Origin of the sequence: Desulfuromonas sp. KJ2020 (assembly GCF_024197615.1) — a bacterium.
Classification (GTDB): Bacteria; Desulfobacterota; Desulfuromonadia; order Desulfuromonadales; family SZUA-540; genus SZUA-540.
Map to the genome: position 1 here is coordinate 1,085,880 of NZ_JAKUKE010000003.1, position 57,671 is coordinate 1,143,550.

The 57,671-nt window shown below is 48.4% G+C and carries 51 protein-coding genes (2 of these 51 cut by a window edge); 4 read left to right on the plus strand and 47 right to left on the minus strand.

Annotated elements, in window-relative coordinates; translation table 11 throughout:
* From nusA to MJO47_RS13500, 6 genes are all read right to left on the minus strand, one after another.
* A protein-coding gene (nusA, locus tag MJO47_RS13475) for a transcription termination factor NusA (RefSeq protein ID WP_253961632.1) crosses the window boundary here: on the minus strand, window positions 1-967 show its 5' portion. The gene continues 302 nt to the left of window position 1, outside the view; the window shows 967 of its 1,269 coding nt (coding positions 1-967); it begins with the start codon at window positions 965-967; its stop codon lies off the left edge, out of view.
* Window positions 968-1,070: 103 nt separating this feature from the next.
* Window positions 1,071-1,559, minus strand: coding sequence for a ribosome maturation factor (locus MJO47_RS13480; protein WP_253961633.1), 489 nt, complete (start codon window positions 1,557-1,559; stop codon window positions 1,071-1,073).
* A 114-nt stretch (window positions 1,560-1,673) separates the two neighbouring features.
* Window positions 1,674-2,354: a hypothetical protein gene (locus MJO47_RS13485; protein ID WP_253961634.1), complete on the minus strand. Its 681-nt coding sequence runs from the start codon at window positions 2,352-2,354 to the stop codon at window positions 1,674-1,676.
* Between the two features lie 94 nt (window positions 2,355-2,448).
* Window positions 2,449-3,735: a 23S rRNA (uracil(1939)-C(5))-methyltransferase RlmD gene (gene rlmD, locus MJO47_RS13490; protein WP_253961635.1), complete on the minus strand. Its 1,287-nt coding sequence runs from the start codon at window positions 3,733-3,735 to the stop codon at window positions 2,449-2,451.
* Window positions 3,732-4,127 carry a hypothetical protein gene (locus tag MJO47_RS13495; protein WP_253961636.1) on the minus strand — a complete coding sequence of 132 codons (396 nt, stop codon included), beginning with the start codon at window positions 4,125-4,127 and terminating at the stop codon, window positions 3,732-3,734. The genes rlmD and MJO47_RS13495 overlap by 4 nt, the downstream gene beginning before the upstream one ends.
* Complete coding sequence (locus tag MJO47_RS13500; RefSeq protein WP_253961637.1) at window positions 4,124-4,867, minus strand: RNA methyltransferase; 744 nt, start codon at window positions 4,865-4,867, stop codon at window positions 4,124-4,126. Before MJO47_RS13500 ends, MJO47_RS13495 begins: the two co-directional genes overlap by 4 nt.
* A gap of 106 nt (window positions 4,868-4,973) precedes the next feature.
* On the opposite strand from MJO47_RS13500, the gene MJO47_RS13505 reads away from it, so the two are divergent.
* The 3 genes from MJO47_RS13505 to MJO47_RS13515 all read left to right on the plus strand — a co-directional run bounded on the left by MJO47_RS13505 (window position 4,974) and on the right by MJO47_RS13515 (window position 8,760).
* Window positions 4,974-5,663, plus strand: a complete 690-nt coding sequence (locus tag MJO47_RS13505) for a CAAX prenyl protease-related protein (protein ID WP_253961638.1) — start codon at window positions 4,974-4,976, stop codon at window positions 5,661-5,663.
* 480 nt (window positions 5,664-6,143) lie between these two features.
* Window positions 6,144-7,016 carry a fibronectin type III domain-containing protein gene (locus MJO47_RS13510; protein ID WP_253961639.1) on the plus strand — a complete coding sequence of 291 codons (873 nt, stop codon included), beginning with the start codon at window positions 6,144-6,146 and terminating at the stop codon, window positions 7,014-7,016.
* A gap of 16 nt (window positions 7,017-7,032) precedes the next feature.
* Complete coding sequence (locus MJO47_RS13515) at window positions 7,033-8,760, plus strand: polysaccharide lyase (protein WP_253961640.1); 1,728 nt, start codon at window positions 7,033-7,035, stop codon at window positions 8,758-8,760.
* 11 nt (window positions 8,761-8,771) lie between these two features.
* On the opposite strand, the gene prsR is transcribed toward MJO47_RS13515, so the two are convergent.
* The 40 genes from prsR to MJO47_RS13715 all read right to left on the minus strand — a co-directional run bounded on the left by prsR (window position 8,772) and on the right by MJO47_RS13715 (window position 54,185).
* The gene (prsR, locus tag MJO47_RS13520; RefSeq protein WP_253961641.1) at window positions 8,772-10,151 is read right to left on the minus strand and encodes a PEP-CTERM-box response regulator transcription factor; all 1,380 of its coding nucleotides are present in this window, start codon (window positions 10,149-10,151) and stop codon (window positions 8,772-8,774) included.
* 30 nt (window positions 10,152-10,181) lie between these two features.
* Window positions 10,182-12,215, minus strand: a complete 2,034-nt coding sequence (prsK, locus tag MJO47_RS13525; RefSeq protein ID WP_253961642.1) for an XrtA/PEP-CTERM system histidine kinase PrsK — start codon at window positions 12,213-12,215, stop codon at window positions 10,182-10,184.
* A 31-nt stretch (window positions 12,216-12,246) separates the two neighbouring features.
* A complete protein-coding gene (locus MJO47_RS13530) occupies window positions 12,247-12,852 on the minus strand; it encodes a YdcF family protein (RefSeq protein ID WP_253961643.1) in 606 nt (201 codons plus the stop codon).
* Window positions 12,853-12,871: 19 nt separating this feature from the next.
* Entirely contained in the window at window positions 12,872-13,999 is a 1,128-nt protein-coding gene (locus MJO47_RS13535; protein ID WP_253961644.1) for a glycosyltransferase family 2 protein, read from the minus strand.
* Entirely contained in the window at window positions 13,999-15,903 is a 1,905-nt protein-coding gene (gene asnB / locus MJO47_RS13540) for an asparagine synthase (glutamine-hydrolyzing) (protein WP_253961645.1), read from the minus strand. Before asnB ends, MJO47_RS13535 begins: the two co-directional genes overlap by 1 nt.
* Before the next feature lie 15 nt (window positions 15,904-15,918).
* Window positions 15,919-16,914: an NAD(P)-dependent oxidoreductase gene (locus MJO47_RS13545; protein ID WP_253961900.1), complete on the minus strand. Its 996-nt coding sequence runs from the start codon at window positions 16,912-16,914 to the stop codon at window positions 15,919-15,921.
* A 48-nt stretch (window positions 16,915-16,962) separates the two neighbouring features.
* Entirely contained in the window at window positions 16,963-18,360 is a 1,398-nt protein-coding gene (locus MJO47_RS15675; protein WP_253961646.1) for a GMC oxidoreductase, read from the minus strand.
* Between the two features lie 15 nt (window positions 18,361-18,375).
* Window positions 18,376-19,017 (minus strand): polysaccharide deacetylase family protein, encoded by a 642-nt coding sequence (locus MJO47_RS13555; RefSeq protein WP_253961647.1) that lies wholly within the window; start codon window positions 19,015-19,017, stop codon window positions 18,376-18,378.
* Window positions 19,007-20,158: a glycosyltransferase gene (locus tag MJO47_RS13560; protein WP_253961648.1), complete on the minus strand. Its 1,152-nt coding sequence runs from the start codon at window positions 20,156-20,158 to the stop codon at window positions 19,007-19,009. Before MJO47_RS13560 ends, MJO47_RS13555 begins: the two co-directional genes overlap by 11 nt.
* A gap of 32 nt (window positions 20,159-20,190) precedes the next feature.
* Window positions 20,191-20,754 carry a DapH/DapD/GlmU-related protein gene (locus tag MJO47_RS13565; RefSeq protein WP_253961649.1) on the minus strand — a complete coding sequence of 188 codons (564 nt, stop codon included), beginning with the start codon at window positions 20,752-20,754 and terminating at the stop codon, window positions 20,191-20,193.
* A 23-nt stretch (window positions 20,755-20,777) separates the two neighbouring features.
* Window positions 20,778-21,977: a glycosyltransferase family 2 protein gene (locus tag MJO47_RS13570; RefSeq protein WP_253961650.1), complete on the minus strand. Its 1,200-nt coding sequence runs from the start codon at window positions 21,975-21,977 to the stop codon at window positions 20,778-20,780.
* A 22-nt stretch (window positions 21,978-21,999) separates the two neighbouring features.
* Window positions 22,000-23,121 carry a peptidoglycan bridge formation glycyltransferase FemA/FemB family protein gene (locus MJO47_RS13575; RefSeq protein ID WP_253961651.1) on the minus strand — a complete coding sequence of 374 codons (1,122 nt, stop codon included), beginning with the start codon at window positions 23,119-23,121 and terminating at the stop codon, window positions 22,000-22,002.
* A complete protein-coding gene (locus MJO47_RS13580) occupies window positions 23,118-23,729 on the minus strand; it encodes a GNAT family N-acetyltransferase (RefSeq protein ID WP_253961652.1) in 612 nt (203 codons plus the stop codon). The genes MJO47_RS13575 and MJO47_RS13580 overlap by 4 nt, the downstream gene beginning before the upstream one ends.
* Window positions 23,730-23,778: 49 nt before the next feature.
* A complete protein-coding gene (locus MJO47_RS13585) occupies window positions 23,779-24,918 on the minus strand; it encodes a glycosyltransferase (protein WP_253961653.1) in 1,140 nt (379 codons plus the stop codon).
* A 4-nt stretch (window positions 24,919-24,922) separates the two neighbouring features.
* Complete coding sequence (locus MJO47_RS13590; RefSeq protein ID WP_253961654.1) at window positions 24,923-26,140, minus strand: O-antigen ligase; 1,218 nt, start codon at window positions 26,138-26,140, stop codon at window positions 24,923-24,925.
* Between the two features lie 38 nt (window positions 26,141-26,178).
* A complete protein-coding gene (locus tag MJO47_RS13595) occupies window positions 26,179-27,666 on the minus strand; it encodes a lipopolysaccharide biosynthesis protein (RefSeq protein WP_253961655.1) in 1,488 nt (495 codons plus the stop codon).
* Entirely contained in the window at window positions 27,638-28,537 is a 900-nt protein-coding gene (locus MJO47_RS13600) for a glycosyltransferase family 2 protein (protein WP_253961656.1), read from the minus strand. Before MJO47_RS13600 ends, MJO47_RS13595 begins: the two co-directional genes overlap by 29 nt.
* 20 nt (window positions 28,538-28,557) lie before the next feature.
* On the minus strand, window positions 28,558-29,517 hold the full coding sequence (locus MJO47_RS13605; RefSeq protein WP_253961657.1) for a polysaccharide deacetylase family protein: 960 nt from the start codon (window positions 29,515-29,517) through the stop codon (window positions 28,558-28,560).
* Between the two features lie 35 nt (window positions 29,518-29,552).
* Entirely contained in the window at window positions 29,553-30,551 is a 999-nt protein-coding gene (locus tag MJO47_RS13610; protein WP_253961658.1) for a GNAT family N-acetyltransferase, read from the minus strand.
* A 41-nt stretch (window positions 30,552-30,592) separates the two neighbouring features.
* Window positions 30,593-31,726, minus strand: coding sequence for an acyltransferase family protein (locus tag MJO47_RS13615; RefSeq protein WP_253961659.1), 1,134 nt, complete (start codon window positions 31,724-31,726; stop codon window positions 30,593-30,595).
* Between the two features lie 30 nt (window positions 31,727-31,756).
* Window positions 31,757-32,821, minus strand: a complete 1,065-nt coding sequence (locus MJO47_RS13620; protein ID WP_253961660.1) for an amidohydrolase family protein — start codon at window positions 32,819-32,821, stop codon at window positions 31,757-31,759.
* A 12-nt stretch (window positions 32,822-32,833) separates the two neighbouring features.
* Window positions 32,834-34,420: an amino acid adenylation domain-containing protein gene (locus tag MJO47_RS13625; RefSeq protein WP_253961901.1), complete on the minus strand. Its 1,587-nt coding sequence runs from the start codon at window positions 34,418-34,420 to the stop codon at window positions 32,834-32,836.
* 5 nt (window positions 34,421-34,425) lie between these two features.
* The gene (locus MJO47_RS13630) at window positions 34,426-35,571 is read right to left on the minus strand and encodes an acyl-CoA dehydrogenase family protein (protein WP_253961661.1); all 1,146 of its coding nucleotides are present in this window, start codon (window positions 35,569-35,571) and stop codon (window positions 34,426-34,428) included.
* A gap of 9 nt (window positions 35,572-35,580) precedes the next feature.
* A complete protein-coding gene (locus MJO47_RS13635) occupies window positions 35,581-35,832 on the minus strand; it encodes an acyl carrier protein (protein WP_253961662.1) in 252 nt (83 codons plus the stop codon).
* Between the two features lie 29 nt (window positions 35,833-35,861).
* The gene (locus tag MJO47_RS13640; RefSeq protein ID WP_253961663.1) at window positions 35,862-36,911 is read right to left on the minus strand and encodes a GNAT family N-acetyltransferase; all 1,050 of its coding nucleotides are present in this window, start codon (window positions 36,909-36,911) and stop codon (window positions 35,862-35,864) included.
* A gap of 42 nt (window positions 36,912-36,953) precedes the next feature.
* Window positions 36,954-37,607, minus strand: a complete 654-nt coding sequence (locus tag MJO47_RS13645; RefSeq protein ID WP_253961664.1) for an exosortase C-terminal domain/associated protein EpsI — start codon at window positions 37,605-37,607, stop codon at window positions 36,954-36,956.
* A gap of 44 nt (window positions 37,608-37,651) precedes the next feature.
* Window positions 37,652-38,506: an exosortase A gene (xrtA, locus tag MJO47_RS13650; protein WP_253961665.1), complete on the minus strand. Its 855-nt coding sequence runs from the start codon at window positions 38,504-38,506 to the stop codon at window positions 37,652-37,654.
* Window positions 38,507-38,552: 46 nt separating this feature from the next.
* Window positions 38,553-39,791, minus strand: coding sequence for a DegT/DnrJ/EryC1/StrS family aminotransferase (locus tag MJO47_RS13655; protein WP_253961666.1), 1,239 nt, complete (start codon window positions 39,789-39,791; stop codon window positions 38,553-38,555).
* A 13-nt stretch (window positions 39,792-39,804) separates the two neighbouring features.
* Window positions 39,805-40,848, minus strand: a complete 1,044-nt coding sequence (locus MJO47_RS13660; protein ID WP_253961667.1) for a FemAB family XrtA/PEP-CTERM system-associated protein — start codon at window positions 40,846-40,848, stop codon at window positions 39,805-39,807.
* Window positions 40,829-41,770 (minus strand): XrtA system polysaccharide deacetylase, encoded by a 942-nt coding sequence (locus tag MJO47_RS13665; RefSeq protein ID WP_253961668.1) that lies wholly within the window; start codon window positions 41,768-41,770, stop codon window positions 40,829-40,831. The genes MJO47_RS13660 and MJO47_RS13665 overlap by 20 nt, the downstream gene beginning before the upstream one ends.
* 8 nt (window positions 41,771-41,778) lie before the next feature.
* Window positions 41,779-42,870, minus strand: a complete 1,092-nt coding sequence (locus MJO47_RS13670) for an XrtA/PEP-CTERM system-associated ATPase (protein ID WP_253961669.1) — start codon at window positions 42,868-42,870, stop codon at window positions 41,779-41,781.
* 24 nt (window positions 42,871-42,894) lie between these two features.
* On the minus strand, window positions 42,895-44,133 hold the full coding sequence (locus tag MJO47_RS13675) for a TIGR03016 family PEP-CTERM system-associated outer membrane protein (RefSeq protein ID WP_253961670.1): 1,239 nt from the start codon (window positions 44,131-44,133) through the stop codon (window positions 42,895-42,897).
* Between the two features lie 11 nt (window positions 44,134-44,144).
* Complete coding sequence (locus MJO47_RS13680) at window positions 44,145-44,978, minus strand: polysaccharide biosynthesis tyrosine autokinase (RefSeq protein WP_253961671.1); 834 nt, start codon at window positions 44,976-44,978, stop codon at window positions 44,145-44,147.
* A gap of 62 nt (window positions 44,979-45,040) precedes the next feature.
* Window positions 45,041-46,543 carry an XrtA system polysaccharide chain length determinant gene (locus MJO47_RS13685; protein ID WP_253961672.1) on the minus strand — a complete coding sequence of 501 codons (1,503 nt, stop codon included), beginning with the start codon at window positions 46,541-46,543 and terminating at the stop codon, window positions 45,041-45,043.
* 66 nt (window positions 46,544-46,609) lie between these two features.
* Window positions 46,610-47,413, minus strand: coding sequence for a polysaccharide biosynthesis/export family protein (locus MJO47_RS13690; RefSeq protein ID WP_253961673.1), 804 nt, complete (start codon window positions 47,411-47,413; stop codon window positions 46,610-46,612).
* A gap of 5 nt (window positions 47,414-47,418) precedes the next feature.
* Window positions 47,419-48,780 carry a TIGR03013 family XrtA/PEP-CTERM system glycosyltransferase gene (locus tag MJO47_RS13695; RefSeq protein WP_253961674.1) on the minus strand — a complete coding sequence of 454 codons (1,362 nt, stop codon included), beginning with the start codon at window positions 48,778-48,780 and terminating at the stop codon, window positions 47,419-47,421.
* A 13-nt stretch (window positions 48,781-48,793) separates the two neighbouring features.
* Window positions 48,794-51,442, minus strand: coding sequence for an XrtA/PEP-CTERM system TPR-repeat protein PrsT (gene prsT / locus MJO47_RS13700; RefSeq protein ID WP_253961675.1), 2,649 nt, complete (start codon window positions 51,440-51,442; stop codon window positions 48,794-48,796).
* A gap of 9 nt (window positions 51,443-51,451) precedes the next feature.
* On the minus strand, window positions 51,452-51,814 hold the full coding sequence (locus MJO47_RS13705; protein WP_253961676.1) for a DNA-binding response regulator: 363 nt from the start codon (window positions 51,812-51,814) through the stop codon (window positions 51,452-51,454).
* 335 nt (window positions 51,815-52,149) lie between these two features.
* A complete protein-coding gene (locus tag MJO47_RS13710; protein ID WP_253961677.1) occupies window positions 52,150-53,505 on the minus strand; it encodes a sigma-54 dependent transcriptional regulator in 1,356 nt (451 codons plus the stop codon).
* An 8-nt stretch (window positions 53,506-53,513) separates the two neighbouring features.
* The gene (locus MJO47_RS13715; RefSeq protein ID WP_253961678.1) at window positions 53,514-54,185 is read right to left on the minus strand and encodes an ATP-binding protein; all 672 of its coding nucleotides are present in this window, start codon (window positions 54,183-54,185) and stop codon (window positions 53,514-53,516) included.
* A gap of 646 nt (window positions 54,186-54,831) precedes the next feature.
* Between MJO47_RS13715 and MJO47_RS13720 the strand changes: the two genes are divergently transcribed.
* Entirely contained in the window at window positions 54,832-55,512 is a 681-nt protein-coding gene (locus MJO47_RS13720) for a DUF4114 domain-containing protein (RefSeq protein WP_253961679.1), read from the plus strand.
* Between the two features lie 78 nt (window positions 55,513-55,590).
* Here MJO47_RS13720 and MJO47_RS13725 read toward each other — a convergent pair whose 3' ends face one another.
* Window positions 55,591-57,671, minus strand: the 3' portion of a protein-coding gene (locus MJO47_RS13725) for a GAF domain-containing protein (protein ID WP_253961680.1). Its footprint extends 157 nt past the window's final position; the window shows 2,081 of its 2,238 coding nt (coding positions 158-2,238); the start codon falls outside the window, past its right edge; the stop codon is at window positions 55,591-55,593.

Below are 57,671 nucleotides of genomic sequence, written 5' to 3' on the forward strand. Positions count from 1 at the left end.
TCTGTCCTTTTTTGCCGATAGCAAGGGACAATTGATCATCGGGCACGATAATCTCCAAAGCCTGCTCTTCATTATCGACGTACACACGGGTTACTTCGGCAGGTGCCAGGGCCGCGCAGGCAAATCGGGCAATATCGGGAGACCAGGGGATGATGTCGATTTTTTCACCGCGCAGCTCAGAGACGACATTCTGAACGCGGGATCCCCGCATCCCGACACAGGCCCCGACGGGGTCGACATCAGGATCATGGGAGACGACGGCGATCTTAGCTCGGCTGCCGGGTTCGCGGGCAGCGGCCTTGATCTCCACAATCCCTTCATAGATCTCTGGCACTTCAACCTGAAAGAGCGCGGAGACCACACCGGGATGGGTGCGGGACAGGATAATCTGGGGCCCCTTCGGAGACATCTTGACTTCAGAGACATAGGCGCGAACCCGATCCCCCTGGCGGTAATTTTCACGGGGAACCTGCTCACGGTGGGGGAGCAGAGCTTCGGCGCGGCCAAGGTCGACAATCAGATCGCCTCGCTCGTACCGACGGACAATGCCGTTGAGCAGTTCACCGACCCTGTCCTTGAATTCGTTATAGACCCCTTCCCGCTCGGCTTCCCGCACCTTCTGAATGATCACCTGCTTGGCCGTCTGGGCAGCAATGCGGCTAAAGTTACTGGCGTCCATTTTCATCCCGAGGGAGTCTCCGACTTCCACCTCGGGGTCAATTTCACGGGCCTCCTCCACGGAGATTTCCTTATAGGAGTCCTGCACATCCTCGACGACCGTGACAAACTCGAAGAGTTCAACTTCGCCCATTTCGTCATTATAGTGTGCTTCAAGATCACGGGTGTTACGGTACTTCTTGTTGGCGGCGGAAAGCACAGCCGACTCAAGGGCTTCAACCAGAATGGCCCTGTCCACCCCCTTGTCCTTAACAACCTGATCAATGATGTGATTAAGATTTGTAACCATCCAGACATCTCCCTGTATATTCTTCTCGCCGCCGGCAGCAGCGAAGTTGACCTGTTCGCCCTGGCGTGTCGATTATCAATTTTACCTCAAGCCCTTTTAAGGCTCAGAATTCTATTTCCAGATTGGCCTTGGCAATGGCATCCAGGCCAATCTCGACGATGCCACCCTTCTTATCGGTTTGTCGGATGCGAACCCGGCCCTCTTCAAGACCCAGCAATTCCCCCTCGAAGGTCTTGCGTTCGTGCCCGCGACCGTCCGGGTCCAGCTTCTCGTAGGTTTTGACTTTGACCAGTCGCCCCCGGTAGCGCTCATAATCCTGCGGCTTCTTCAAGGGCCGATCGAGTCCGGGCGATGAAACTTCGAGCCGATAGGCCACATCGATCACATCTTCGATCTCAAGAACAGCCCCAATTTCCCGGCTGAAATCGGCGCAATCATCGAGAGTGACGCCGCCTTCCTTGTCGATAAAAAACCGAAGAAACCAGTCTCTTCCTTCGCGCTTGAATTCGACATCAACCATCTCCAGCCCAAAATCGGCCAGAATAGGTTCGGCCAATTGTTGTACGCGAGCGAGAGTTGTTTCCTGCACCATAGGTCAAGCTCCGAAAAACAAAAAAAGTGAGCGGTGAAGCTCACTTTTTACTGTGAACAAATTAAACAACATGTTCCTAACACGAACAGATGGAAATTGCAACCACTATTTACATCAGGGGGTCGCCTTAAAGCCCAGAACAGCGGACCGGAGCATCTCTTCCATCTCACCATAATCCGTATCATTTTTCAGGGGATCGGTGTAGTACAGGTACACCCAATAGGGAGAGGCAAAGGCCACAATACCCACAAATCGGCGCGGTTCTTCGTGCATTTTGTAGTCCGCAGAAATACGCCAGGCATATTGAGCACCGGCCAGCCGCGCTTTTTCAACCTGGGCCACCACAGCGCTGACTCCTTCGTCCCCCTCAAGGGAGCTTACGGCATAGCGGGCGGAGTTTTCGACACCACGAGCGGAAGGAGCCACATCACCCTCGCCCAGACGACTGATATCGACGTCGAGGTGGGCCCCAGTGGCCGGATTAAAGACATACCCTTCATCGGACTGCAACTTTTTCAAAGCGGCATTTTTCAATTGTTCTCTGGTCGGAGGGTTGGCCAGCTGCCCCTTTTCTTCCAACTCATGCTCGATGTGTTCGGCCATCTCTTCGACCAGAGTCATCGGCGGTTCCGACGATATCTGCCAGTTATCCCCCGGCAGACGGATCCCCAAAACCATATCGTCAGACAGGGCGAGGGTTCTCATGTCACTGGCGATACTGGCGCGGTAATCCTGCGTGCAGCCACAAACCAGCAAAAACACCACCAGACCAAACACAATCCTCAGTTTCGGCATAATGATCTCCAAGGTTGGAAATTAAGAACATTTCTTTTTTTTATACCACAAGGTGCCCTGAATGCCAGCGTCGAGACTTACGGCACCCCACCCGTTACTCTTTCAGCAAAAGAGTCAGACTTTCCGTATGAAAGGTCTGCGGAAAAAGATCAAAGGGTCGCGACCAGGCCAAGTCATAGCCCTGATGAATCAGGGGCTGCAGGTCCCTGGCCAGGGTTGAGGGGTCACATGAAATGTAGAGAATTCGAGGCACCACGGCAGCAACGAGTTCTTTAACCACACCATAGGCGCCGGTGCGCGGTGGGTCGAGCAGGACCAGGTCAATAGGGGCTTTTTGTGACAAGTCATGGAGCGCTCCTTCGGCTGGCCGAGCCAGGAAATGAGCATTGGCAATACCGTTGTCCCGAGCGTTTTGACGCGCTTTCTCAATGGAAGGCTCAAAGTCCTCAACGCCGGTCACCGAAGCCGCCCGACGGGCCAGAGGCAGGGAAAAGTTCCCCATGCCGCAAAAAAGATCCAGCACATTCTCCCTGCCGGTCAGCTCGGCAGCCGCGAGCACCTCCATCACCAGGCGTCTGTTCTGCTCCAGATTGATCTGAGCGAATCCACCGGGGCCATAGGCCAACGCCAGGGGAGGTTCAGCCACCTGGATGTGTAAATCCGTTTCACCATAGACCTGGCGCAGGGTCTCCTTACGACCCGACTGCACAAAAAGAGCGGCTTCCACTTTATGGGCCGGCTGCTTGAGCCAGCCATGAAAGGCATCGGGATCTGATCCTATAAAATGGAGGACAACCCGGCAGCGCCCATCATCTCCTACGGCCATATCGACCTGAGGGATCAGGCTGGCGAAAGGGGACGCCCCCAAAAGGGAACGCAGAACGGGCAGCAGAGCATTGAGCCGCTCGTCAGTAATAGGGCAGCGCGCTATATCGACAACATAGTGACTGCCCGCCCGATAAAACCCCATGACGAAACCTTCTTCCGTCATGCGGCATTTAAACTGCACGCGACTGCGGTAGCCCCACTCCTTGGCGGAAGGGACAATTGACAGGACCTTGTCACTCGCGATTCCCGCCTGCCGCATTAAAAGGTCGCGAAAAATCTTTTCCTTCCAAACCAGTTGCTGCTCATAGGGCAGATGCTGCCACTGACAGCCGCCGCACTCGTGGGCCACGGGGCAAGGGGGCTGATGTCGATGCGGAGACGGCTCCAGCACTTCCACCAGTTCTGCCTCGGCAAAGCGCTTCTTTTCACGGACAGTGCGGCAGCGAACCAGATCTCCCGGCGCGGTACCGGGCACAAAAACGGCCTTGCCTTCCAGCCGCCCGACGCCGCGGCCACCAAAGGCCAGCGAATCAATGCGGAGGGTAGTGATCATGGTTTCGGCACAAACAGATGGCGGGGTTTACGGGCACCAGCCATTTCCTTCGCCACAAAACGGGCCGGGAACTCGGATGATCCCAGGTAAGGGAAATTGGATCGGCTAAATTCATCCAGCATTCTTTGGCGGGTTTCTTCCACCTCCGCCCCCGCCACCCCCATGCGATCCAGAGTGCGACGATAAATGGCCTCGTCACCCAACACCGACCGGGCCTTACGAACCTTATCCTCCGCCTCACCGGCTGTTCCGAAAATTTCAGCCGAAAGAGGGATGCGGCAACTTACATCGATACAGATCCGGTGATAATCGCCAAAGTAGCGATTTGATCGATCAAAGAACTCGACGACAACACCATTCTCCAATACCTGGCGATCCAGCAATATACTCATTTCTCTCCTTTTTTCCTTCGTTCTTCTTCCACCCAGTCAATGCTCCTGCACAAGCCGTGCAGAATGCGCACCTCCCTGTCGTTGAGGCCGGCGCGACCGAAAATCCGTCGAAAAGAGCGCAGAATATGGTCGGGATTTTGCGGATCAAGAAAGCCGATATCGAGAAGGGTGCGGCGAAGATGAGCATACATGCCTTCCAGAACCTTCGACGTCGCCATTTTTTTGCGGCCGGCTCCCTTCCCCTGCATGCGGCCAAGGGCGCGAGAAGTTTCATAGAGACAGAGGGAGACAGCCTGCGCCAGGTTCATCGACGGCAAAGCGTCGTGGGTAGGGATGGTGATAAAACGCTGGCACAGATCCAGCTCATTGGTCAGCAGCCCCTTGTCCTCCCGCCCGAAAACCAGGGCGACTCGTCCCCTCTCCGCCAGGGGCAGAAAGTGGTCGGCCGCTTCATCGGGGTGCAGAAAATCCTCGCGATACTTGCCGAACCGCCGGGTCGTTCCCAAGGCAAAGTGACAGTCGGCCAGCGCCGCCTCCAGGCTGTCGAATACTCGGGCCTCATCGAGCAGCACGCCGGCCTTGACGGCCATGCGACGCGCCTCATCCGCCAGATGATCGACCTGGGGCTGGACTAGGCGCAGGTCCGAAAAACCGAAATTCATCATGGCCCGGCAGACCGAGCCGATATTGAGGGCGCCCTGGGGTTCGACCAGGACCACCGCCACGTTATCGAGATTCATAGACAGATTTATTCCCGCTGGATTTTCCAGCAAAGCCCTTTACAATGGAACGGCGGGAAAGGGGTCACTCTTTGCCACCGCAAGTCAACCTCTAAAACGGAAAGTCGTGTTGAACCAAAACTTCTGGTCCAGAGTTCTTCCTTTTACCGTATTTATGGTCTTCGTGGGCATCGAAGAGCTGATGCGGCACCTTCATGGCCAACAGCTCATCCTGCTCGACACGCAGATCCTCTACCCTCTCTACGCCCTTAAAGTCTTTTCCGTCGGCGCCCTGCTGATCTTCTACCGCAAATTCTACGATGAAATAAACTTCCGCCACTGCCTTCAGCTTAAAACCACCGTGTTCAGCATCCTCACCGGCCTGCTGATCTTCGCGTTGTGGATTCATCTGGACTGGAGCCTCTTCTCGCCGGGAGAATCGGCAGGATTCAATCCGCAGACGATCTCGGAGGAGGCCAACCGCTACGCCTTCATTGCCTGCCGTCTGACAGGCGCCGTCATCGTCGTACCCGTCATGGAAGAGCTTTTCTGGCGCTCCTTTTTACTCCGGTACCTCATCAAAAGTCAATTCGCCACAGTCGCCATCGGCGCCTTCACCTGGCCCTCATTCCTGATCGCCAGCGTTCTTTTCGGCCTCGAACATCACTACCTCATCGCCGGCATCATTGCCGGTGCCCTTTTCAATCTGCTGCTCTATAAAACCCGCAGTATCGCCCAGTGCATCCTGGCCCATGCCATCGCCAACCTCGCCTTGGGTATCTACGTGCTGCAAACCGGCCAGTGGCGTTTCTGGTAGACGGTACCCGGAACCCTCTCCCCTGTAGCATTATTGCAACAATCATCCCCTCCGCGCCAACTCATTAAAATGACAGCCTGTTGTCCCCATTTCTCCAGGGGCCATTATTTTCAAAAAATGTCGTATGAACCGAAAAACGGCAGGCGCACAGGTGTTTTGGCAACATTTGGAGGCTCGTGTCAGAATTGCGACACCAAAAGGACTCATACTCTCTGAAGTTCACCGAAAAATAACAACTTTTTGAACCCTGCTCTTTTCAATTCGGACGTCTTTACGCTGAAACGATTTCAACGACTTAAATTTGTCCTGCTCCTCGTTTGCATCCACCCGGAGCCAACGGGAATGGCGTTGAACGATTCGGGCTGGCATGGAACTTGATATGTATGCCGCCGACGGGTACGACAGCCCGAAAAACAACGTCCACACCAAATCTTGTCACTAAATGAAAAATGGCCTAGGCCGCAAGATCGGAGTTCCCAAATGAAAACGAAACTTGTCCTCTCTTTATCCACCCTACTGCTGTGCCTGCTTACTGCCACTCTCTCTTTCGCCGCCGATGTCACTCTGGCCTGGGATCCCAGTCCCTCCGAAGGAGTTGTTGGCTACAAGATGTACTACAAGGAAGGATCCTCAGCCCTGCCCCTCAACGGGACCGGGGCCATCGAAGGGGATTCGCCCGTTATTTTAGGCGACACCCTGACAACGAGCCTGAGCGGCCTCGATGCAGGCGTCGTCTACTACTTTACGGTGGTGGCCTACGATGCCGCCGGCAATGAGAGCCCCTTCTCCAACGTCATTGCCTGGAGCGCTGGGGATCCAAATCCTTTCATTCCCTCCCTGCAATATCCGGCCAACCAGGCCAGCAACATCCCCCGAACGGTGCAATTCAACTGGAGCGACCCCTCTGACGGCCGCAATGTCGTTTACACCCTCTACTACGGCACCGACCCGACCCTTCAATCTGGCGCAGTGGGCGGCGTGAATTTTGAACCTCTGTATCCGAACAAAGAAGTCCTGCTGGCTATCGCCGCCCTGTCGTTGCTCAGTCTGGCCATTCCCCAGCGTCGTAAAATGAGAAAAGCGGTGATTCCCGCCCTGGTGGGCGCCACCATGCTGCTGGCCAGCTGCGGTGGCGGTGGTGGTGGGGATGACGCGATCAGCGGTTCGGTGAATATCGATCAACCGTCGTCTATTGCGCCTCAATACACGGATGTGGTGGATAACCTGACTGAGAGCACTTTCGAAATCTTTGATTTCGATCCGAACACCACGTATTACTGGAAAGTCGTGGCCGACGATGGCGTAACCGTCACCGAAAGCGTTGTTCACAGCTTTACTACCATCAATCAGTAATTTTGGAGTAAAAATAATGAGTTCTTTTTATACGAAAATAATAACTATTTTATTTACATTTACACTTATACCGTCTTTATCTATTGCTGCAATAACTTTTAGCAATGGCGAATTCAGGAGCTCTTTTAACTATTCCACTTACTCTCCAAATCCTGATGGGTTTGGGTACAACAACCAAACTGGTGTAGCTGGTACATGTAATCAAACATCAACCATGTCCTCTACACACAATAATCCGTTGGGGTCCGGGAATGCCCTGCAGGTAACTGTTGCTGATGGAATAAACACCTATTCAGGCAGCTATACTGTTGACTTTGGCGGCGAACTTAAAGAGTTTTGGCTTCGCTGGTATATCAAATACGAGAAAGGATTCTCCTGGTCCAGTTTAGGTTGGGATAAATTACTGTATCTATATCCTAATTCGTATTCAACAATGACTGGGGGTATGCCGCTGGAATTTGGTTCAGGCTACAATAACATGCGACTTCTTCAAATGCCCACTCAATCGGATGGCACAGTAACATTACAAGCCGCGCCTTACGGATGGGAAAACATAATGGGTGGTACTTCTTCCGATGGGAATTGGCATTCAATGGAAGTACATTTTAAATCAGATACCAACGGTAAAGATGGCATTTGGGAAATGTGGGTAGACGGTAACCTGGTTTGGAAGAGGACTGATGTTAACTACAACCAAAAAGGTATTAGCTGGCTCATCTGGTACAGCAACCAGTCTTCGCCAAGCAATAATGGCTGTGCATATGTTTGGCTTGATGACTTGGCAGTTTCGACCAATGGATACATTGGACCAATTGACGGTGATTTAGTTGTAGAAAATCCTACCCCTGTCCCAACTACGCCCCAAGAGGAGCCAGTATTAACGGAGGGCATCCTTTTTGAGGAAGCATTTGAAGACAGCAGTTTTGCTGCAAGAGGTTGGTATGACAACACCAGCCCCATCCTGACTTCATATGAAAGTGCGGCTGACAGCACAAAATCAGTCGAATTTAAATTTGAACAAGGTGAAACTAAGCCTATTTCAGGTGGGTCCATGCGTAAAAAATTCACTGAGTCTGAATCTGTGTACGTTAGTTATGATGTTAAATACAGTACTAATTGGCAAGGGTCAAACAAATCATATCATCCACATGAGTTTTACTTTTTAACAAACAAAAGCAGCGATTGGTCTAATTTGTCTTTTACTCCATTAACTGCATATATTGAACAAAATGAAAATGTACCCATGATTGGGATACAAGATGGATCAAACATCGACCAGACACGCATAAATCAAGATCTTTCTGACATTACAGAAAATAGATCAGTGGCCGGTTGTAACGGAGACAGTGATGGGTATGGTTCTGGCCTTTGCTACCAATCTGGAACTAGCTACGTCAACTGGAAACAATGGAAATCTAATAGCTTAACTATTACCAACGGGAAATGGCATAAAGTTGAGGCATACTTGAAGCTTAACAGTATTGTTAATGGCAAAGGCGTACCAGATGGGACTTTACAGTACTGGCTTAACGGACAATTAGTCATTGATTATAAAAATGTGACATTTCGAACTGGGAAAAACCCTGACATGAAATTTAATCAGTTCGTCATAGGGCCTTGGATAGGAGATGGCTCTCCTGTCGAACAGACTTTTTGGATTGATAACTTGACTCTCGCCACAAATCCACAGGGCGATAAGTCACATTCTCTTTTGCCTGCAAGTGGCCTGAGAAGCCTAAATTAATTAAACTGAAGTCAGCTCTCGCTACTGACATGCAGGCCATGCTTTTTCATCAGATCATAGATCGTCGGGCGGCTGATACCCAGAGTTTCAGCCGCCTTGGCGATATTCCCCTGGTCCTGCTCAATGGCCGCCAGCACCATCTGCCGCTCGACCCTATCCTTGGCCTCTTTCAACGACATGCCAGCCGTTTTTACTTCCGGTTCCCGATTGCCCGCAGATTCCTCAAAGCCTAAATCCACTGGGTTAATCAAAGGGCCATCGGTCATGATAATGGCGCGCTTCACCTTGTTCTCCAGCTCACGCACGTTCCCCGGCCAGGCATAGGCCTGCAGCTGATTTATGGCCGCTACGTTGAATCCACGTACTTTTTTCTGAAAACTGTCACTATAGCGGTGGAGAAAAAGGTTGGCCAGCAGCAGGATATCGTCCCCCCGCTCGCGCAGCGGCGGCAGTGACATGCTGATGACCCCCAGACGATAGTAGAGATCCTCGCGGAAAGCGCCTGAGGCGATGGCTTTCTCGATATCCACGTTAGTCGCGGCAATCACCCGCACATCGACGGCAATATCCTCCCGGCCGCCCACCCGCTGCATGACGCCATCCTGAAGAAAACGCAGCAACTTGACCTGCAAAGGCGCCGACAGCTCGCCGATCTCATCCAGAAACAGGGTGCCGCCGTGGGCATATTCCACCTTGCCGTGCACCCGGCCCTGCGCGCCGGTAAAAGCCCCTTTTTCATGCCCGAAGAGTTCCGACTCCAGCAGGTTCTCGGGAATGGCGCCGCAGTTGATGGGGATAAAAGGCGCCTTGGCGCGCAGGCTTTCGCTGTGGATGGCTCTGGCCACCAACTCCTTGCCTGTGCCGCTTTCTCCCAGCACCAGTACCGAGACATTGGTGGTGGCTACCTTGCGAATCGTGGTGAAAACCTCCTGCATGGGCGGGCACTGGCCGAAAATGCCCTGGGTATTCTGCTCTGCCACCAGAGCCGACTGCAGCTGCCGATTCTCAGCCTCCAGCGCCGCCAGATGAAAGGCCCGCGAAAGGATGACTTTCAGTTCGTTCAGGTCAATAGGCTTATGATAAAAATCATAAGCGCCCAGCTGGATGGCCTTAAGCGCCACCTCCTGCTCGCCCCGTCCGGTAATAACGATGACTTTGGTCGCCGGCGCCTGCTGCAGCATTCGTGAGAGACAGCGAAACCCCTCCTCCGAGCCATCGGGATCAGGAGGCAGGCCCAGATCGAGCGTGACGACTTTCGGCTCGTTCTTGGCAAACAGGTCCATGGCCTCTTGGCCATCCGCCGCAAACAAAACCTTGTAATCCTTGCCCAGCCCCCAGCGCAGCTGCTTCAAAATTTCGCTGTTGTCATCGATAACCAGCAGTTTTTCCATAAAACCCCTCACCATAAAACGGGCATTCCATTATTCCGCCAAGGCGCACCCGGGCAGCCAGACGGTGAACGTCGTTCCCCTACCCTCCTGACTTTCCACCTCTATGCGACCACCATGGGCCTCAACGATATTCCGGCACTGATAAAGGCCGATGCCAAACCCCTTTTTCTTGGTGGTCTCGAAGGGTTTGAACAACCTCTCTTTTATAAAGGCTTCCGACATCCCGCAGCCATAATCATGACAGCGTAGATAAGCCATACCAGCCTGACCAACTTCCAGTTCGACCGGACCTTCACCATTGCTGGCGTCCAGGGCATTGAGGATAAGATTCTCAACAACCCGGGCCATTTCAAACGGATCGACTTCGCACCTCACCGGGGCACCCGTCAGTTCAATAGCACGGCCCGACATATCGCCAACCACTCCTGCGGCCAGCTCCAACAAATCTACCTCGACCAGCACAAGGGTCTTTTTGCCCTCCAGGTTTTTGAGTCTGTCCACCAACCCCTTCATCCGTTCTACGCTCTTATCGAGGGTCTCCAGCATATCTTGCTGGAATTCAGGATTGTCCAGATAATGTCGGCCGTTTTCGACGGCCAGAGCCAGGTTGGACACGGTATTTTTCAGGTCGTGCATGACAAAGGCAGTCACCTTCCCCATCGCCGCCATCTCACGATTCCGCGAGAGTTGATCAGCAAGTTTCTGGTTGTGAATAACAGCCATCGCCTGTGCCGCCATAACTTTCATCAGATCGTAGTCTTCAAAGGAGAATGTCTCTCCCTTGTTAATAGGTGTCCCTAAAAAAATAACCCCTTTCAGGTGTTCACCTACAAAAAGAGGAATAACAAATTGTATTTCCTGTTCGGAAAGAAAGTTCTCAACTTTTTGATCGTTACCAAGCTCCCATTCGGCAGCATTCAACACCCAGCGGCGTTCCCGCAGAAAACCGATCAATTCGCTCTGGCCTGGCAGATTTTCAAATGGACACGAGCGCCCATATCCCGAAACGCACAGGAAATCGTCACTCTCGTTGGAACGCAGATAAAGCAGAGCCCCATGCACCGAAAACGTTTCACAAAAAAAAGCAAGAATTTCATCCTCGATTTGTCCATCGAGCCCCTTTTGGGAGAGCCTCTGGGTAAAGCCAAGCCAATGGTCCCGATAGTCGTATTTGTCCCGATAGAAATTTTTGCTGATAAAAACTTTCATCCGTCGACGCATCGTCTCGGACAAGATAAGAACAATCAGGATAAGGCCACCGATCAGCGCCAGCATGGCGAGAAAATAGCGCTGGGAATAAGGCCCCAGATACCGCATTCCCTCGCCGGCCAGACCAAGAGCCAGAAAATAAATCCCGACTACCAGTATGACCACCGAGCGATAAGCCACTCGGCGCGACAAGGCCATTTGGGGAATTTTCTTTTTTCGTCTCAGAGAATAAAGGATCAGACCAGCGCCAAGGAAAAGACCAAAAGAACGTACAGGCAGAAAAGAATAGTCAAGCGACCGATAGAGGAGGCCCTGGCTGTAGTAAAAAAGCTGAGTAGCAATGATCGTCCCGATGCCGACAAGTTCAAACTTCATGACCCAGCGAGCCTGCTGGCCAAGGGAGGAATAAAAACTCTCGAGTAAAACAAGGGGGTAGGTAAGAAAGAGTACCAGGGCGAGATAAAAATAGTAGCCGAGGGTCCCGAGAAACAGTACCGACTCCTTGGAGAAATCCGGATTGAAATACATTTGTTGGGGGGATGAGAAAAGAATAGCCAGCAGGAACAGGGACGACAAAGCCAGCAGCACAAGACTGAACAGACGTCGTGGGCCAGCAGAAGGAAAGCCACACATCCCAAGGGTAAGAACAATCCAGGTCGAAGGCAGCAAGCCCTCGCTCAGAAGTGATCCCCTTTCCCAGAAGGAAAGATCCCCTGGAAAGAGATAGGTTTGAAGGTGGAAGAACTCCAGAGATGCACTAATGACCAGGGCACCCGCCAGAAGCAGGGAATTTCGCGACCGCCAGGGGGGAAAACACAGAACGAGGGCCGCCAACAGTGAGACAGCTGCAGCCAAAATTGCGGACCCTGTAAGAACCATGGCACCTTCAAAACGTAGTCAGGCCATAGCGAACCTGATAATAGACCAACTTAACAAACTCACCCAGCAGAACTTTCAGCCGGTGTAAATTCCAAGCAGCTCCCTTATGGTTGGGGCCCGGATAGACCCCTATGGATATACTTTCATTTTTTGCATGGAAGTTAAAAGACCACAACGTCCGGCGCGTGTGGTAGTCCGAGGTCACCACGACCAGAGATTTCATCCCCTCTGCCCGCGCATAGTCCACAGCATGGCTGGCATCATAGTATGTTCCACTGGCCGAGTAGGGCAATTTGACGATGGCTTCAGCAGCTACGCCACGCTTCAAAAGCGCCTGTTCCGCCCATTCGACATGGTAAAGATTACGCCCATGTTCCTTTGAATAACGACCGAGTACACCGTCATTGGTGAGCAAAATCTTATCGGATACCCCCTGTTCGTACAATTCGACCAACGGCGGTAACCTTTCCCAGATACTTCCCGCCATCAGGACGAGGGCATCCGTCTTGTTTTGTGGTCGCGTCACGGTCAGGTAGCTTTCGAGAAGGGGCAACAAAACAATCGGTGCAGCCGTCAAAAGAAACAGGCCTGAAATCAAAATAAATTTCTTCATAAACGCGTAGATGAGCCCCTTACCGCTGTGGGGTCCACATGACATCTTTTTTGCCCCGCACAAAACGCCCCCAGCCGAGAGCCTGTGCGGCAATGGTCAGCAAGAAAAAAGAACTGAGCTGCCCGAAGCGGCCTCCGGCAGGCCAACGCAGGGCCGCCAGCCCAAAACCGACAAAAAGAAGCTGCGCCACAACCATGCCTCCGAAAAAAACCGAGTGGCCCGCGAGCGTCAAAGCTGTCACCAAAGTGCCAAGGAAAAAGAAAGGGACCAGAAACCTTAGCACTTTATGCGAAAAGAGGAAGAACGCAAACCAGCCATATTTTTGGGGATCAAGAAAGTGCCGATGTCGAAATATCGCCCACAGGGTACGATTGGTAATGCGAATCTGCCGCTTGAACTCTTTCCCCTGCCCTTGTGAAGGCTGTTCATAGCAGTAGACCAAAGGATCGAGCACCACCCGGCCCTGTTGAGCGACCACGTTGAGGGGGATGACAAAATCATTGATGTCCCCTTCCTGCAAGGGCTGGTACAGCTCACGGCGCAAGGCAAAGACGGCCCCATCCGCCCCCACGCAGGAATCGAGTCGGCTTTCCGATTCTTTGGTGAATCGTTCCAAACGAGCATACAGGCCAGCGCTCTCTTCTTCCCCAGCCGCATTGCGATACCGGGTCCAGCCGGTAACAAGGCCAATAGCGGGATCGGTAAAATTGGCGGCAACCGCTTGCAGCAGATCGGCGGGGAACATGGAGTTAGCGTCGGTAAAAAGAAGGATATCCCCCTCGGTTTGCGGCACGATCCGGTTCAGGCAAATCGTTTTGCCCGCCCGATCGTCATACGCATGCAGGGTGATGCGAGGGTCTGAAAAAGAGGACACAATCTCATGAGTATTGTCGGTAGAGCCATCGGATACAACATGGATCTGCACTCGATCTGCCGAATAGTTGAGAGCGAGGGCATTTTCCAGTTTGGCGCGTATAACGTCCTCTTCGTTGTAAACGGATATGATGATCGAGATTGACGGCTTGTCGGAGCCCTGTCGCCAGGGACGGCCCAGAGCCTCCGCCAGCAGAAATACAACAAGAGGATAGATCAGATAGGAGTACAGCCCGAAAAACAGAAAAACGTAAAAGAGTACTTCCACCATCATCAATCCTGCCCTCCCCCGCCCATGTACAGGTTAAACCATGTCTGAAAAATAACCATGGACCAGATCAGCGTATCGTGAATCTCCCGGCCTGAGAAATGTTCATCCAAAACCCGACGAACCGTACTCTGGTCTATCAGGTCATGACGACCCAAATTTCGGGGAGAGAGAGTCTCCAGCACGAAAGGCTTGAGTTCGTTTTTGAGCCAGCGTGTCATCGGGCCGACAAACCCTTGTTTGCGGTGATCGATAACCTCCGCTGGCAGATAAGGCCGGGCCGCCTTCTTCAGCAGATATTTTTTGCGCATCCATTTCATCTTCAGGTCCGGTGGAATGGTGGAGCAGTATTCGAGAAATTTGTGGTCGAGAAAAGGCACACGCACTTCCAGGGCATGGTGCATGCTCAGACGGTCGGTCAAGGCCAGGATATCCTCGGGCAGATAGGTTTTCAGGTCACAATAGAGGACCCGGTTGAGGGAATCGGTCGGGCCATCGACGTTGGACGAATGGAAGTGCCCCAATACAAGATCACGACATCCATCCAGGTGTTGGACAAAGCGGGGGCGATCGGTGAAAAAGGAATCTCGCAGCGACGGGTTCATTTTGTTCAGAAAACCGAAGTAACGCTCCCCCGGCGGCAGCCCTGCCCCACGCACAAAACGCTTCATATGGTTGACCGTATAGTGGCCATCAGCCCGCTCCGAAAGTCTTTCTACCAGAGGGCGCACCATCCCTTCACGTAAAAAGCCAGGCAGATGAGCGTATTTACTGCTTAAAGCAAAACCCAGGTGACGCTCGTAGCCGGCAAAAACCTCATCTCCACCAAGGCCTGAAAGAGCCACGGTGACATTTTCCCTGGCGATTTTACAGACAAAATACGAAGGGATGACTGAATCGTCGGCGAAGGGTTCGTCAAAGGCTCTGACAATTGTCTCAACCAGCCCACTGGCCTCGGGCTGCACCTCAAACTCCCGATGCTGGGCTCCGTAACGCGTGGCGACCTGCCGGGCATACCCCCGCTCGTCAAGATAGCCACCGACATCCCCACCAAAACCCATGCAGAAGGTGTTAACAGGAGCCGTAGGAGCCTGACTCATCAGCGCCACCACGGTGCTGGAATCGACCCCTCCACTGAGGAAAGCCCCCAAAGGCACTTCGCTCATAAGACGAATGCGAACCGCCTCCTGCAGAAGGTCCATAAAACCCGCAATAAAGGTTGCTTCACTCTTGCCATAATCGGGGGAAGGATAAAGATCCCAGTATTTCCTGATGGTTGCCTTGCCGTCGCGCAAGGTCAGGGTATGTCCTGGAAGAAGTTTGCGGATGCCGCGGTAGATGGTCAATTCGCCGGGAATGTAGGAAAGATTGAAATAAGCGGCCAGAGCCAGTTCATCAATCTCCCTGGGGACACTCTCATCCGCCAGGATCGCTTTCATTTCAGAAGCAAAGGAAAAGCCTCGCCCCCTGTCACTGTAAAAGAGCGGCTTAATGCCGAGGCGATCCCGTCCTAGAAAAAGGGTACGAGAAGTACCGTCCCACACCGCAAAGGCAAACATCCCCCGCAACTGGCTGACGCAATCTTCGCCCCATTCCTCATAAGCGTGCAAAACAACTTCGGTGTCGCTGCGTGTGGAAAAACGGTGGCCCAGGGCCAGCAGACGCTCCCGTATTTCCTCATGATTGTAGATTTCACCGTTACAGATAATGGCCCGGGTGCGGTCTTCATTGAAAATCGGCTGATGTCCGCCGGACAGATCGATGATGCTCAGCCGTCGATGTCCCAGCCCGATATGATCGTCACGATAATATCCGGCGTCGTCCGGCCCCCGGTGAGCCAGGGTGGTGGTAGCTCTTTCCAGAAAGCCCTGATCAATCCCAGGGGAGACGATGCCAAATATACCGCACATGACCGGTTCCTCAGGTTAGTGTTGGTCGCAAGAAACAATGCGTTCGACGGCTTGCGCAAAGGGAACCCCGGACTGCCAGCCCAAATCGGCCGCAATCCTGGAGGCGTCGTACACAACAGGTTTCTGTGAGGACCACAGGCGATAAAGGGTTAAAGCAGGGGGACGCTTCATCACCGAAAAAACCTTTTCCTGCATTGCCACCACTGTTGACAGCAGGCCCAAGGGGATATAAAAAACGCGGGCCGCCGGATGGAGCTTACGGATATAGTCGTCCATGTATTTCCGTTTGCCTACATGCTCTGGGTCGACCACATTATAGATTTTTCCGACACTTCGCTCGCTGGACAAAGCGGCGCAAATGGCCTGCACCAGATTATCGACGTAGACCAGCGGCAGCTCAAAATTTTCGTTGCCGATTACGGCGAAGATCTTATTGGCCCAATTGAAGCCGAGCATAGGCGTATAATTTTCACCGCCACAGCCATAAATGGTTCCGGGGCGCAGACAAACTGCAGCAACCTTCCCCTCCTGCATACAGGCCGTCACCAGGTTCTCTGCTTCCAGTTTCGCCTGGGAATACGCTCCCCTCCTCTCGGGAAACTGTTCGAGGGGGCTATTTTCATCCAGCACCTGTCCAGGTTGGCAATCGGCCACGCCATAAACAGAGCAAGAACTGATATAGACCAGTTTTTTAACATGATAGCGCGCACAGAGAGCAAGGATATGAGAGGTTCCGCCAATCGTAACCCGACGGGCGCCATCCTCCGACCCGCTGGTGTCTGCGGCGGCATGGATCACCATGCCGATGCCCTCAAAAGCTGGTCCGAGAGAGTCGATATCGGCCACATCACCAAAAGCGAATTCGACCCCAGGCAAACGGATAGCCTCAACCCGTGAAGTTGGCCGCACCAGAGCGCGCACAGAATAACCATCCTCAACCAGAGCCTTGACAATGCGTCGCCCCAGAAAACCGCTGGCACCTGTGACCAGGACCCTGTCTTTCTCGCCCATTTCCAACGAATCCCCCCTCATAATAAGTGAACCACTGAAGCTAGTACCCTATACGACTTTTCGGCGAATATGGTCGACCAGGCGGAACGCCAGTTGCCCAATAGCCAGGCCCGTATTGGCATAGGAATGTTCTTGCAACACTGATCCATCACAGACAAAGGCATTTTTACAAAATTTTACCTTGAGATCACTGTCGATAAGGTCATCATCCTTATCACCCATAGACGTTGTACCCGAATGATGAGCTGCCGACCAAAGCCAGTCGTCAGTGATTTCAGTGTGGATATTGACCTCTTCGGAAAGGTCGGTCAGCATCCCGGCCAAGCTGTTGAGCATTTCGCGATAAGCGCCTATCTCCTCGTCAGAGATGGACCAGTCGACATGTAGCTGATCGTTATCATAGTAGACACGATTGCCGCCTCTTTTCTGCTCGGCGATAAATAGAATATTGAATGTTCGGCTGGGAATGCTAACTCCGAAAAGATGAGCGAAAATCTCGGACACAATGTCAGGATGGAAAATTTTCCAGGAAAAAGCCTTTTTAATCCGAGCCAAACCGGCACTGGCCCCCAGAGCGGACTTGTATTTGTATATGGACAACCGATTATCCATGGTCAAGGCAGGCCTGAAAAAAGCGGCTGCGGTATATTGACCGCAGCCGCTTTTCAGACGCACGGCATTGCGGCTGACATAGTCTCCCTTGTCGTAAGAAGATAATTTTTTAAATGCAGGCGAAATATCTTTCTTAAACCGAACTTTGCCGACGAATCCCATGGGGTGATCAATAAAACCAACCCCCACACTGTGGCAAGAAAGCCCCGCCGCATGGATCATTTTCTGCAACACACCAGGGGTTCCCATGGCACCGGCCGCAACAATGACAATATCCGGCGCTAGTGCATGGTCATTTCCCTGAACCGAAAAAGTGACCCGAGAGATTCGGCCCTGCTCTATGACAAATTCGATATTTTCAACATGAAAAAAGGTTTTTACTCGAGGCGCGGGTGTAAGTTTATGAAATTTTTTAGGATAAATCAGACAATCAATTCCATGGGGGAAAACAACAAAATTTTTGAACAGAGAATTAACATTTTCGACCAGTTTGTCATATTCCGTTTGAAAGGAAGGATGCGTGAAATAAAGGGCGCCAGCAGCCTTGTCTATGAATGGTTGAGCATCAACAAGAACTTCTTTAAAAGATAAAGACTTGACATCTTTAGGATGAATTGAAATTAGACCGTTGTGCCAAAGATTCGTTGTGCCCCCACGCCCATAACAAAAGGTTTCGACTTCAGCTAATTTTTTATTGTTACAAATATATTTTGGAAACAGAATTGAATGCTCTGGCCCGATTTCTAAAAGTGTAACATTATATATTTTTGACAATTCATTACAGATCAAAGTACCCGACAACCCGGCACCAATTACAACAACGTTTTTACCCACACATACCCCCGCTAACTAAATCATATGATTTGAAATGTCCATGTTTATTTTTTTCTCATACAGATAATATAAAAGCTTTTCGAGAATAAAGGGAGTATAAGGATTATCATCATGCATTAGAATGATATCTCCCGAATTAACATCTCTCATCAAATTATTGGCAATAGTTTTGGCTTTTTCAATTGAATCACAATCCCAATCATTTGAATTTAGAGTAAATAAAAGTATTCTCATGCCAAGCAATCTTGGTATAAAAATACTTTTAAGATTAATCAACCCATTAGGGGGGCGAAAGAATTTAACATTGGAAGACACGTTAACAAGAATTTCTTTTTGACAATTTTTAATATCTTTATAATATTTAAAGATATTGTATTTGTGCAAATCATTATGAGAATAAGAATGATTTCCTATGAAATGCCCTTCATCAGAAATCATTTTTAAAACTGACCTAGATCTAACTAACCTATCACCAACTATAAAAAACATAGCCCTCGCATTATATTTTTTCAAAATTGATAAAACTTCTAAAGTATGTTGACTGTGAGGGCCATCGTCAAAGGTAAGAAAAACATTTCCATTTTTATGTTTTAGTCTCTGAATCAACACGGCCCTTGGTATAATTTTTTTTAAAAATTTTTTTAATTTATGATTCATTTTTCCGCCTCTGGCCTATATTTTTTTCATACAAATCTAGATATATTTTCTCATAATTTTCTATATTTTTTTTTAAGCTATAATTATTAAGCACATATTCTCTTGCATTTTTTCCAATTTTATTTGCAAGGTTATTATTTCTCAACAAGCATAATAATTTTTCACAAATATTGTCGGAGTCCTTAATATTAACCAAGAATCCATTATAGCCATTTTTAATAATAGATTTATTTCCACCAACATTTGTTACAACTGATGGTATTTCGGCGGCCATTGATTCAAGCAAGGAGAAAGATGTTCCTTCTGACAATGAGGACATAACAAAAACGTCAAGGATACTTAGTATTTCTTGAATATCTTCACGGTTTCCACAGAAGACCACACTGTCTTTTAGTTTTGAACTATCGACATAATCATTAAGTTCATTTAGATACTCGCCATCACCGACTATAATTAACTTGGAATCTGGAATTATTAAATGTAAACGGCGGAATGCATCAATAGTTGTTTTGTGATCTTTAACTTCAGCTAAACGACCAACAGTTCCAACAACTTTACATTTGGCTGAAATTGAAAACTCTTGCAATAACTTTTGAGATTTTGGCCTTGAAAAAAAAGTATTTGTATTAACACCATTGAGAACCGTTGTAATTTTATTTCCTGGAAGTTTTATTTGTTCAATTAAATATGTTTTTAGTTCGGGAGATACAGTAACAATGAGATCAGATAAAAAAGTTGATATTTTATCAAAATATTTTAGAAACTTTGGTTCTATTAAATGTCTACCATGTTCGGTATATAAAACAACAGGCACTCTCGCTATAAAACCGCCTAAACTGCCATGGTAAAATGACCCAGGATGTGTATGTAGCACATCGACTTTATTTTTTTTCAATAACTTACTTAGTCTAAATGCGAATAAAAAATCGAAATGGTTTTGATTTTTTTGAAAAAGTGAGACATCTATTTTTTCATCAATTAGTTTCTGATAAAAACCTCCAAGTCTATCTATGCAACATACTGATACATTAAATTTTTCCTTGTCAACAGCAAGGCAATGTTCGTATATAAATCTTTCCATTCCACCAGTTTCCAAACTCAAAACAAGATGCATTAAATTTATTTTTTTTTTATAATTCATTTTCTAACTTCCATAAAATTAAACTCAATACTTTAAATAAGAGAAAAGGGCTGACTTCCACGCCATGATGCAATATGCTTGATGAATTTGGCCGGGTTTCCAGCAACAAGACAAGATGGCGGCACATCTTTAGTAACAACTGAACCAGCAGCTACGATTGACCCTTTACCAATCTTTACACCTTTTGTAATTATACACCTTGCACCAATCCACACTTCGTCTTCAATAATGATTGGCCTGGACTCAGGAACACCACCACCTGGCGCATGATAATCATACTCAATAATGTTTACTTCCCATGATATAAGAACGTAGTCACCTATTGATACAAAGTTACCGCAATGAATTTGTGATCTATCTCCGATTGAAGTGAATTTACCTATTTCAATTTTTGGATTTGGGTATAGCGGTGAAGAAATAACGGATAATTTTACTTCAGGCCACAGACAGGTCCTGTTGCCTATAAATATTTCTCCACTTTTATTATTTATAATAGTTTTCCCTATGCTTTTTACAAAACCTTTTATTTTTATTTTTCTTTTAAGCAATAGTCCATTTAGATAATAGATAGTTTTTTGAAAATCTTCACATTTCATAATTTTGCCTTATTTGTACTATATTAATGTCGATTGGTTCTCACCCATTTATTGCCTTTATATATACCTGTAAAAGTCAAGATATCAATAATTAATTTCCAAACCAGAAATACTGGGACATAAATTAGGGCAAACATCGTCTTTCTCGGAGACCCTGCTAAAATTAGACCCATTAAAAAAAGAACAAGTTGATTTACAATAATTAGAGTAATAGTTATAGCTGCAAAGGTCTTAAATTCACCTTCAGGAACCATTAAAGTTAAAAGTGCAGAAACCAGGGTTAAGTTAACTAATAGTGAATAATTAGGCAATATCAATGGCATGGAAGCATCTAAAACTATTATGTTTTTATTTACAATTCCCTTTGACATCAGCTTAAGACCTAATGTTTTCGCAATATGGAACCTTCCGCTCGACCACCTTAAACGTTGACTGGTAGCCTGATCAAGAGATCTAGATTCCTGATGATAAACTTTGGCTTCCGAGGCAAAACTAATTTTTACGTCAGATTCTATCAGTTGCGCATAGTATTCCCAATCTTCACCCGTCGAAAAAGCTGTCCATCCCCGCTCTTGAAGAAGTTTTGCATTGAAACAGAGTCCGTTCCCCATAAGATAAGAAGAAAGTCCCAGTCTATATTTTGATTCGTGATAAAGCAGATTTCCTATAGTCCTGGATACATATAGAAGCTGTGTAAACCAGCTGTCATCACGATTTCCGACTGCGTTATAACATTGGATGGCTTTTTCTCCGCTGTTAATATGCCTATTCAAATCCTGCAAGATTTCTGTATCTACATAATTGTCGGCATCTACCATTAAAACTGCATCAAATTCTTCGACAGGCACTTCTTCTAATGCCCACGCCAATGCATGACCTTTGCCGGAGTGTTCAAGGTCATGCCTTTCTAAAATTTCCACGTCATATTCGCTGGCATTTTTAATAGTTTTATCATTACAGTTATCAGCGATAACAAATATTTTATATTTTCCATAAGGGTAGTTAACCTGAAGAAGACTTTGACAAAGAGTTCCTATTAATAGCTCTTCATTGTGAGCGGGAACTAGAATCATAAATCTATTAAGGTATTTATTATCTGACAACTTTTTTTGTGGCAAAACAAAGTAACTTGCTGCCATAAACAATAGATATATTGTTGCTAGCCCAACATAAATTAAAAGGGAAATAATAAATATGTAATATAGTACTAATAATACGGACATATTTTTCACATTCTATAAATTGCTACTCATTTGAAGAACTGGAAACAGCCACTATCTTCCTGACATTATTACCAAGCCCCTTGTACCCTTTCCTTAGCCCCATGAGCATTCGCCATATTCGTGGCAAAATTCCAAATTCAACATTATAAAAAACCTTGTAAAGTAGCGGCTTAAAAGCGAAATCGTAATATCCAACAAGTGATGCTATTTTCGGATTGAACTTTCGCTTGAAACTTTCTTGTGTTGGTGTTGTACCTACCCCCCTGAAACTGTACCACTGGCAATCGTTTTCCCAAGCCCAACGAATACTTTCCCATACATAGGCATAATAGGTCTGCAATCTATTGTACTGCGAGGGCGTTCCCATGTGCATGGCGAGACATTTTCCTGCATGTTTGAGACATATCAAACCGCCAATAATCTCCCCCTTGTAAATCGCCAGGAACAGTCGTCCATTACCTCTGGCGATATATTCATCCCAGAGTTTCTCCTGATATCGGTATTGTCGGCACATGAAACCTTTGCCTACAGTAAATGCACTGAATATTTCATAAAATTTCTGTAAATCATCCTTCGATTGAGCGGGCCTGATGAATACCCCCTCTTTTTCTGCCTTGCGTACACATCGACGTGCATCACGATCCAGAGTGTTGAACAGTTCTTCTTCATTGGAGACCAGCGTGAGATCTATGCGATACAAATCGCGGGGAGAATTCCAGAACGACCATCGATGTGCAAGGTGAACGAAACCGGCACGCAAAAATGGATCATCGGCTTCGTCTATCGATTTTTCAGCTATATTTGGGTCAATCCGTAAAAAGATCGCCCTGGTACGCTGCCCTTCCTCCTGCACGCTTTTCAAAAGGGCGTTGATGGTCTGCTGATCATTTAAATCACATAATGGCCCTTTTGGCGCATACATAATCGAGTGCCCGGTCAAAGGAATATTTTTTCGCAAAACCATTATCATTCCCCTAATGTCATCCCCGTCTCTGGCTATGAAATAGGTCGCTTTCCACCCATCCACCTCTCTTACCTTTCCCCACCCATAGGCATTCAAAGGATGGGCATATTGGAACTTGACCAGAGAATTATCCCAATAGGTGCGATCCTCGTCTTTGATGTGGTCGATCTTCAAAGTCATTGAATCCTCGCCGTCTCAAAACGGGGCGAAAATTGGAATCCGAACATTTTTTTTAGAACCATTTCACCAACATTATGGAAACCGGCCTTTTCTATCCCTCGTATAGAAGAGTGGTTGTCGCGATGTACGCACATATAGACCCGCTTGATACCTCTCTCTGAAAGGTAATTTAAAATCGTAAGAATAACCTTTGGATATATTCCACGCCCCCTGAGTGCGGGGAGTGTCAGACAAAATTTTATTTCCGCCTCTTGCGGACCTAAGGAAAGAAGCCTGTTGCGATTATCATGATAATAAATCCAACTGATGTGTTGGACACCATTTTCATCGCTGGCGACAAAAAAATCTTTGACGCCATCATACTTGTTGCACTCAAATTCCCATGGCACAGGTTTATTCAACCGATGGGCCTGTTCTAAGTCATGAGAATCCCCTTTTTTAATAGTTACACCTACTACCGGTTCCACTGGAGTGGAAACTCTTTGGGAAATATCGTACTGATAAACCAGAATTGGTTCGCTAAAGAACAATGATTCTTTCACGAGACCGACAAATTCCTTGAATGAAAGCTCTTTGTAGCGGCCATACAATATTTTAATAAGTCTCATGACAATGAATCCTTTGAAGGGTTTGACTAATCTAAAAGAAATTCATAATTCAGATACCGTAGCAATCGACTATTTTTCGGCACCATTCGTCGACACCATAGTCACGGCGAATGGTTTCCATTCCCTCCTTGGCAAGTCGCCCCGTATGGTCAGGATGGCTGATCAACCATTTTATTTTCGCATAAAGAGCGTTGGGATTACCGGGAGGAACCAATGACCCATTAATGTCATCCTTGATTACCTTTGGAATTCCCCCAACAGATGTTGCCACAACAGGTACGCCCGCGGCCATCGCCTCGAGTAGCGCAAGAGGGGTCCCCTCAGTCAACGAGGGGAGAACAAAAAGATCAAGAATGGGCAACAACTGTTCAACATTTTTCAAAAACCCTGTAAATTTAACGAGGTGATCGATACCTTTTGACTTGCACAATTGAATTAAAGCGTCTTTTTCAGGTCCATCACCGACGATCAAAAGCTTTGCTCTAACACCCGAATCAACCAACAGGGCAAACGCTTCAACAAGATGTATTCCCCCCTTTTCAGAACTAAGACGTCCCACATATCCAAGAAGGTAATCCTCTTTGGAAACCCCCAAATTATTTCTGGTGTTATGACGGTATTCTTGCGTTTCGGATAAAGCAGGTACAGCCACTGCGTTTGGAATTGTTACGATAGACCTCCCCTGGATACCAGCTTGAGAAAGTTCCGTTTTAATGCCATCAGATACGGCGATGACCTTCTCACATCTCCTCAAAACCCACTTATCCAAAGAGTTGTAGGCTCTCAATTTAAAATCGGTTGAAATGAAGCCATGACAAGTAGAAATACGCTTGATTCCCAAAATAGCGGCCATACTTAATCCACAGATATCGGCAAAATAACCGTGCGTGTGAACGACATCAAATGACCCTTCTTTTAATATACCGTACAGACGCCAGGCTACTCGTGGTACCCGCAAGGGACCACCGTTGGGAGTTATTGCAACTGGCACAGTGTAATATTCATAGCCGAGTTTTCGAATTTCGTTTGCGAAATATGTTTCATCTTCCCACGGTCTAATCAAAAGTATAGGTTGAATACGATATTTTTCACGGTCAACCTGCTTTAAAAAGTTGAGACTGACCTTCTCCAGTCCACCGAAGGTAATAGGTGTTAATATATATGCAACTTTGGTTTTTGATTTGATCATATACTCAATTCCCAGATACGGCAGAATTTTCTCTTTTCAATAAACGAGTAGCAGTGATAGTTATCGCGATATAAAGAACCCAATAAATAGAGTATGCCTGACTTAAAAACATGGCTGAAATAAACATTCCAACAAAGCCGACAATACCCAATTCAGCTATTTTTCTAAGTTGAATTGAGGTCGTTTCTTTTTTTACAATCTTGATATCCCGAATAACATTTAGACTCAAACAAAGAAATAATGCGAGTCCAATAAAGCCGGTTTCGGCACCAATCTGTATTGCGGAATTATGAGCTGTTTGCCATCTAAGTGTATCGGCACCTCTCGTTGCACGGTCGAGACCCACCGCATTACTAAAACACCCCACCCCCACCCCTGTCACGGGATTGTCTACCATAGCCCGCAGACCGATACCCCAGATGGCAAGTCGGCCAGTTTCCTCCTGAACATTGTAGTCCTGTTCAATAGAGAACAATGTTTGAATACGCTCTGTTTTTACAGGCATAATCACCAGCAGAAAAACGCCGAAGACCACAAATGCTATTTTTTGAAAGTTCGTTAAAATCGCCGAATTCATTAAAAGCATGATCATCATTGCAAGCCCAAACGCCAGAAAACCACCACGAGAACCTGTTAGAAAAACAGTAGACACCCCGACAAAGAAACTGCCGATACATGCGACCCTGATCAAGAATGGATAGCCGCGAGATATGAAAATAAGGTTCAACCAAAGGAAACTTAAAGCAAAAAACGCCAGATCATTTGGGTCAAATGTATCGCTGAATGATAGCCTACTGGTACCTAACTTCCCTGTAACCAGTGCAAAGGTAAGATAAAGCCCACTTCCGAAACAACCGATTAAAAGAACGGCTAACAATCTTTTTATTGTATTAACTAGATTTATAAAAAACAAGAAGAAGACAATAATCGACATATAGTTATTAAAAATCAACATAAATGAAAGACGAGGATATAATGAAAAAGGTATTCCGATTATCATAATCAGAATCAAAGAAAAATAATATTTAACCTGCCTTTCTTTAAAGTGAATTTTGAAATCAATGTTTTTAGAATAAAGAAAGGCGAATATCATTAGGACAAACCCTACGGTAAAAGCGGGCCTTACGGGTTGCATAAGTGTAAAAATATCCTGGGGGCGACACAAAAGTACAAATGTCCAAAGACAAAAAACCATAAAAACCGGTTTGTCTTTAGCACTCATGTGAGTAGGATCATGTGTTTTTTTCTTTATAAAATCGGTCATGTTTTTGCAATTGCCCTGATTTCATTTAACCCATTGCGGTTAAAAATTAGTGACATTAACAGGTAAATAACGACTCCACTCCCAATATACACAACAAATTTTGGCACCATATGGATACTCATCACCGGCGTTCTTTTGACAAGAAGAACCCCGCAATACATTATAAATCCAGACAAAAAGGGCATGCGCAACGCTTTTAAAACATCTGAAACCGCGATAGCCAGCACCCTTTTTACCCGTAAAAGATTCACACAAAAAACAAGTGGGAATGCGATGACCCACGCCATACTGACCCCCAAGAGCCCCCAGTTGGATCCGATCCAAAACGCTATTGGCATAACAAGAAAAGCGACAAGTGAATTTTCAAAGGAAAAATCGGCCCTTCCCGCTCCAAGCAGGGCCGGATTGAATAGATTGCTGACCATACGAAGGGGAATTACCAGAGCGATGACCTGAAGCGGCAGAGCGGCATCCGCCCATTTAATACCTAAAAACAGGTTTACTATCTCTGGGGCAATACTGGAAATCCCCCAAAGAACCGGAAATGCAAAAAAACTCAGAACACGTATAGCCTTAAGAAAATGCCTGCCCGCAAGCTCTGGGTCTGATTGAACGCTGGCAAATGCCGGAAATGCCACCTGGTTCAAAATCCCCGATATTTTTTCCATGGGTAGTGAGGCCAGATAAAGCCCAACCGCATAAAACCCAAGCAATTCTTTGCCAAAAATTTTCCCTATGATCAGCACATCTGCTCGAGAGTAAAAATACCAGAGCACTCGGGAAAGAGTCACATACCCGCCAAAAGAAATGAAATCCCCCATGCCTGCCATTTTTAGGCATGGAATATGGACAAATGGCCGCACCAAATTCAGCCCCACTAGAGACACAACACGTATTGCGAGACTGCCCCAGACCAGGGACCAAACACCGAACCCGGCAACTGCCAGGGTCAAAGTAACAATGGAACCTGAAATGGCAGAAACGAAATCGACAGAAGCTATCTTGCGAAACGCCATGTCTCTAAGCAGCAGAGACTGCGGCAGAACGGTGAAACCCATTAACAAAAATTGTAGGGACAACACCCTGATCAAGGAAGTCAACCTCGGTTCCTCATAAAAATTGGCAATGACGGGAGCCAAAATCGTAAGTAGAGTGTAAAACAGGGTACTCACAAAAAGAACAAGACCAAAAAGGGACCGAAGGGAATTATGATCAAGGTTTTTATGCTGAACGACAGCTGCCCCAAGGCCTAATTCATTCAATAGGGTCAGGAAGGCAACAAAGACCAGGGCAAGCTCCATCAAACCATAATCAGCAGGAGACAGGAGTCTTATAATATAAAGGGTAATGGCCCAAGTAATAATCTGGGCTGAAAACCTAGCTCCCGCTGTCCATCTTAATCCACTTAAAACCTGTGACCTAAGCCTCATAATTAGATCCAATATCCAAAAAGAATTAAAATATTGATTTGTAAATGGATGCAATCATAAATCTCAATGACGGAATATTAACGTTTCCGTAACGAAAGCTTTTAATAATATTTTTAATTGTTGATATATTGTCTCCTGCGTTAGCGGAATCATAAGCAATCATCATGTAGGCATTGGCCCAAATATTGTCGATTTGCTTTTTTGAAAGACTGTCGCGATAATACCAAAGCGTTCTATCAAGTGCTGGGATATATGTTTTGGCTGTATTTTTACTCTGAATTTTACTTATACTTTCGTTATGAACCAAATATCTTACAAGAGGTTCATCAATATAACCAAGCCTACCGAAGCGCGGCAAACGCCACCACAGATCTCTATCTTCAGTTTTGCTAAGACGAACATCAAACAATCCTGCCAATATTAGAGCTTCTTTTCTTATTAAAAAACAGGATGTGACTATATAACATTGATATAACAGTTCATATTTTTCATTTTCTTTGTTCAGCTTTGTTTGTTTTCTAAAATTTACTATTTCTCTATTATTATAATTTGTATACGCGACACCACTTCCAACACCTATGAATTCCTGATTACTATCTAAAAATTCTATTTGCTTTTTAAGTTTATCTGAAAACCAATAATCATCTGAGTCAAGAAAAGATACATAATCACCTTTAGCCAAAAATACTCCTAGGTTTCTAGCTGCAGAAACTCCTAAGTTTTCTAGAAGCAATTCTACTCGAAAAGGCAATTTAGATTGCTCCTGCAATTTTTTAACAATATTCACAGTATTATCGGTGGAACCATCATCTATAACAATTATTTCAATATCTTTGTAGGTCTGATTGAAAACTGATTCAATAGTTTCTGTTATAAGTTTTTCCCTGTTATACGTTGGTATTATTACACTTATTTTTGGTTTCATTTAATAGCCCCATGTAAATTTCAAAAAATTGATTTACCTATATTTTTTAGTAGTACAATTTCTATATTTTTATTATTTATGTATGATAATAGCTTCTCAATTTTGAAATAAAATTTTCTTTCTTCATATTTATTTTTCACAAAAGGGCTTAAACCGATCTTTAGCGTTGTTGAATGAAAGGACATGTTCATACAAGGGAAACCTTCCATTTTCATTCTATACACAAGCTTAATCAATGTTTTATGGTCTGAAACTTCAGGTGAAAACCATGCTTTATTTAACAAACCTAAACAATGATATATGCCTTTTAACCTTAATTTTTTTCCTAAACTGGTCTCAAGTGTTTTACTAAATTGCCTGCAACTCTCAAAGTCACGTTGCAGAAACGCAACAGTCGCTGGCATCTGCATTAGAGCCCCACCAGGATTAGGTGTCCCGATATCGTCTGGATCGAATCTATACGGAGCAGGTGAAAAATTTGAGAAATCAGGGCCATCATATTCACTCCAGTCAATATAAGGCGACACCGAGGTATCTACTCTGTAATTAAGTTTCGCCAGAGATCTTGCTACGCCTGAACTGAAACCCCACCGACCGGCACGAAACGACACGGGGGTCACACCAAAGTTTTTAACAATCGCTTCATGCAATGTCGTCAGCTTTTTCAGAATCAAAGGTTCTGGCAGGTTACACAACATGGTATTGAAATCATTTAATTCTTCTTCAAATGGAGGTGTATTCCAGGGATGGCAATGTGCTCCGATCTCGCATTTCCGCTGCTCAAGGATACGCCGTAGAATGGATACAGACTCAGGATTGGTGGCGACAGGATAGCTAACCAAGTAGGTCGGCCGAGCGCCGTACCGATCAAACAAAGCCTGCAGCTCCACTATCTTTCGTATATTTTCGACCGGGTTATCTGTCCGGCTGTAATTGGCCCAGTTGTCTTCTTCTGTATCGATGGTGATAAAAAGCTTCATTTTTCTCTCCGCTAAAATTCCACCTGCTTGCACTGTCACATGATTTCAAGATCACCTGGTGTCAGTATCCATTTATTCAAATCATAAATTGCATCCGAAACATGTTGAGATCGCTTTCTAACCAGCAATCTCAATGTTGAATGTCGATTATACGGATTGCATACCATTTGCGACCGAAGTACCGGTAAACAAGTCCGCCAGGTGCGCAATGTAGAAAAGTTGTTGTCTTTGACAAAATTCACTACATAATCCACGGAGTGGTCCAAACTATTTTTGGAGACAAAAAAATCATGTAGAATGAAACCTCCGTTTAACTGATCAAACTTTCCTATTGCAAACTTTTGCAATTCGGGTCCTGGCCCGTCTGCAATATTAGAATACGTGTTCAACGGATTGTGTGTGTAACGCCAAGTCAAATACTCGTATGTTCTCTCTACAATTACCCCTGCATGATCATTTGTTACAAAGGAGGAAAATTGCTGACAATTCAAGGCCTCAAGCGGCCAAGCTATCCGACAAGTATCAACCGGCTTGAGGTTACTGAGCATGAACAACAAAAACTTTTTCGACAGAAGATGATCGTAATTCACCTGATGAAGACAATCGTTGATCGAACCTACTTCTTGCCACCCTTGGCTCAGAAAACCGGCCTTAGAGACGGTGTTGGCAAAGTTGAAATGAAAGTCTATCTCTGTGTAGTGCTTCAAGGCATGATCAAGCATGCTTTTGAAAATGCCCTTATTGCGAAAATCTGGGTGAACAACCGGGTCGACATCGCGGGCACCAATGAATCTTTTTCCATCGATACGTACATGCTTCTTAATGGCCGAATACAATCCGACAATTCGGCCCTCGTGTTCGGCCACGACAATACGTGATGGGGCCATGGGGTTCTGGAAATGGAGCCACTCAAACCGCCTCCGGGTAAAATCGGGGGTATGCCCAACTTGCAACAGTCTGATGCAGTCTTCAATATCCCTCTGTTCAAAGTCACGTATCTTCATCGCAGGTTTCGACAAGTCAAATTTTTTCATGTATGATCTTTTTTATCAGGAACATTCTTTATTTTTTATATCTACATAACTACATTCTCTTCTTCAGCTTTTTTGAATTGGGGTGTATAATTATTTTTTTTATATATTGAATTTTTACCGTTTAACAGAATACTTAATACATTTAATTTCTCAATCAAAATAATGTGTATTAAAAAACTCGATGTCCATGTTATAACTATAATAGACAAAAACTGAAAAAGGTTACTTATTTTTGTTTCTACGATATAACTCGCAACTATTACTATAATTGGCTGATGTAATAAATAAATCGTATAGGATGAATCAGATAGCCTTTTGATTATTACACTTTTGCTATCAAAAAATTTTTTAAAACAGCTCATAATAAAAAATGAATTACTTAACGCTAGGATTCCCAACAATATCTCTATAACTCTACCATATGTTCCGATATATTTTACACTTATAATGATTATCAATAAAGTTATGGAAACAAAAAGGAACAAATAATAGTATTTAAAAATACTCTGATACAATCTTTTATTTTTATAAAAAACTATTCCGAGCGCAAAATAAGGGAAATAGTAAAAAATATTACTGACGTTAAAAATAATAAATTTTTCACCAAAAGGCCAATCAGGCAAACGCCAACCAATCCTAACTAATAAAAATGATGCTGTAGGCACCAAAATAAAAATCGCAAATAAATTTATTTTCTTATTCTCTAGGTTTAATTTATTGAAGATATTTTTATAGAAAAATATAATTGACAGCAAAGCAACATAGACAAGTAGATTGGCTATGAACCATAAATGAGAAATCCAGGCACCCCCTAGCCAGTAGTTCACATTAAAAACAAAATTTAAGTTGCCATCGTATTCATTACTAAACAAATTCATAACTGTGTTTAAGCAAATACCACAAAATAGCATAGGCAATAACAGTCTTTTTAATCTATTTATTAAAAATTTTCTTAAACCGATTTTTTCAATTAAAAGTATACTAAAAAATCCAGCTATGATATAAAAACTTTGCATTCTAAAACTATGAATTACAAAAACAATGTTTTCATAAAATATACTGGTTACTTTACTTTTAATGTGGTAAGGCGACAAACTAAATACCTGGGCTGCATGTATTACAACTCCAAGGCTCATTAAAATTCCTCTAGCAAAATCAAGATAATAATAACGCATATAAAAACCTTTGCTTGTTTATGCATGACGTTATATTGACATAACTTTTTTAACTTCGAATATTTTAATTGCATTTAAACATAATATATCCAAAAGTGATTTTTCTAATTTTTTGTTTGACAACGTCAACCCACACCATAGCTTTAAAATAGATATCCATTGTTTTTCATAGAGAGCATCTGACCCAAATAATATTCTTTTAGAATCAAAACGTTCAAACAGATGAGAAAGGAGCTCTATCCCAATTGCTGATGTATCAAATGACAGGTGATCATGACTCTCAAACAAATTGAGCAGAATCGGAACAATTGTTTCCTTCGCTTCTTCATATCCGTATCCGAAACATCCACCATGCGCGATAATTACCGGTTCGGAAATAATGGACCAATCGATGTTTCGCAGGTTTTGAATGATGCCATAGGAAATAGCTTGACTGTTTTTGCAATTAGGGCTCTTTCCTCCGTGTATGACAACCTTCAGTCCGTTGTTGTTGGCGGCTGCAAGCAGACTTTCGACTCTGTCGATCCCTTTCTGACAACCCAGATCAATGCCGGTTACACTCGGGTGTATTTTTAGCGCCCTGACGTTATACTTCGCAACGATCCTCCCCATTTGGGCGTCGACATCGTCATTGGGGATGTCGTTAGGCACAGAGTATGCAGTCATGAACTTATCACTCTGCCCAAACATCCGGCACATGGCGTTCATCTGCGCTTCTCCGCTCTCGTTTTCAGCCATCACAGGAAGCAGCAAAACTTTATCAATCCCACATAGCGCCATCTGATCCGCGAACACCACCGGGCCTGTGTGGCTGTAAAACCGTCTGGCGTTCAACAGACAAGCCATCGCCCGGTATTTTGGGTCCAGAGTTTCGCCTGGTTTCGCCAGATCCTGATGCAGATTGACTTCGGTAATTTCTGGAGCCTTATATGTACTCGAGCTGGAGCAATACAAACCGTCATAGCCTGGTGAATGTCGATACTGACACGCATCGAACATCACCTCGAAGGGATGGACATGTATATCGTAAAACGTATGAGAGCCTTTGATCTCGCGGATCGTGTTCAAGGCATTTTGTACGGCTTTTTGGTCCATTTCTTCCCCTGCCTATATACCCAGATATGATTTTTCAAGAAGGCTCCAATCAACCTTCCCTCGACTGCAGCGGGGCATTTTCTCCACACGGACAAAACGCTTCGGAATCATGTACGCCGGCAAGCGTTTTTTTAGCTCTGAAGCAATCGTCACCATATCCACTTCACCTTCAGCCTCCCAGAACGCGGTCAACTCAGATAATCCTTTATCGAGTTTGGATCCCACGAGAAGGACGGAGGTGTCTTTGACCTGCGGGATGGCCAGAAGAGCCTGTTCGATCTCCCCTGCCTCGATCCGATACCCCATGTATTTAAGTTGCCGATCCTTGCGGCCTATATATTCAAAATTTCCATTCGGCAACTTACGGGCCAGATCGCCTGTTTTATAAATTCTTTCAGTTGAAGGACTCAGGGGATTATCCTTAAAAGCCCTATCGGTTTTCAGTGGGTCGTTTAGGTACCCCCGGGACAAGCCTTTTCCGGCAAGGCACAGCTCACCCACCTCCCCCGGTAAAACCTCGCCATCATCCTCGGACAACAGCACGACGGATATATTCTCCCGGGGAGCGCCAATCGGGATGCGGATTTCGGGACCGGAAGGGATTTCGTTGACGCAGTAACAAAGGGAAACCCCTGTTGCCTCGGTGGGTCCGTAAGCGTTGTAAAAAGTCTTTTCGGGAAAGACCGTCATCCAGTCGATCAGATATTTCGTGGGTAAGGTTTCACCAGCAAACAGAACCTGCGTGAGTGTCGGCATGGAGTCAGGCCTGAGAGCCCCGGCTCTGGCCATATACATCAGCAACGAGGCTACTCCCTTCCACAACGTGACCTGGTGTTGCTCAATGAATTGGATCAACTTTTCAGGGAAAAGCGTCATAAGCTCAGACGCCACGCAAAGGGTCGCGCCCGCCTTGAGCGCGCAATAGATATCGAAGGTAGACATGTCAAAATGAAAAGGGGCAGTACCGAGGATTTTATCCTTTTCAGTGATGTTGAATTTGCTGACGGCCCAGTCGACATAGGTTGTGACATTGGCGTGAGAAATCATGACACCTTTGGGCTGCCCTGTTGAACCAGAGGTGTACAGAACGTAGGCGAGATCGTCTTCTTCGTTGGCACAAGGAGGCTCAGCCCTATCCGTGTTTTCTTCGGCCACAAGGTTCAAACATTGAGGTACGGCCCCCGACAAAGGAACTTCTTGGTCACTCATCAACATCATGGGGATGGCGACGCCAAGGCATTCGAGGGCTGCTTTCGCCTGGGGCATGGTTTTCTCATCGCACAAAATGAGTCTGGGTTCGGCATCCCTGACAATGCGCACCCATCTTTCGAAGGGTGTCTTATGGTCAATAGGAATATAGACGGCGTCCGCCTTGAGAATGCCAAGGATGGCCGTGATCGTATCTATGGATCGTTGTTGATAGATAATTACCCGATCCTGCCGCAACACACCCAAATCTTGCAGACAAAGAGCCACCTTGGTGCTTGAAGCAGACAGTTGACGGTAGCTGATGGACTTGCTTCCGTCCGTCAGGGCTGTCTTCTCCGGCCACCTGAGTGCCGCATCTTTCAGATAGTGCTGCAATAGACAATTTTTCATGCTCTTCACAATCCAATCATTCGGGCAATAATGTTGTGCTGCATCTCGGACGTACCTGAATAGATAGTGGCAGCTAGACTGTCGCGAAGATCACGCTCCACCTCATATTCACACATATAGCCATATCCACCGTGTATCTGTACCGCATCGAGACAGGCCTGCTTCAGGCTTTCACTGATGAACAGTTTGCAGATAGATGCTTCAAGAGAAGCTCTTTTTTTGCTGTCTTTGATCAGCGCGCACTTATGCAGAATGCCTTTACCCAACTCGAGGTTCATCTTCATCGTGGTGATCTTGTTGGCAATTGCCTGATAACTGCCGATGGACTTGCCAAAGGCACTACGTTCACGGGCATATTTCAGGGAAATTTCGAAAATTCTTTCCAGTGTGCCCAAGTGCGCCGCGGGCAACAGGCTGCGTTCCCATTCCATCGACTCATTAAACAGGATGGCCCCCTGCCCCTCTTTGCCCAGAAGTTCACTTACCGAAACCTCACAGTTGTCAAAAAAGAGCTCCCCATTTTGCAGAGTATTCAGGCCCATTTTTTTTAAGGGTTTGGCTTGCTCAAAACCTGACATTCCCCTCTCCACGAGCAGACAGGACAAGCCGCCCAGCGTTTTCTTCTCGGGATTCGTCACGGCGAATACAATAACGAAGTCAGCCAGGGGACCATTGGAAATAAACACTTTGTTGCCATTAAGAAGATAAGCCCCGCCCTTGAGCACTGCGGTAGTCCTCATGGCAAAGGCATCCGAACCAGAGGCCGGCTCGGTGATGGCCTGGGCGAAAATTTTTTCACCGCTGCAAAGCAGGGGAAGATATCTTTTTTTCAAGGCTTCATTGCCGAAAAGATTTATTTGCAAGCCACAGAGAAGCTGAGTAGCGAGTGCGTGGACCAACCCTGCATCTTTACAGGCATAACCCAGGGCATTCAGCGTGATGACGGTTGTCATGAAATCACTGCCGCACCCACCGTAGTCCTCGGAAAAGGGCAAGGCCATCAACTGCATATCAGCACATTTGCGCCACGCCTCCCAAGGAAACTCACCAGAATTCTCATAGGCTGTCACGTCGTAGGCAAGTTCGTTTTGAGCAAACTTGATAACGGTTTCCCTCCAGAGCCTCTGTTCGTCAGTCATGTCAAAAGTCACGGAGGCCTCCTAAAAACAACTGCATTTCTGAGCGACCAAAGTGCTAATCGTCTCGATGGATCCAAAATTCTCGGGAATCAAATCGTCCCCTGAAATTTGGAGAGAGAAGGTGGATTCCAGGTAGCCAAGCAAAGTCATGATACCAAGAGAATCAATAATGCCTGAATCAATAAGAGGAGTTGCATCAGTGAGATCTACAACATTTCCATCGGGAATCAGTTCCGTTAGTATAAAGTTTTTGATCAGATCATTCGTTGACATAGTGGCTTCCTTTCTTGTTAAAATTATTCTTACAAATCGTTATCTGCAGCCGTTAAATACCAATGCCCTTTTTTAATTTCATCAATTTTGTCTTTTTTTGAATTTGGTAGATAAAGTATTGTTTTGAGCTCTTGGCTTCGAATTGAAAACCCATTTTTTTTTAAAATATTTAAAAAATTGTTATCACCTGCATACTGATAACTTATTGACTCATATTTTTTTGACTTTAATTCTTTACTAAACCTTGAAATCATTAACCTAAATTCTTCCATGCTATTATTTTTTATAGCTAAATCTAAAATAGAAATTTTTTTCTTATTTTCACAAAAAACGATAAAACCTATAATTTTATTACTTTCTTTTTCAGTCATTACAAAAATCAATGATTTACCATAAGGTGAATTCTCAAATCGCCAACTAAGGTATTGACTACTTACAACCCCCTTGAGCGAACATTGAGGCAAAACATTGTCGTTAAGTTCATCAAACCTACTATCAAATGAATCTAAAACTTCAAATTTATATTTATTTTTTTTATTATTAAACATATCACAATATTTAAACGATAAATACATATCCACAGGGTATGACAAAATCTTGGAAACATATTTCTGTTTTATATGCCTACTGATTAAATACTCGCTTTTAATTACCTTGGTTAATTGTGTTCTTGGACCTATTTCTTTAAAACCACACAATAATAAAACTGGACCAGACAAGTTATTTGGAAATCCGAAAAGGACTAAATCTTCTTCTTCGCTTTTTTTAAGAGCGGCCTTTATTAATGTCATTGCTGGCCCCAATGTTCGATGTTGTGTATCTACAACAAGATCACCACATATATAGCCGGTATAATACTCACCATTAATCCATATTGTTCTTGGAAACAATGAATATGAACCTATAATCGAGCCATCGTTTTCCTCCCGGAGTAGAAAGGTAATTGGCTGTCCGTAGGGGTTATTTTTATAAATCCATTCAAATCGACCATTTGGAGATCCCTCAAAATTCCTTTTCCAAAGAGAGACTATTAAGTCTTGATCTTCTTTTAGATCAGCATTCACGATTGAATACGGCATGACCTACCCTCCTTCCAATACAACAAACCGACAGAGCTTGGTTTAACCTTCTATCGGCCAATAATCAGGCAACAGCTCCAACACTTCCTGCACAAACAGGCATACCCGCTCTTTTTCTGCAGTCACATTGTCTTCCCGTACCAGGGTATTCACCTGCACATAGGCACCATCGTTGCGGTTGTGTAGCACCCTCCCCCTGAATCGTTCGATGTTCTGCTGCAATCCTGTGGAGAGAACACGGTCTCCCGCCGTCTGGTACCAGTGGAGCATGAGATTGTTTATGCCGTCCTTGCGGGCCACCACGTAATTGACGGAAACGCCTTCAGGATGATGGTCGGGGTAGACGGTGACCTTGTCGGCTTCGATGATCCCCCAGCCGGCACCGGGCAAACAGGCGAAGGGGTTATGCCCAGTGCGCCCGCCTTTGGCTGTACCGTAATACCCGATATAAAGACTGAGCGTTGCGCCCTGTGTGGATTGATAATGGCGGTAGAGATGCAGATCAGCCCCTAAGGCGTCGTAGATGCTTTGGTCGAAGGCATCGACCGTCCCCTTATAATCGGCAATGGTCATAGGCAGTTTCTCAAGGTTTGTATGAAGCACCCTGGGTTCTCCGCGCAGATTGACGAGCAGGACCAGGCCTGTCGTCAGCACAAGAGCACCAAAAGCTATCCTGAAAAAAATGTTTCTGCCCATGCAATCACCTGCCAGAAAATAAAATGGCGCCAAGTTGGCTAGCGTTAGCTGTTGCCAATTTTTCTCAAGAGGCTGAAGACGACAAACAGAAGTCCCAGCCCGAAGAGAAATACCGCCAGTCCCGAAAATTCGTGAAGAAAACCACGCGCCACCCGATCACCGAAAAAATGAGCCAACACGCCCGTACCGCTGACACGCAGAATATTGGCCAGCAAGGCGACGGGAATGGCGGCCAAAACTAAAATGGCTTTACGCCACCAGTCCCCAGCAGAAATATAGGCAAAGATAACACTCAGCATGCCCAGGGACATGATCGATCGAATGCCGCTGCAGGCTTCGGCTACTTCAAGCTGAGTCTGCATAAAATAGAGCATGTTCCCTTCCCGATATACAGGGATGGAACAGAACTGGATGAGTCCGGCGGAAATCTTGGTAGCCAACAGCTGCAGCGGGAAAGATACAAGGCTGAGCAGGCTGTCAGGCACTGGCACCATGAAAAAGAGGATACCCAGAGGAAACACCAGCAAGCGCGCCATCCTGGCCCCGAGGAATCCCCAGACCAAGCCGATGAGGGTGGAAATGAACATGAGACGGGCGAAAAAAGCGATGCCACCCACGGTGCTGATCAGATAGATGACCAGGCTCCCGCTCAACACGAAAAGCCCCCACCAGGATCCCTGCACAGGCGTTTTCAAGGCCTCATGCCGCTTCTCCCATAAAAAGTAGAGGGAAATCAGTGGCACGAGCAGGGCATGGGAATTGTCGGAATGACTAAGCCAGGAATCGACCATAGGCGGCAGGACCGGAGAGAAAGCCAGCAGCCAGAGTGTCAGCAACAGAACAGTCTGCCACTTAAGGGTTTGATCATTCAGGGTCATGTCCAGTGTGTTTGTGTCCATCATCCAGTCCTGTACAGTGACACGTGGAGAAAAAATGACCTTTGCCCTAACTGAGGGATTCGACTTCCGTGTTTGTCGTTGCGGTCTCTGCTATTGATCCCCAACAGGGTTCAAGCAATTCGCGAATCCGCCGCTGATCGTTCTTTCGAACAAAAGGATGCACCGGCAAGGTGATCAGGCGTTGAGCGATTTCTGCCGCCCCCGGGTAGCTCTGGCCTTCAAATTCATCCGCTAGTTCCGGCAATTGATGAATGGGGAGAGGATAAGCCGGCGCCACCCCCAAACCAAGACGCTCGCTCTCTCTCCAGAGTCTTCTGGCCTGATTCGGGGAGGCCGTCATGACCGGGAATCGCAGCAGAGGGAGATCGTCCGCATATTCAGGACGCGAGCTTGCCGGGAGAACGTTTCGCCAAACCTGGACCGACCGGCGACGTCCTTCCTGCAGTTCAAGAAGCCGCCGGGTCCAGCTTCGCGCCAAGCCGGCCTGGAAACCACTGAGACATCTCAACGTAAATCCAGTATCAAAGATTGTTTCTCCCAGGCGCAAAAAGGGGATGGCCTTGGGCAACCAGAAGAATGAGGGCCGACTCAACAGCCAAAGAGCCAGTGCATACAAGAAAAGGGTCGCCGTCGGCATTGGCCCATAGGAGGCAAGATGACGACATTCATCTTCCAGTCCGCGACCGATTTCATCGGAGTTGGTCAGAATGAGGCCACCTTCCACGGTGGACAGAGCCTTGCCTCTGCCAAGGCTGAAAAAACCGACATCCCCCCGCATGCCAAGCAGACGACCGCGCGAGGTCCCTCCCATAGCCTGGGCAGCGTCTTCCACCACCGCAACGGAGGCGGGCAGCATGGACCGAATCCGGTCGACATCGGCCGGCAATCCGAAGAGGTTGACAGGCACTACGCACAGCAGACGTGGATCAGAGAGTATCGGCTTCAAGTGGGTGTAATCGAAATCGAGAGTCGCTGGATCAACATCACACAGGCGCACCTTGAGCCCCGCCCTGACTATGGCCGAAGGGACGGAATAGCAGGTAAATGCCGGGATCAGGACATGGTCGCGCTCGGGATGTCTGGCTTTGAGAACCTGAAGGGTCAAGGTCAGGGCCGCTTTGCCCGAGGAGACGGGGAAAACATGGCGACAGTTGAACCACTCCCTCAACTCGTCGGTAAATCGAGCCACTTCCTTCTGGCCGCGCACTATCCCCTCAAAACCCGCGAAAATATCCGATAGGGTCAGAGGTGAGGCAGCAGGTGGAAGGGTGCGGCCGATACGCATTGGGTCTCCTTGACTACAGACTGATGTTGCGCCTCAGGGGCGGACCTAGCAGGGTCGTCATTCGCAAGGGCAGATGAGACCAGACCGCCTGCGCCAGACGGCGACGGGGAGAGACGACCGCTTCGACACGGCTCTCCGCATCGGACTTTCCCTGGTCCTGCCAGAACAGCGGCTGCGGCCTGGCCCCCCATTGTTCTTTAAAGCGGTATGTCCCGCAGCCCGGTGTAGAACGACCAAAATCGAAAGCGGGATAACCGTTGTCGGCAGCATACGAGAGTAAACGCCAGTAAAGAAGCATGTTGGCGTTGAGATGATTGTAGCGACGCAAAGATGAAGCCCAAGGGACCGAGGCCGTGCGAGGATGCAAAAGCAGAATCCCCGCTGCCGCCGCCCTGCCGTCAGGCGAATAGGCAACCCCCACTAAGGCCTTGTCATCGTAGTGTTTTACCACGGCCTCTATCCATTTGCGGCTATGGACGGGCGAGCCAAGGTCGCGCATGTTTTCGGCAAAAACCGGATAAAACTCATCGATCAACTCCTTGCCGCCCAGACTGCACCGAAGGCCATCGCGCTGAGGTTTTCTGATCTGGCTGCGCAACTTGGACTTCAGGGAGGCAAGCAGCTCTGTCGATCCTGCGGGCAGATCCAAAACCATCCGTACTTTTTTGGCCGTGCTGTTGAAGACCAGGCAGGCGTTGTCCCACGAATATGCCCAGCGGATCTCCATCTGCCCTCCGGTACTTTCTTCAGCCAAAGATAGTGCTTTGCGAAGGAGAGCTTTCCGGGTCGATTCATCGACGCTCAGACAGCCACCGACATCGCAATAAGGCAGGGACACCAGGCGACCTCCGGTAAAGGGCGACTTCATCTGCACGAGGGGTAAAAGGCCTTGGATAACCCCGGCTTTTTCGGCCAGCAGGTACAGCCCTTTAAAACCATAGGCCTCTTCCACGGCTTGTTTCCAGGCATAGGAGTGGTAGGCCAGCCCTTGTGGATGGCGATCGACAAAGGCGTTCCAGGCTTCCCGATCCTTATGTTCAGCTATACGTATGTGCAAAAGCGGCTTCGCCTCCCGGTTGCTGATGCGCTGCACAAGGAAAACTCTTCTGTCTCTCAAGGTAGTCGGTGCAAGTCAGAAATTCCCTATTTTTGAACGCCTGCAAAAATGCCTGCACTTTGGTTTCTGTTCTGTTCAGGTTGACGTAATGACGAAACTGAGAAAATGGGGATATTTCCCGCACCCGCGGCTGCTCGGGATCGAGTTCCCAAGGGTGAAGATAGAACATATACCCCTTATCGCGGTTTAACAGAGATCGAATGCCTAAATGAAACAAAGCAAAAGGCACCAAGCGAAAATAGCCACCGCCACCGAGAGGTAGCTGTTTTCCCCAGAGGTTGAGATTACTGATGGGAATTTCGTAAAAATCCTCTTTCACACAATAGGCCAGACCTTTTCTGTCCGTCTCCGTCAGAGGGATGTGCCCATAGCGGTTGTTAAGCTGAAAAGAATTGAAACTGGAATCATAGCGATACCCGCATTCACATACGATTTCCAGAACCTGAGGGGTAATGGAAAAGCTGGGGGCGCGATATCCCGTGACCGGACGGCCGGTAATATCTTCCAGCGTTTTTTTACTTCGGCATAAATCTTCAATTAAGTCACATTCTCCCTGTCCATGACACAGTGCATGTCCATACCCGTGTGAGGCCACTTCATGCCCCCTGTTCTGTATCTCTCGAACCAAGGCAGGCAGGCGCTCGGCAATCCATCCCAAAACAAAAAAGGTGGCTTTTCCCGGGGTGCCGGCAGTGGAATCGATTGAATCGAGAAGATCCAGCAACAGATGCGTGTTGCGCTCCACCCGAAGCTCGCATTCAGGCCAGCTGGACAGCGGAATAGCCCCTTTGAGGTTTTCCACCTGGAACCAGTCCTCAACATCGACGGTGAACAGAATGTATTCTTTCCCTGTTTTGGGCATTGACGTAACTAACTCCAGCCGAGCGATCGGTTAAAAAGTTTTTTTTTACCTGACCGCAATTCTTCGTCGTGAGACGCGGAAAACCGCAAAGATTCTGCGATAGTCTTTACCTCGGCCATCTGAGCGGAAAGAGTGTCCAATTGGTTCGAAAGCCGGGTAAACTCTTCCCGTTGCTTGGCCATGAGAACCTTCAAAATATTTTCGTGCATGCTGATGCGTTCAAGGAGGTTCTCTTTCTGATGAAGCAAAGAGTCTTCGTCGACCACCTCGACCTCTTCGAGCGCTTCGGATTCTCCCAAAATATCCAGGTCATCGATGACTTCCCGGACCATATCCAGCGTAACGTCGCGAACCTGGTCGGCGAAGGCAGCCAACAGGATGAAGTCACAGAGAACATTGATCAGGCGTGGGATCCCGCTGCTGAACCGGTAGATCAGGTCCATGGCCCCGGCTTCGAAGGTGACGGCCTCGCGATTGCCGGCTTTTTCCATCCGATACAGGATGTAGTCTTCGGTTTCTTCCCGCCGCAGGGGGCGCAGATGGCAGCCGATATTAATGCGCTGCTTGAGCTGGCGCAGCTCGGGTTTGGCGATGAGGGTTTTTAATTCGGGCTGACCGGCCAGGACAATCTGCAAAAGCTTGGTGTTTTCCGCCTCCAGGTTGGAGAGCAGGCGGATTTCTTCCAGCGTATCCAGAGACAGGTTCTGGGCTTCGTCGATGATCAAAATGGGCTTGCCGTGGTTCGCGTATTCCTCAATGAGATAGCTGTTAAGCTCCCTCAGCAGGGCGACCTTGTCCTTCCCTTCAGGGTTGAGACCGAATTCTTCATTGACCATGGCGATCAACTGCAGAGAATCAACGCGGGTGTTGAAAACCATGGCAAGGGAGGTATGACCTGAGAATCGGCTGATGATGTCTTTAAGAATGGTCGTTTTGCCCGAGCCCACCTCCCCTGTCAGCAGAATGAAGCCGGCCCCTTCCTTAAGGCCGTACTCAAGATAGCTCAAGGCCTTGCGATGAGGGTCGCTGGGATAGAGAAATTGTGGATTGGGCACAATTTCAAAGGGTTTGAGGGTAAAGCCGAAAAACTCGTTATACATTTAGAATCCCCTCGCTGAAGCGGGTTAGAATTCAAACGACCCTTCTACAAAAGCGATATGATTGACATAGTCGCCGGAGTCTATATTGGAGTTTTCCTCCCGATAGCGGTAGCCGAGGCTGGCTGAAAAACGCTGTGCCGCATATTCCAAAGCCGGGCCGCCGCCGTAGCGATGGACACGCTCTCTTTCGGGTTCGTATTCCAGATAGTCGTACGCTCCTGTTAGACGTAAAAGCGTATTGCGAACCAGTGGCATACCGACCGAAAGGCTGCCGCCAATCACATCGTCTTGCCGGTTTGTTTCCTGATATCTGTCTTGTCCAGCATGCCCTTCCAGTTCAAACAATACTCCGGAATGTCGTGAGGCATAGACGGTGGCAGACTTACGCTCAAAGAGTCCTTCGGTTACGGAATTGACAACCTCCTGAGAGTAACTTGCACCAACAGCCCAATAAGAGGAAATTGTGTAGTCAAGGCTGGCGGCCCAGAGGTTCGTCTTTTCCTCAGCCCGATCGTCATAATTGATCCAGGATTGACCTCCATGCCCTCGCAGGGTCAGACGGGGTGAAAGGCGATATTCCAGACCGACCCAACCATCCTGTCGTGCGTAATCTTCGGTAATTCTCGCCTGGTGTTCACGATATTCGTAATAGAGGAGAAGGCTAAAGCGCGTAGACAGGTCTTTACGAACATCCACGTAACCGGCATGGGCTTCGGAATCGTCCCCTTCGGGGGCCTGATAGGAGAGCTTTTCGAAGCGGTAGCCAATGATCGCTAGCAGGCCCGGTAGCGCCCGGTACTGGTAACGGGGATTTGCCAGAAATCTGTTCAGGTTGGTCCTGTTGACAAAAAGGCTTTCTTCAACAACGGGGTCGCGTTCATCAATGGTGACCCGACTGTAATGATCCTCAAGGGTAACGGTAAAATCGCGATCCGGCAGGATCTGTGCCGTCCCCATGGCACGCTGCACATCCTTGAGGCTGGATTCATTCTCTTCGGTGAGATCGGCATAAAAAATATAGTGGAGGCTGTAGTCGAGGCTAAGATCGAGGTAATTGCTGTCCAATTCAAGGGAGAGGCCGGGAATAGCCCGGGTGATGAAATCCCCCTGCTCGTTGTGGGCCGACAGATAGACATTGTCGTTATATTCTTCCCGCAAGGTAAAGCGCGGAGAGATGTCGACACGCCCCCAGGCGACACTGGCAAACGTGAGAGCAAGCAGGCATCCCAGGGCAGCCGAACGGATAAATATAGACCTCTTCAAAACTGCCCTCCTCAGTAGTAATAGGAGTATCGGCCGGCAGACGGCATGACACTGGAATCGTTGTAAACGGCCCCCAATAGATTGGTGCCCTTAAGGCTGTCCATCGCTTCCCGGATCTGATCGGTTTTGGCGAAGCCTTCGCGGATGACATAAATCACCCCGTCGACTTCGGATCCGAGAATCTGGGCATCGGCAAAGGGAAGCGCTGGTGGGGTGTCGAAAATCACGTAGCGTTCGGGATAGCGTGATTTCAATTCACGGATCAGTCTTTTCATGCGTTCTGAGGATAAGAGCTCCAGGTGGTTCTCGACGGGGGATCCCGCGGGCAAAATGACTAGCTTTCCCAACCCGGTCTTGATCAAGGCCTTTTCAACAGGGAGGCCTTCCTGTAGGCAGTTGACCAGTCCGACCTCGGGTTGAAGCCCCAGATAACGATGGATGGAAGGTCGCCGCAGATCGGTATCGACCAAAAGTACCGTGTGATCATATTCCTGCGCCAGAGCCAGGGCCAGATTGAGGGCGGTAATACTTTTCCCTTCGCTGCCCACGGTGCTGGTAACCAGAATCGTGTTGAGAAAAGATTCCTTTTTTGTCAGCTTTCGTACGAGAGAACGAAGCTTTTTATATTCTTCAGAGACGGCATCGTTGTTGCGAGCCACCATGGGCAAAAAGGGGCTCTTGACCTTGAGCGGCTTGACGTCCTGCAGGGCTTGTGCAGAAGACCGGATATCCCGCTCAGGGGAATAATCGGCGGGCGGCGACACCAGCTTTGTCGTGTCATTGCTGTCATCAACACCCTGTCTCAGGCGGGTTGCTTTCTCGATCGCCTTTTCAATTCGGCTCATATTTCCTGCCTCCCCTTGGGTGGGTAACGGCATCGTGCCAGTCATGCCGTGAAAAATGTCGTTTAACGCAGCAGGGCTTCGAATGCGAGCAGCCCGAGAACCGCTGAGAAATAAACCCCGGACACCGAATAAATAAGGGCATCACGGCGCTTCACCACCCGCAGTTGTTCAGAATCAACGATAGTCGGGATGACGGCCAGCACCTCCACCCCCAATTCACGAATCTGCACGACCTCTACAATGGTTGGGTTCAGGCGATCCAGCAGCAGAATAAGCCCTGCCCCGCTACCCAGGCCGGCGGCAATCGCCAGAAGAATCATGCGCACCATATTGGGGAATTCGGGAGCCTTCGGCAGCTGAGCCGGATCGACAATACGGAAGGTCGAGGCCTTGTTGCTGATTTCCATCTGTTTGGACACTTCCGACTGTCCCATACGCGTCAGCAGTTGATCGTAAGTTTGGCGATAAGAATCGCGTTCCTGCTCCAGAGCGGCAAGGACCTTGCGGTTTTCGGGGACGTCCTGCAGTTGGGCCTTGCGTCCCTCCATCATTCTCAGGAGACTTTCTTTCCTGGCCTTAAGCGAACTCAATTCCGCCTCGACGTTGAAGATGTTCTGTTGTACTTCCTGATGCACCGGATTGATGGTAGTCATCTCACCCGTCAGGGGTTGCCCCTCCTGTCCGCTCTGCAAATGGCGCTTGAGACCTTCCACCTCGGCTTTCAGGCGAATGACTTCAGGATAATTTTCCGTGTAGGTCAGTAAAAGTTGGGCGATCCGCTGCTCAAGCGACACAATGCGGTCTGCGCCTTGCTGTTCGTTGAAAATGGGAACGGACTGTTTGACGTTTTTCAATTGCTGCGCCAGTTGTCCCTTTCTGGCTTCAAGAGTCTCCATGGTCAGGGTGATATCCTCGATCTCCCTTTGATACGTCTGGATATCCTGCAGAATGGCCTGTTCGCCCACCGCGAGAAAAACGCCCTGCTGGCGACGAAATTCGATGATGGCGTCTTCGGCTTCGTCCAGCTTCTTTTTGAAGTGGATGAGCTGCTCATCGAGGAAACGGTTGGCACCGTAGGTTTCTTCGCGCTTTTCCGATATATTTTCTTCAACATAGGTTCGTACCAGCGTGTTGACGTAATCCCTGGCGAAAACCGGATCGCCATCGACAATGGACACGGTAAAAAGACCTTCACGGTTTCTGAAATCGATCTTTGTCCTCGTCTGCAAAGCCTCCACGTAGTCCTGCAACCTGGCCTCACTGCCAAGCTCAGCATCCAAGTCCATCTCTTTAAGCACCTTGCTGATCAGGTCGCGGCTGAGCATGGCATAGCGCAGTACGCGGATACGATCGTCCATGCTCGGCGTGATGGCGATGCCCTCCACCAGACTGTTGATGACATTGCTTTCAATGAAAACAGTACTGTCCGCCTTGTATTGCTTCGGCATAAAATAGCTGATACCGATCACCAGGGACATAACCACCAGAGCGGTGGCAATGCCCAGATAGCGTTTTTTATAGAGCACACGCAGGTTGCGCATGATTTCAGATGATGATCTTTCCATGGGGTTCCCTCTCAAAGCAGGCCAGTTTCTGGCCTGTCTTCAACCTGAGTTGGATGGCTTGACGGATCAGAAAAGCCCCTCCTCGACAATGACGTAATCCCCTGGCTTGAGAAATACGTTCTGACTCAGATCCTTGCCTTTCAGGAGATCCTTGACACTCACACGAATTTTCTCGCCGGTATTGCGCAAGACCGTAATGTTGCTGCGGTTGGCGTATTCATTGAATCCGCCGGATTCGAGAATGGCGTCAAGAACCTTCATTTCGGATCGATAGACGATGAACATCGGTTGGGCTACCGCCCCGACCACATAGACCTTGTTCAGCTCATTGTTGGGGATGAACAGGATATCTTCAGCCTGCAACTGGATATCCTGGGAAAAATCACCTTCCCAGAAGAGTTTGTAGAAATTGGCCTTCACCTTCTGCCCCTGGCGCAGCAGATAGGCATGGCGAAGATCGGCGTTTTCGAGGGTGCCGAAGCGGCAGAGGAATTTGAACAAACTGGTGCGGCCCGCCAGGTTGACGACCTCGGCGGGAACCCCTCCACCAGAAACATAGATTCGGTTATTGGTAATCTGGGACACCGTCAGGGTTACGATCGGTTCTTTCACCAGACGCCGGATGGACTTGCGCAGGTTTTCAGCCAACGCTGCCGGCGTCAAGCCGGATGCTTCGATATCGCCGGCGGCCGGGATGGTGATCTTGCCGTCAGGCCGGACCGTCACCTGCACGCTGAGGTCGGGCACGCCCCAAACAGAGACCTGCAGCACATCGCCATCCCCGATAACATAATCCCCAGCCAAGGCCAGTGAGGGCGGCATCAGGGTCAGTGTTACAAACAGTACGCCAAGACAGAGTGAATTTTTCATCCCGGTTACCTTCCTCCGCGGCCGAAAAGCACGACTTTAACGGTTTCAAGAATGATCACCAGATCAAGCAGCAGTGAATAATTTTTGATGTAAAACAGGTCGTAGCGCAGCTTTTCCAGCGCATCCTCTTCGGAGGCACCGTATGGATATTTCACCTGGGCCCAGCCGGTGACTCCCGGCTTGACGGTATGACGCGTGGCATAGTAGGGGACACGTTCATTGAGCTTGTTCACGAACTCGGGACGCTCGGGGCGAGGACCGACAAAGCTCATGTCCCCGCGCAGCACGTTGAACAGCTGGGGAACCTCATCCAGACGGCTTTTGCGTAAGAAGCGCCCCACACGGGTGATGCGGGGATCGTCTTCAGTCGCCCAGACGGCACCGGAGTTTTTTTCCGCGTCTTGCCTCATCGTGCGAAATTTATACAGATGAAAGGTTTTCTCGCCGACTCCGACTCTCAATTGCTTGAAGAGGACAGGTCCGGGCGAATCCAGCTTGATCATCACGGCGATGATCGGCGCAAAGGGCAGAAACAGAATGATTCCCATCAGGGAAAGGATTACATCAAGTATCCGTTTCATGCCCCGCATAAACTGGGTGAGCTTGAAACCGCCGGAAAAAATAAACCAGCTTGGATTGATGTTTTCGACCATGAGTTTGCCGGTGACATCTTCATAAAAGGTTACGGCATCGACGATCTCAATTCCTTTGAGTTTGCAGCGCAGAATTTCGCGCACCGGGAAAACCCCACGCCGTTCGGACAGAGAAATGACGATTTTATTGACTTTGCGATTTTCGGCGGCGGCCAGCAGGGTGTCGACAGAAGCAATGAGGGGATCCCGAGAGTCTGGATCATAATCGCGACCGGGGGACACAAATCCTTCAAAGACATAACCGGTATTGGACATGGAGATGAGCATCTCCATCTGCTGGGCCAGGGGACCGACGCCGAAGACGAGAACCTTCTTGGAGATCCCCGGCACCCTGAGCAATAAAGGATAACGATTGTGCCAGAGGAATTGAACGATACCGAAAAGGATCAATGAAAGAATCAGGACGTCCGTGCGGATGGCAATGGAGGGTTGAAGGTAATATGTTGCAGAAAGAACGACGAAGGCCAATACCAGAGAGGCCAGAACGCGGCCAAGGGTTTCGCTCAGGCCGAAACGCTTCTCACGACTGTACATTTCTGAAAAGTACGTGGTAAAAAGCAGCACAAGGGCAAACACCAGAACTTTCAGAATGTCTCCCAGGTAGTTGTCCTCCAAAAGAGACAGAGTACCGGAGCGCACCATGAAACCAAAATGATGCGCCATGAGCGCAATCAGCAAATCGCCGCCTACCAGGATCATCAGTGTTTTTCCCATCGTCCTAACTCCATCAGCCAGATAGTCGTTTCAGCAGTTCATCGGTCTTGGTGGCTTCGGGGAAGGGCCCGAATTCTTTCGCCTTCTTAAGCATGGCCATCGCCTGATCAGTCCTGCCCGCCGCGCTGTAAGCCAGCCCCAGGTGATAACAGACCGTCGGATTGTCCGGCAGCAGGACGGCGGCTTTTTCAAGGGACTGAATTGCTTCCTCGAAACGGTTGTTTTTGATGAGGACGTAACCGAGGGTATCGAGAATGCCTGGATCCTCCGGGGCGTTACGAAAGGCTTTTAGAGCCAGTTCAAGGGCTTCAGCCTTATCGGCGTAATTATCGGCATAGAGGTAGGCGAGATTATTCAAGGCCGGGGTGTAGTTGGGCTCTTCGCGCAAAACCTGTCGATAATGGTCAAGAGCCACTCCCTTGTTTCCCTGCCGATCCGCCAGGGCGCCTAGAGCAAAACGGGCCGGGAAGAAATGGGGCGTTTTATCGAGAATGCCCTGGTAGGTCTTCATGGCCTGGCCGTAGTCCTGCTTCTTTTCAAAGATCTGAGCGATTCGGATTTGCACCTGGGGAGCGATACCTAAATCAACTGGCATTCGCTGCAATGCCCGCAGAGCCTCTTCATAGAGAAGGTCATGTTCATAAACAGCAGCCAGGAGCAGATACCCGTAAGAGGATTTGGGCTGGGTACGGATCACTTTTTCAGCCAGGCGGGTGGCTTCCTCCTTCTTGCCATAATGCATCAGAACCTGAACCAGAATGGGGTATCCTCGGCCCGGGGCCAGTTCTTCGATCCGCGACAACAGCTCCAGTGCTTCATCCACGCGGCCGGACTTAAGCAGCAGACGGCTTTTGAGCTCTAGAAGGCCCGAATGATCGGTAAACTCTTGATGAGCCTGATCAAGGACGGCCAAGGCCTCCGACTGAGCGCCTCTTTTAACCTGGTAATTCGCCAGTCCGACGGCCCCTTCGACCGTTCCCGTGTCTCTGGCCCGGCGGTACGACGCGAGGGCGCCCACCTCATCCCCTTGCAATTCCATAATCATGCCGCTGGCCAAATGAGCGTTCACCTGTTTTGGTTCCAGCGAGAGAACAGCGTTCAGTTCGGCCAAAGCCAGATCGTATTTTTCCTGTGAGAGATAGAGATTCGCCAGGTTGAAATACGGGGTGAAATAAAGAGGAGAAGCCTCCTTGGCGGCTTTAAGCCTGGCGATAGCTTCGGGAATCTTTTTCTGGGCCAGCAGTATCCCGGCCTGGTAATTGTAGATCAGGGCGTCCTGCACGGATCCCTTCACGCCCTCTTCCAGAACCTCCATGGCCTTCAGATAGTTCTGCTGCCGAATATAGTGGTTGGCAAGAACCAGCCGGGTATCAAGAACGTCGGGGGCGATCCGAACAGCCTTGACCATGTCTTCCTCAGCCTGCTCTACATCCCCCCTGGAAAGATTGAATAACCCTTTTTTCAGATGCACATCGGCGAGTTTTGGATCCAGAGTGATGGCTCGGTTGAATTCGGCCATGGCTTTGTCGTACTGCCCCAGAGCCATATGGGCGCTGCCGAGGATGTTCCAGGCCAAACCATTTTCCGGATATTTGGCCAGCGCAATCTGAACCTGGCTGATGGCATCTTCCAGGCGCTTCTGTTTCAGCAGGGTCATCGCCACCATACAGCGGGCCTGCACCGATTCGGGATTAAAGTCCAGAACCTTGTGGAACTGGTTCAGGGCCAGTTCGTACTGTTCCATCTGGAGAAAAGAAAGGCCGAGAAAATAATAGGCGAGAGGGTCATTGCCCTTTTTGAGAGACAGCTGCAATTCGCGGGAAGCCTGCTCGCTCTGCCCCTGCAGATAGCTGGCCATTCCTTTGAGTAACAGCCCCTTATCGCTGGCAGGAAAGCGTTCGATCAGGCGGGCCGCCCCTTCTTCCCCCTCCGTAAAACGTCCGGCATCCAGGTCATAGAGGCCTATTTTGAACAGCGCATCTGCGTCTTCCGGGTCGATGACACTCCAAGCCCGATAAAGCTCACGGCTACGCTCGGGATTGCCACGGTCCGCTTCCAGGTCGGCCAGCATGTAAAAGGCAGCGCGAGCACGAACGTTCCGGTCGACCAGCAAGGAAAGGAGATCGCGCGCCTGATCGTCTTTCTGCTGCCTGATGAGAACCTGAGCCAGGAGTAATTTAGCACTGACGTTTTTATCGTCCAGGGCTACCGCTTCACGTAAAGCTTTTTCAGCCTCATTCCATTCCTTTTTCTGATAGCGGGCCTGTCCTATGATCTCCAGGGTATCAGAATCCGCTTCGGCACCCTGCAGATGCAACTCCATCAACCGGAGGGCTTCATCAGGATGATTGGTTCGGATCTGCCACTGGGCCAGTTTGAGTTGAAGCCCTGGGAAAGCAGGGTTTTGCAGACGAACTTTTTCTAACTCGTTGAACGCGCGGTCGTATTTTCCCGTTTCCAGGTAGGCATTGGCCAACTGAAATCGGGCTTCAAAATAATTGGGGTCCTTCTCCAGGGCATTTTTAAACAGAACGACGGCGCCACGGTAGTTGCCCTGCGCACACAGGTTCATACCTTCCTGATAGAGGCTTTCTTTGGTTTGTCGGTTACAGGCTCCCAGAAGGCAGGACAAAACCATCAGGCCTATCAAAGCTTTTTTCAAACCGTCCTCCTAATTGCCTGCTTCCTGACAAGGCATCATGCGGGAAATTGTGTCTCTGAAATTTCCGAAATCGAGGGGCTTGGTGAGGCAGATGACCTGTTGGAGGCCTTTGATGCGTGCCAGCAAATCTGAACTGATATAGTCGGAGAGGATGATGGTCTTCATCCTCTTGTAGTTCGGCAACTCCGACAGGATTTCAGATCCATAGGGATAACTCAGGATGACCAGGCCGTGTTGATCCGGGTTGCAGCGTTGCTTGAAGTCCCGGCATTGCGGAAGATAATCCGTGGCATATCCATACATTTCGAGCAAGGCGCAACAAACCCGTCCAAAACCTTCTTCATCGACGATCATAATTTTTTTGTCGTCCACAGAAGCCCCCATCAGCAAGGTTCCAGCTGAGTCATGGTGTACCATCCTTCGCAAACAAGCGGCAGGTTCGCTTTTTTTACTTCAGCAAGCACTGTGCCGGTCTGTAAACAGCCAATTTTATGTGGTTTTTTTGCCGGATCACCAAATAGAGACGTCGGGTGTGCCCTAAGGGAACAAGGAGTATCCAACTTCTGTATCGAATCGAAACAACGAGGCCAAGCACCTGTTTTTGCGTAATTCAAGTGTTTCGAATGGATACAGTAGGGGGATCAAAAGAGAGGAAAGAGAGAAGAAGATAGGAACAAAGGGGAAAACCGTTCCGGGCCGTATGAGGGTCAGCTGAGAATCCGGTAATCGTGCAGACGCTTGTACAGGGCTTTTCGGGAAAGACCTAACATTTTTGCGGCCTTGGACTTGTTACCGCCGCAGGCATCCAAAGCATCAACGATAGCCTGCGCCTCCATCTCCTTGATTGTTTTACTGGGTTCTTCTTTTTCCGACGAGGGGTGGAGGGTAAAGAGATCATTGGGTAATTCCCGCACGGTGATTTCCCGCCCGCGGGCCAGAACGACCGCACGCTCGACGACGTTTCGCAGTTGACGGATGTTTCCAGGCCAGGTGTAATCCTGAAACACCTCGAGAACACGCGCGGAAAGAGTCAGCAGCTTATTCTCCCGCCGGCAGAACTCTTTGACGAATTCGGCAGACAGGAGAGGTATGTCCGACCTTCGCTGTCGAAGGGATGGAACTTTCAGCTGAACGACATTGATACGATAAAAGAGATCCTCGCGAAACTGTCCTTTTTTAACTTCGGATTCAAGGTCGCGGTTGGTAGAGGAAATGAGCCGGAAATCGACGGCTACTTTTTTGCTGCTGCCGAGAATGTCAACTTCCTTTTCCTGCAGAACGCGCAGAAGTTTGGCCTGCATGGAAAGATCGAGCTCGCCTATCTCGTCAAGGAACAGGGTCCCGCCGGAAGCCTGCTCGACACGGCCGATGTGGCGGTTGGAGGCCCCGGTAAAGGCCCCTTTTTCATGGCCGAAGAGTTCGGATTCTATCAGGTCTTTGGGAATGGCTGCACAGTTGACAGCCACAAAGGGTTTTGCCCCCCTCTTCCCCTCAAAATGCAAGGCCCGGGCTACCAGCTCTTTACCTGTCCCGGTTTCGCCGGTGATCAGCACGCTGCTCTCTGAATCCTTGATTGATTCGATGGTTTCAAAAATCCGCCGAATTTCGGGGTGCCGCCCGATAATCCGGTATCGCCGATTTTCTTCTCCAAGTTTTTCCCGTAGCAGCTGAAGTTCACGCTTTAGCCGGCGCTGGTCCACGGCGCGGGACAGAATACCTTTGAGGTCCGCGTAATTGGGAGGCTTGACGAAATAATAGAAGGCCCCTTTGGTCATGGCGCTGACCGCGGACTCCACGTCACCGTAGGCTGTGAGAAAAATGACGGGGATATCAGGATAGTGTTCACTGATATGGTCGTGAAGTTCGATGCCGTCCTCCTCGGGCATCCGGACATCGCTGATCACCACATCGACATCCAGTGAACGTAATACGGTTTTGGCATCCCTGGCACACTCGGCCTCCGCCACCTGATATCCGGCCTCGCTGAGAATGGCGGAAAGAACCCTGCGGGCATTGGCCTCGTCGTCAACCACCAGAACATGTCCACAGAATTCTTGGCTCATTGAATCAGTCACTCACCGATTTCCAGGGGGAACCCCATTTTGACGGAGGTCCCCTTGGGCGAAAGACGCTGAATATCAAGAAAACCGCCATGGCACTGCATGGCTTCCAGGGTCAGAAAAAGACCAAATCCCTTGCCTGACTTGCTGGCGGTGGAATTTTGTGGACGCGAAAGGGAGTGGATGATTTTCTCCGGCATGCCGGGCCCATCATCAATAACTTCAATCACCGCAAACTCGCCGTCGCTTCTCTTCTCGCGTCGACTCTCTACGGTGATACTCCCCCCCTGATGTTTGAGAACGGCAATGGCGTTATTGACGACATTGAGAATAGCGTGTTCCACCTGAAAAGGATTCAACCGCAGGGCGCCAACCTCCCCGTAACGAAATGACAAGGTCACCGGCATGGACGCGGTCTGCAGAGAGGTAAAGGTCTCAATTTTTTTAAGGATGCGATTGAGTTCAATCTGGCGTTTTTCAAGATCATCGAAGGTGGTGCTAAGGAAACTGCTGATGAACTTTTCCAGCCGCAGAATTTCCTCTTCCATAATTTCAGTAAATTCGACCAGATTTTTTTCCTCCCCATACTTGTCCTTGAGATAGACCACCGCGCCTTTGATGGCATTCAATGGATTGCGAACGCCGTGAGACAGTGTTGAGGCCGTCTTTCCCAGGTCGATCAAGTGCTCACATTCAGTGCTCTTGAAAAAATAGGGACATTCGTGTTCAAGGTGAAGGGCAATCGACACGCCTGTAAGTTCGCCCGCGTCATCCAGGACGGGGGTAAGCGTGGCATCTAGGGGAAAAGATATATGGGGACAGCTGAATGGATAATTTTTGAGGGTAAGGGATTTTCGAGTAGCCAAAACCCTGGCTACGGCATCCTCCCCCTCCACAAAAAGCCGCGGGAGATGGTGGAAATACAGCGGGCCAGGTTCGGGAATCGCCTGTTCAGAGGACGCGCCCTGTTTATTCTGACAGGTAACAATACGGAGGTCCGGGCCGACCAGATATTGGTAGCTAGGCATAGTCGCTTCCGCAAAAAATGTGTCGAAATTCCTTACCCGAAAAGCATGTCCAAGTGAAGAATCAATGCGGACTCATTTTATCATTAAAACAGTAAGCTTCAAGCCGAACGATCCTCTCAGACACGCCACCAGGGGGCAGACTTTGTCGATATTTTTTACACACAGAATCCCCTGATTATTTTTCTATTTAATTTCAATTATTTACAAACTGGCAAACAACTTGCTTAGGTCTTCGCTAAGCATAATGTGCCCCTTTTTTATTTTTGTGGCAAATGTCATTTGAAAACAGTCAGGAGGAAACATGAAAAAACACCTGCTCATCATGATGCTCGTTGTTCTCTTTCCCGCCGGCGCTCTCGCGCTGAGTTTCAGCAATCAGATTTTGACCGCAAATGGAGTTGACTACTACGATACAGGAGCCGAAACTGTTGTCTTGACCGACACAGACGGCACAGCAGACAGTTCGACAGCATTTTTGCGCATAGAAGATGCGGGCTGGGCTTCGAGTAACGTTTTCGGCATCTACGAATACCAGGTGAACGCCGAGGGAGTAATCAGTGTCCTGGATAGACTTATTGTTTTTTCCGGCGCCGACAGCCCAACGACGGCTACCGTCCTGACCTTCGACCTGGGGGCCGGAACAGTTACAAACACGACCTCGGGAGACATGGCTTACATCGACGGAACTTTTGGTCTTTTTCTTACCGCCAACAGCATCACCTATTACTCCCAGTCACTGCTCAACTCTGACGGTGCGGACCACTTTCTTATCTTCGACACCTCCCCCGGTGCTGGTGATCTCTTTGGAGCTACGTTGTACGCTGCCATGGAAGATACCTGGAACAATGGCGATGCCGACTACAACGACATGATCGTCGGCATGACGGATGTCGCACCGGCTCCCGTTCCCGAACCAGGCACCCTCTTGCTTCTGGGACTTGGCCTTGTCGGACTGGGAATCTATCGCAGAGCAAGAAGCTAAAGGATACAGCTCAAAATCAAAACGTAAAAAAGGGCAGTGCGATSATCGCACTGCCCTTTTTTACGCTAAAAATCATTTTCAGGTCGCCCCGACAATGCTCTCCAGCGCGGCTACGATCTGAGGGTCATATTTCAGACCGGCCTGTTCCCTTATCTCGGCCAGCGCCTCGGCATCCGATAAGGCCTTACGATAGGCCCTGTTTTCCGTCAGCGCGCAGAAAGTATCGGCGACGGCAAGAACCCTCGAGAGAAAGGGAATATGGCGGCCTTTCATCCGGTCCGGATAGCCGTTGCCATCGAAGTGCTCGTGATGATGCAGGATAATCTTCCGAACATCGGGGTCGGGCTCTATTTCTTCAATAAGATTAATGGCGGTGAAGGGGTGTCCTTTGACTGTCGTTTTCTCCAGGGACGAAAAGGGTACGCTCTTTTCTAGAACATCCCTGTCGATCAAGGCGAGGCCAAGGTCAAATACCCGGGCGACATAAAGGGCCAAGGTGCAGTCTTCCTCGCTGGCCGATAGAGCTCCCATGAGGCGCTGCACCAGCTGTGGCAACCGGCTGCCCTTTTTGGTGTAGTGGCGTTCGGCCTGCAGCAGGGCATCCAGAGAAGCCATGATACGCAACAGATCTTCTTCGGTCGCGTTATCCGCATTCAGTCTACCGATTAACCGGGAAATTCGCGCAGCCAAAAGAGAAGCAACTTTCAGATCCGATTCTTCAAAACTCTGACCGGACTTCTTGTTGCTTAAATTAAGCACGCCAAGCACCAGATCATTCGCCTTCAAGGGGACGGATAGAAGCGATTTGGAGCTGTATTGATTATCGATATTCTTCCTATTAAAACGCGGATCCGATTCAATGTCCCGGACCAGCAAGGGTTGTCCTTCGCTGGCGACCCAACCGGCAATCTGCTCCCCCAGTTTAATCCGCGTCTTTTTGATAATGTCATCGTTGAGACCAATGGCGCTGGAAATAACCAAGTCTCCGGTCAACTCATCGTTGAGCATCAATGATCCGGTGTTGACGCCCAGAAGTTCGGCCGCAAACTCCAGGGCCATATCCAGGCTGTTGGCAATGGTTGCCGAAGCCTTCTGGGAGGATCCTCGGGGGATCTCAAGAACCAGCTCAAAGGTGTTATCAACATTGTCTCCCCGCATGCGCCAGCCGTGGATTTCAGCTGCTTTCAAGGCAAGATATAATTTGGTGTATTCTTCAGCCTTCTCGGCAAAGTAAAAATTCTTGGCGTGGAAAAAATTACGGACGACATAATCGGGAAGAGGATTGCTCGTCTGGATAACCAGCTGCACGGCATCGTTTTCATGAGCGGAGATGCGAATCGTGCTGCCTACCTTCAGATGGGAGATGATTCCCTCAAAGAGGTTGATGAACATCTGACTGACAAGAATCTTGTCCCCTACAATCTCTGAAATGGTCTGATCCAAAACCAGCTCAAACTTCAGGCTCCGCTTGCCGAAGACTGCCTGCAGCATGCGGGAGTTGAAGGTTTCCCGGATAATATCCTGCAGGTTGATAACCGATTTTTTAAGCACCCTGCTTTCATCCTGAAGCCGCAGAAAATCCAGCTGCTTTTCAACAAAAGAGATCAGCTTGGAGGTTTCGTGATTAATAATTTCGTAGAATTCGCTTCTTTGCGCATCTTCGAGATGTGGCGCGCTTTTCAGCAGGTAGACAGCCCCATTAATGGAGTTCAGTGGGGTGCGCAGTTCGTGGGACATGCGGGTAAGAAATTCAGTACGGGAAACATCAGCATCAATCAGCTTGCGGTTGACTTCTTCCAGTTCCGTCGCCTTGTTTTTGTACTGATTGACGAGGAAGGCATTTTTCAGGGCAATAGAAGCGTGACCGGCCAGAATTTTAACTAGAGCAAATTCGGTCTCGCTGAAAGGAGTCCCATCCCTTTTATCATTAATATTAAGAACCCCGAGGACGCCCCCTTTGCCCATGACGGGACAGGAGATAAAGGAACGTGTCCGATAGCGATCCCGCGGTATCCCCGTAAATCGTGAATCATCGGCAATATCAGCCACCAGGACAGGCTCTCCCTGTTGCGCGACAAAACCAGCAATCCCCTCGCCGAATTTGACCCGGTATTTCCGCGCCAGAGTTTCATCGATTCCACGGGAGCAGAGGATATAGA

Bases quoted from the DNA above. Each gene is read 5' to 3' on its own strand.
- MJO47_RS13690 (WP_253961673.1), bottom strand. From the start codon at position 47,413: ATGAAAAATTCACTCTGTCTTGGCGTACTGTTTGTAACACTGACCCTG.
- asnB (WP_253961645.1), bottom strand. From the start codon at position 15,903: ATGTGCGGTATATTTGGCATCGTCTCCCCTGGGATTGATCAGGGCTTT.
- MJO47_RS13495 (WP_253961636.1), bottom strand. From the start codon at position 4,127: ATGAGTATATTGCTGGATCGCCAGGTATTGGAGAATGGTGTTGTCGTC.
- MJO47_RS13590 (WP_253961654.1), bottom strand. From the start codon at position 26,140: ATGAGTGCTAAAGACAAACCGGTTTTTATGGTTTTTTGTCTTTGGACA.
- MJO47_RS13500 (WP_253961637.1), bottom strand. From the start codon at position 4,867: ATGAATCTCGATAACGTGGCGGTGGTCCTGGTCGAACCCCAGGGCGCC.
- MJO47_RS13615 (WP_253961659.1), bottom strand. From the start codon at position 31,726: ATGCGTTATTATTATCTTGATTTTGCTAGAGGAATTTTAATGAGCCTT.
- MJO47_RS13575 (WP_253961651.1), bottom strand. From the start codon at position 23,121: ATGACTTTGAAGATCGACCACATCAAAGACGAGGATCGCACCTATTGG.
- MJO47_RS13565 (WP_253961649.1), bottom strand. From the start codon at position 20,754: ATGAAATGTGAAGATTTTCAAAAAACTATCTATTATCTAAATGGACTA.
- MJO47_RS13625 (WP_253961901.1), bottom strand. From the start codon at position 34,420: ATGAAAAATTGTCTATTGCAGCACTATCTGAAAGATGCGGCACTCAGG.
- prsR (WP_253961641.1), bottom strand. From the start codon at position 10,151: ATGGAAAAACTGCTGGTTATCGATGACAACAGCGAAATTTTGAAGCAG.
- MJO47_RS13610 (WP_253961658.1), bottom strand. From the start codon at position 30,551: ATGAAAAAATTTGACTTGTCGAAACCTGCGATGAAGATACGTGACTTT.
- MJO47_RS13620 (WP_253961660.1), bottom strand. From the start codon at position 32,821: ATGGACCAAAAAGCCGTACAAAATGCCTTGAACACGATCCGCGAGATC.
- MJO47_RS13665 (WP_253961668.1), bottom strand. From the start codon at position 41,770: ATGCCCAAAACAGGGAAAGAATACATTCTGTTCACCGTCGATGTTGAG.
- MJO47_RS13720 (WP_253961679.1), top strand. From the start codon at position 54,832: ATGAAAAAACACCTGCTCATCATGATGCTCGTTGTTCTCTTTCCCGCC.
- MJO47_RS13645 (WP_253961664.1), bottom strand. From the start codon at position 37,607: ATGGGCAGAAACATTTTTTTCAGGATAGCTTTTGGTGCTCTTGTGCTG.
- MJO47_RS13605 (WP_253961657.1), bottom strand. From the start codon at position 29,517: ATGAAGCTTTTTATCACCATCGATACAGAAGAAGACAACTGGGCCAAT.
- MJO47_RS13570 (WP_253961650.1), bottom strand. From the start codon at position 21,977: ATGTCCGTATTATTAGTACTATATTACATATTTATTATTTCCCTTTTA.
- xrtA (WP_253961665.1), bottom strand. From the start codon at position 38,506: ATGGACACAAACACACTGGACATGACCCTGAATGATCAAACCCTTAAG.
- MJO47_RS13580 (WP_253961652.1), bottom strand. From the start codon at position 23,729: ATGAGACTTATTAAAATATTGTATGGCCGCTACAAAGAGCTTTCATTC.
- MJO47_RS13485 (WP_253961634.1), bottom strand. From the start codon at position 2,354: ATGCCGAAACTGAGGATTGTGTTTGGTCTGGTGGTGTTTTTGCTGGTT.
- MJO47_RS13560 (WP_253961648.1), bottom strand. From the start codon at position 20,158: ATGAATTATAAAAAAAAAATAAATTTAATGCATCTTGTTTTGAGTTTG.
- MJO47_RS13510 (WP_253961639.1), top strand. From the start codon at position 6,144: ATGAAAACGAAACTTGTCCTCTCTTTATCCACCCTACTGCTGTGCCTG.
- MJO47_RS13555 (WP_253961647.1), bottom strand. From the start codon at position 19,017: ATGAATCATAAATTAAAAAAATTTTTAAAAAAAATTATACCAAGGGCC.
- MJO47_RS13655 (WP_253961666.1), bottom strand. From the start codon at position 39,791: ATGCGTATCGGCCGCACCCTTCCACCTGCTGCCTCACCTCTGACCCTA.
- MJO47_RS13680 (WP_253961671.1), bottom strand. From the start codon at position 44,978: ATGAGCCGAATTGAAAAGGCGATCGAGAAAGCAACCCGCCTGAGACAG.
- MJO47_RS13585 (WP_253961653.1), bottom strand. From the start codon at position 24,918: ATGATCAAATCAAAAACCAAAGTTGCATATATATTAACACCTATTACC.
- MJO47_RS13685 (WP_253961672.1), bottom strand. From the start codon at position 46,543: ATGGAAAGATCATCATCTGAAATCATGCGCAACCTGCGTGTGCTCTAT.
- MJO47_RS13480 (WP_253961633.1), bottom strand. From the start codon at position 1,559: ATGGTGCAGGAAACAACTCTCGCTCGCGTACAACAATTGGCCGAACCT.
- MJO47_RS13535 (WP_253961644.1), bottom strand. From the start codon at position 13,999: ATGATGGTGGAAGTACTCTTTTACGTTTTTCTGTTTTTCGGGCTGTAC.
- MJO47_RS13545 (WP_253961900.1), bottom strand. From the start codon at position 16,914: ATGGGCGAGAAAGACAGGGTCCTGGTCACAGGTGCCAGCGGTTTTCTG.
- MJO47_RS13710 (WP_253961677.1), bottom strand. From the start codon at position 53,505: ATGAGCCAAGAATTCTGTGGACATGTTCTGGTGGTTGACGACGAGGCC.
- MJO47_RS13635 (WP_253961662.1), bottom strand. From the start codon at position 35,832: ATGTCAACGAATGATCTGATCAAAAACTTTATACTAACGGAACTGATT.
- MJO47_RS13530 (WP_253961643.1), bottom strand. From the start codon at position 12,852: ATGAAGAAATTTATTTTGATTTCAGGCCTGTTTCTTTTGACGGCTGCA.
- MJO47_RS13515 (WP_253961640.1), top strand. From the start codon at position 7,033: ATGAGTTCTTTTTATACGAAAATAATAACTATTTTATTTACATTTACA.
- MJO47_RS13640 (WP_253961663.1), bottom strand. From the start codon at position 36,911: ATGCCGTATTCAATCGTGAATGCTGATCTAAAAGAAGATCAAGACTTA.
- rlmD (WP_253961635.1), bottom strand. From the start codon at position 3,735: ATGATCACTACCCTCCGCATTGATTCGCTGGCCTTTGGTGGCCGCGGC.
- MJO47_RS13600 (WP_253961656.1), bottom strand. From the start codon at position 28,537: ATGAAACCAAAAATAAGTGTAATAATACCAACGTATAACAGGGAAAAA.
- MJO47_RS13670 (WP_253961669.1), bottom strand. From the start codon at position 42,870: ATGTATAACGAGTTTTTCGGCTTTACCCTCAAACCCTTTGAAATTGTG.
- MJO47_RS13695 (WP_253961674.1), bottom strand. From the start codon at position 48,780: ATGGGAAAAACACTGATGATCCTGGTAGGCGGCGATTTGCTGATTGCG.